Annotated in this window: 59 protein-coding genes and 1 pseudogene (2 of these 60 cut by a window edge); 48 read left to right on the forward strand and 12 right to left on the reverse strand. The window is 42.5% G+C overall.

Annotated elements, in window-relative coordinates:
- Window positions 1-163, forward strand: the 3' portion of a protein-coding gene (locus tag AC787_RS25280; RefSeq protein ID WP_054027723.1) for a serine hydrolase domain-containing protein. 1,280 nt of this gene lie to the left of the window's left edge; the window shows 163 of its 1,443 coding nt (coding positions 1,281-1,443); its start codon lies beyond the left edge, outside the window; it ends in the stop codon at window positions 161-163.
- Window positions 164-245: 82 nt separating this feature from the next.
- Here AC787_RS25280 and AC787_RS25285 read toward each other — a convergent pair whose 3' ends face one another.
- Window positions 246-1,028, reverse strand: a complete 783-nt coding sequence (locus AC787_RS25285; RefSeq protein WP_054027724.1) for a phytanoyl-CoA dioxygenase family protein — start codon at window positions 1,026-1,028, stop codon at window positions 246-248.
- 117 nt (window positions 1,029-1,145) lie between these two features.
- Here AC787_RS25285 and AC787_RS25290 point away from each other — a divergent pair, with 117 nt between their 5' ends.
- The 4 genes and pseudogenes from AC787_RS25290 to AC787_RS25305 all read left to right on the forward strand — a co-directional run.
- The gene (locus AC787_RS25290; RefSeq protein ID WP_054027725.1) at window positions 1,146-2,024 is read left to right on the forward strand and encodes an AraC family transcriptional regulator; all 879 of its coding nucleotides are present in this window, start codon (window positions 1,146-1,148) and stop codon (window positions 2,022-2,024) included.
- Between the two features lie 92 nt (window positions 2,025-2,116).
- Entirely contained in the window at window positions 2,117-2,650 is a 534-nt protein-coding gene (locus tag AC787_RS25295) for a cysteine hydrolase family protein (protein ID WP_054027726.1), read from the forward strand.
- Between the two features lie 122 nt (window positions 2,651-2,772).
- Complete coding sequence (locus AC787_RS25300) at window positions 2,773-3,081, forward strand: hypothetical protein (RefSeq protein WP_054027727.1); 309 nt, start codon at window positions 2,773-2,775, stop codon at window positions 3,079-3,081.
- Window positions 3,082-3,175: 94 nt separating this feature from the next.
- Window positions 3,176-3,523 (forward strand): annotated as a pseudogene (locus tag AC787_RS25305) (DUF4180 domain-containing protein); the annotation flags it as partial.
- 4 nt (window positions 3,524-3,527) lie between these two features.
- Here AC787_RS25305 and AC787_RS25310 read toward each other — a convergent pair.
- On the reverse strand, window positions 3,528-4,400 hold the full coding sequence (locus AC787_RS25310) for a DMT family transporter (protein ID WP_054027729.1): 873 nt from the start codon (window positions 4,398-4,400) through the stop codon (window positions 3,528-3,530).
- A gap of 149 nt (window positions 4,401-4,549) precedes the next feature.
- Here AC787_RS25310 and AC787_RS25315 point away from each other — a divergent pair, with 149 nt between their 5' ends.
- From AC787_RS25315 to AC787_RS25335, 5 genes are all read left to right on the forward strand, one after another.
- Window positions 4,550-5,428 carry a LysR family transcriptional regulator gene (locus AC787_RS25315; RefSeq protein WP_054027730.1) on the forward strand — a complete coding sequence of 293 codons (879 nt, stop codon included), beginning with the start codon at window positions 4,550-4,552 and terminating at the stop codon, window positions 5,426-5,428.
- A 101-nt stretch (window positions 5,429-5,529) separates the two neighbouring features.
- A complete protein-coding gene (locus AC787_RS25320; protein WP_054027731.1) occupies window positions 5,530-6,093 on the forward strand; it encodes a GNAT family N-acetyltransferase in 564 nt (187 codons plus the stop codon).
- Complete coding sequence (locus AC787_RS25325; RefSeq protein WP_054027732.1) at window positions 6,090-6,782, forward strand: aspartate/glutamate racemase family protein; 693 nt, start codon at window positions 6,090-6,092, stop codon at window positions 6,780-6,782. Before AC787_RS25320 ends, AC787_RS25325 begins: the two co-directional genes overlap by 4 nt.
- Before the next feature lie 319 nt (window positions 6,783-7,101).
- Complete coding sequence (locus tag AC787_RS25330) at window positions 7,102-10,077, forward strand: hypothetical protein (RefSeq protein WP_054027733.1); 2,976 nt, start codon at window positions 7,102-7,104, stop codon at window positions 10,075-10,077.
- A gap of 190 nt (window positions 10,078-10,267) precedes the next feature.
- On the forward strand, window positions 10,268-10,891 hold the full coding sequence (locus AC787_RS25335) for a hypothetical protein (RefSeq protein ID WP_054027734.1): 624 nt from the start codon (window positions 10,268-10,270) through the stop codon (window positions 10,889-10,891).
- Between the two features lie 416 nt (window positions 10,892-11,307).
- On the opposite strand, the gene AC787_RS25345 is transcribed toward AC787_RS25335, so the two are convergent.
- The gene (locus tag AC787_RS25345; protein WP_054027736.1) at window positions 11,308-13,236 is read right to left on the reverse strand and encodes a glutaminase domain-containing protein; all 1,929 of its coding nucleotides are present in this window, start codon (window positions 13,234-13,236) and stop codon (window positions 11,308-11,310) included.
- Between the two features lie 141 nt (window positions 13,237-13,377).
- On the opposite strand from AC787_RS25345, the gene AC787_RS25350 reads away from it, so the two are divergent.
- Window positions 13,378-14,214 (forward strand): AraC family transcriptional regulator, encoded by an 837-nt coding sequence (locus tag AC787_RS25350; protein ID WP_054027737.1) that lies wholly within the window; start codon window positions 13,378-13,380, stop codon window positions 14,212-14,214.
- A complete protein-coding gene (locus tag AC787_RS25355) occupies window positions 14,211-14,750 on the forward strand; it encodes a histidine phosphatase family protein (RefSeq protein WP_054027738.1) in 540 nt (179 codons plus the stop codon). Before AC787_RS25350 ends, AC787_RS25355 begins: the two co-directional genes overlap by 4 nt.
- Before the next feature lie 119 nt (window positions 14,751-14,869).
- On the opposite strand, the gene msrA is transcribed toward AC787_RS25355, so the two are convergent.
- On the reverse strand, window positions 14,870-15,385 hold the full coding sequence (msrA, locus tag AC787_RS25360; RefSeq protein WP_054028188.1) for a peptide-methionine (S)-S-oxide reductase MsrA: 516 nt from the start codon (window positions 15,383-15,385) through the stop codon (window positions 14,870-14,872).
- A 147-nt stretch (window positions 15,386-15,532) separates the two neighbouring features.
- On the opposite strand from msrA, the gene AC787_RS25365 reads away from it, so the two are divergent.
- The 5 genes from AC787_RS25365 to AC787_RS25385 all read left to right on the forward strand — a co-directional run bounded on the left by AC787_RS25365 (window position 15,533) and on the right by AC787_RS25385 (window position 20,803).
- The gene (locus tag AC787_RS25365) at window positions 15,533-16,288 is read left to right on the forward strand and encodes an HAD-IIB family hydrolase (protein WP_054027739.1); all 756 of its coding nucleotides are present in this window, start codon (window positions 15,533-15,535) and stop codon (window positions 16,286-16,288) included.
- A 34-nt stretch (window positions 16,289-16,322) separates the two neighbouring features.
- Window positions 16,323-16,868, forward strand: a complete 546-nt coding sequence (locus AC787_RS25370; protein WP_054027740.1) for a GrpB family protein — start codon at window positions 16,323-16,325, stop codon at window positions 16,866-16,868.
- 217 nt (window positions 16,869-17,085) lie between these two features.
- On the forward strand, window positions 17,086-18,183 hold the full coding sequence (locus tag AC787_RS25375) for an endospore germination permease (RefSeq protein ID WP_054027741.1): 1,098 nt from the start codon (window positions 17,086-17,088) through the stop codon (window positions 18,181-18,183).
- Window positions 18,180-19,652, forward strand: a complete 1,473-nt coding sequence (locus AC787_RS25380) for a spore germination protein (RefSeq protein WP_054027742.1) — start codon at window positions 18,180-18,182, stop codon at window positions 19,650-19,652. The genes AC787_RS25375 and AC787_RS25380 overlap by 4 nt, the downstream gene beginning before the upstream one ends.
- 2 nt (window positions 19,653-19,654) lie before the next feature.
- Entirely contained in the window at window positions 19,655-20,803 is a 1,149-nt protein-coding gene (locus tag AC787_RS25385; protein ID WP_054027743.1) for a Ger(x)C family spore germination protein, read from the forward strand.
- Window positions 20,804-21,269: 466 nt separating this feature from the next.
- Here the strand turns inward: AC787_RS25385 and AC787_RS25390 are convergent, their stop codons facing one another.
- Window positions 21,270-22,187 carry an aldo/keto reductase gene (locus AC787_RS25390; protein WP_054027744.1) on the reverse strand — a complete coding sequence of 306 codons (918 nt, stop codon included), beginning with the start codon at window positions 22,185-22,187 and terminating at the stop codon, window positions 21,270-21,272.
- Window positions 22,188-22,509: 322 nt separating this feature from the next.
- Between AC787_RS25390 and csaA the strand changes: the two genes are divergently transcribed.
- Window positions 22,510-22,839 (forward strand): chaperone CsaA, encoded by a 330-nt coding sequence (gene csaA, locus AC787_RS25395; protein WP_054027745.1) that lies wholly within the window; start codon window positions 22,510-22,512, stop codon window positions 22,837-22,839.
- Between the two features lie 62 nt (window positions 22,840-22,901).
- On the opposite strand, the gene AC787_RS25400 is transcribed toward csaA, so the two are convergent.
- Both AC787_RS25400 and AC787_RS25405 read right to left on the reverse strand, forming a co-directional pair.
- The gene (locus AC787_RS25400; RefSeq protein ID WP_054027746.1) at window positions 22,902-23,696 is read right to left on the reverse strand and encodes a polysaccharide deacetylase family protein; all 795 of its coding nucleotides are present in this window, start codon (window positions 23,694-23,696) and stop codon (window positions 22,902-22,904) included.
- Between the two features lie 299 nt (window positions 23,697-23,995).
- A complete protein-coding gene (locus AC787_RS25405; protein WP_054027747.1) occupies window positions 23,996-24,247 on the reverse strand; it encodes a hypothetical protein in 252 nt (83 codons plus the stop codon).
- 338 nt (window positions 24,248-24,585) lie between these two features.
- Here AC787_RS25405 and AC787_RS25410 point away from each other — a divergent pair, with 338 nt between their 5' ends.
- The 5 genes from AC787_RS25410 (at window position 24,586) to AC787_RS25430 (ending at window position 28,861) form a co-directional block, all read left to right on the forward strand.
- Window positions 24,586-25,491, forward strand: coding sequence for a cation diffusion facilitator family transporter (locus tag AC787_RS25410; protein ID WP_054027748.1), 906 nt, complete (start codon window positions 24,586-24,588; stop codon window positions 25,489-25,491).
- Window positions 25,492-25,806: 315 nt separating this feature from the next.
- Complete coding sequence (locus tag AC787_RS25415) at window positions 25,807-26,364, forward strand: GNAT family N-acetyltransferase (RefSeq protein ID WP_054027749.1); 558 nt, start codon at window positions 25,807-25,809, stop codon at window positions 26,362-26,364.
- 270 nt (window positions 26,365-26,634) lie between these two features.
- Window positions 26,635-27,075 (forward strand): GNAT family N-acetyltransferase, encoded by a 441-nt coding sequence (locus tag AC787_RS25420; RefSeq protein WP_054027750.1) that lies wholly within the window; start codon window positions 26,635-26,637, stop codon window positions 27,073-27,075.
- A gap of 170 nt (window positions 27,076-27,245) precedes the next feature.
- Window positions 27,246-28,130, forward strand: coding sequence for a hypothetical protein (locus AC787_RS25425; RefSeq protein WP_054027751.1), 885 nt, complete (start codon window positions 27,246-27,248; stop codon window positions 28,128-28,130).
- Window positions 28,131-28,162: 32 nt separating this feature from the next.
- The gene (locus AC787_RS25430; protein WP_235561115.1) at window positions 28,163-28,861 is read left to right on the forward strand and encodes an NAD-dependent epimerase/dehydratase family protein; all 699 of its coding nucleotides are present in this window, start codon (window positions 28,163-28,165) and stop codon (window positions 28,859-28,861) included.
- A 90-nt stretch (window positions 28,862-28,951) separates the two neighbouring features.
- Here the strand turns inward: AC787_RS25430 and AC787_RS33400 are convergent, their stop codons facing one another.
- On the reverse strand, window positions 28,952-29,140 hold the full coding sequence (locus AC787_RS33400) for a hypothetical protein (protein WP_082361128.1): 189 nt from the start codon (window positions 29,138-29,140) through the stop codon (window positions 28,952-28,954).
- 422 nt (window positions 29,141-29,562) lie between these two features.
- Here AC787_RS33400 and AC787_RS25440 point away from each other — a divergent pair, with 422 nt between their 5' ends.
- Both AC787_RS25440 and AC787_RS25445 read left to right on the forward strand, forming a co-directional pair.
- Complete coding sequence (locus AC787_RS25440; RefSeq protein WP_054027753.1) at window positions 29,563-30,087, forward strand: GyrI-like domain-containing protein; 525 nt, start codon at window positions 29,563-29,565, stop codon at window positions 30,085-30,087.
- 49 nt (window positions 30,088-30,136) lie between these two features.
- Window positions 30,137-30,673, forward strand: a complete 537-nt coding sequence (locus AC787_RS25445) for a GyrI-like domain-containing protein (RefSeq protein ID WP_054027754.1) — start codon at window positions 30,137-30,139, stop codon at window positions 30,671-30,673.
- 65 nt (window positions 30,674-30,738) lie between these two features.
- Here AC787_RS25445 and AC787_RS25450 read toward each other — a convergent pair whose 3' ends face one another.
- Window positions 30,739-30,954 (reverse strand): alpha/beta-type small acid-soluble spore protein, encoded by a 216-nt coding sequence (locus AC787_RS25450; protein WP_054027755.1) that lies wholly within the window; start codon window positions 30,952-30,954, stop codon window positions 30,739-30,741.
- 177 nt (window positions 30,955-31,131) lie between these two features.
- Here AC787_RS25450 and AC787_RS25455 point away from each other — a divergent pair, with 177 nt between their 5' ends.
- From AC787_RS25455 to AC787_RS25495, 8 genes are all read left to right on the forward strand, one after another.
- Window positions 31,132-31,680, forward strand: coding sequence for a GNAT family N-acetyltransferase (locus AC787_RS25455; RefSeq protein WP_054027756.1), 549 nt, complete (start codon window positions 31,132-31,134; stop codon window positions 31,678-31,680).
- A 121-nt stretch (window positions 31,681-31,801) separates the two neighbouring features.
- Window positions 31,802-32,518: a hypothetical protein gene (locus AC787_RS25460; protein ID WP_054027757.1), complete on the forward strand. Its 717-nt coding sequence runs from the start codon at window positions 31,802-31,804 to the stop codon at window positions 32,516-32,518.
- A gap of 173 nt (window positions 32,519-32,691) precedes the next feature.
- Entirely contained in the window at window positions 32,692-32,958 is a 267-nt protein-coding gene (locus AC787_RS25465) for a hypothetical protein (protein WP_054027758.1), read from the forward strand.
- A gap of 252 nt (window positions 32,959-33,210) precedes the next feature.
- On the forward strand, window positions 33,211-33,900 hold the full coding sequence (locus tag AC787_RS25470; protein ID WP_054027759.1) for a metal-dependent hydrolase: 690 nt from the start codon (window positions 33,211-33,213) through the stop codon (window positions 33,898-33,900).
- A gap of 303 nt (window positions 33,901-34,203) precedes the next feature.
- Window positions 34,204-35,082, forward strand: a complete 879-nt coding sequence (locus AC787_RS25475) for a TolB family protein (RefSeq protein WP_054027760.1) — start codon at window positions 34,204-34,206, stop codon at window positions 35,080-35,082.
- A gap of 187 nt (window positions 35,083-35,269) precedes the next feature.
- Complete coding sequence (locus AC787_RS25480) at window positions 35,270-35,530, forward strand: hypothetical protein (protein WP_054027761.1); 261 nt, start codon at window positions 35,270-35,272, stop codon at window positions 35,528-35,530.
- 134 nt (window positions 35,531-35,664) lie between these two features.
- Window positions 35,665-35,853, forward strand: a complete 189-nt coding sequence (locus AC787_RS25485; RefSeq protein ID WP_054027762.1) for a hypothetical protein — start codon at window positions 35,665-35,667, stop codon at window positions 35,851-35,853.
- 312 nt (window positions 35,854-36,165) lie between these two features.
- Window positions 36,166-36,585, forward strand: a complete 420-nt coding sequence (locus AC787_RS25495; RefSeq protein ID WP_054027764.1) for a GreA/GreB family elongation factor — start codon at window positions 36,166-36,168, stop codon at window positions 36,583-36,585.
- 73 nt (window positions 36,586-36,658) lie between these two features.
- Here AC787_RS25495 and AC787_RS25500 read toward each other — a convergent pair whose 3' ends face one another.
- Window positions 36,659-38,170, reverse strand: coding sequence for an alpha-N-arabinofuranosidase (locus AC787_RS25500; RefSeq protein WP_054027765.1), 1,512 nt, complete (start codon window positions 38,168-38,170; stop codon window positions 36,659-36,661).
- Window positions 38,171-38,327: 157 nt separating this feature from the next.
- Here AC787_RS25500 and AC787_RS25505 point away from each other — a divergent pair, with 157 nt between their 5' ends.
- From AC787_RS25505 to AC787_RS25535, 7 genes are all read left to right on the forward strand, one after another.
- Complete coding sequence (locus AC787_RS25505) at window positions 38,328-39,230, forward strand: ArsR/SmtB family transcription factor (protein WP_054027766.1); 903 nt, start codon at window positions 38,328-38,330, stop codon at window positions 39,228-39,230.
- A 50-nt stretch (window positions 39,231-39,280) separates the two neighbouring features.
- Window positions 39,281-40,855, forward strand: a complete 1,575-nt coding sequence (locus tag AC787_RS25510) for a response regulator transcription factor (protein ID WP_054027767.1) — start codon at window positions 39,281-39,283, stop codon at window positions 40,853-40,855.
- A 3-nt stretch (window positions 40,856-40,858) separates the two neighbouring features.
- Complete coding sequence (locus AC787_RS25515; protein ID WP_054027768.1) at window positions 40,859-42,634, forward strand: sensor histidine kinase; 1,776 nt, start codon at window positions 40,859-40,861, stop codon at window positions 42,632-42,634.
- 174 nt (window positions 42,635-42,808) lie between these two features.
- On the forward strand, window positions 42,809-44,110 hold the full coding sequence (locus AC787_RS25520) for an ABC transporter substrate-binding protein (protein WP_054027769.1): 1,302 nt from the start codon (window positions 42,809-42,811) through the stop codon (window positions 44,108-44,110).
- A 186-nt stretch (window positions 44,111-44,296) separates the two neighbouring features.
- Window positions 44,297-45,136, forward strand: a complete 840-nt coding sequence (locus AC787_RS25525; protein ID WP_414731006.1) for a carbohydrate ABC transporter permease — start codon at window positions 44,297-44,299, stop codon at window positions 45,134-45,136.
- The gene (locus AC787_RS25530) at window positions 45,129-45,953 is read left to right on the forward strand and encodes a carbohydrate ABC transporter permease (RefSeq protein ID WP_054027771.1); all 825 of its coding nucleotides are present in this window, start codon (window positions 45,129-45,131) and stop codon (window positions 45,951-45,953) included. Before AC787_RS25525 ends, AC787_RS25530 begins: the two co-directional genes overlap by 8 nt.
- A gap of 78 nt (window positions 45,954-46,031) precedes the next feature.
- Window positions 46,032-49,064: a glycoside hydrolase family 2 TIM barrel-domain containing protein gene (locus AC787_RS25535; protein ID WP_054027772.1), complete on the forward strand. Its 3,033-nt coding sequence runs from the start codon at window positions 46,032-46,034 to the stop codon at window positions 49,062-49,064.
- Window positions 49,065-49,146: 82 nt separating this feature from the next.
- Here AC787_RS25535 and AC787_RS25540 read toward each other — a convergent pair whose 3' ends face one another.
- Window positions 49,147-50,016, reverse strand: coding sequence for a helix-turn-helix domain-containing protein (locus AC787_RS25540; protein ID WP_054027773.1), 870 nt, complete (start codon window positions 50,014-50,016; stop codon window positions 49,147-49,149).
- Between the two features lie 120 nt (window positions 50,017-50,136).
- Here AC787_RS25540 and AC787_RS25545 point away from each other — a divergent pair, with 120 nt between their 5' ends.
- From AC787_RS25545 to AC787_RS25580, 8 genes are all read left to right on the forward strand, one after another.
- The gene (locus AC787_RS25545) at window positions 50,137-51,240 is read left to right on the forward strand and encodes a glycoside hydrolase family 172 protein (RefSeq protein ID WP_054027774.1); all 1,104 of its coding nucleotides are present in this window, start codon (window positions 50,137-50,139) and stop codon (window positions 51,238-51,240) included.
- 100 nt (window positions 51,241-51,340) lie between these two features.
- Complete coding sequence (locus AC787_RS25550) at window positions 51,341-51,658, forward strand: Dabb family protein (protein ID WP_054027775.1); 318 nt, start codon at window positions 51,341-51,343, stop codon at window positions 51,656-51,658.
- 31 nt (window positions 51,659-51,689) lie between these two features.
- Window positions 51,690-52,139, forward strand: a complete 450-nt coding sequence (gene nikR / locus AC787_RS25555; RefSeq protein WP_054027776.1) for a nickel-responsive transcriptional regulator NikR — start codon at window positions 51,690-51,692, stop codon at window positions 52,137-52,139.
- Between the two features lie 245 nt (window positions 52,140-52,384).
- Window positions 52,385-53,932, forward strand: a complete 1,548-nt coding sequence (locus AC787_RS25560; RefSeq protein ID WP_054028190.1) for an ABC transporter substrate-binding protein — start codon at window positions 52,385-52,387, stop codon at window positions 53,930-53,932.
- Between the two features lie 21 nt (window positions 53,933-53,953).
- Entirely contained in the window at window positions 53,954-54,949 is a 996-nt protein-coding gene (locus tag AC787_RS25565; RefSeq protein ID WP_054027777.1) for an ABC transporter permease, read from the forward strand.
- The gene (locus AC787_RS25570) at window positions 54,946-55,806 is read left to right on the forward strand and encodes an ABC transporter permease (RefSeq protein WP_054027778.1); all 861 of its coding nucleotides are present in this window, start codon (window positions 54,946-54,948) and stop codon (window positions 55,804-55,806) included. Before AC787_RS25565 ends, AC787_RS25570 begins: the two co-directional genes overlap by 4 nt.
- Before the next feature lie 45 nt (window positions 55,807-55,851).
- On the forward strand, window positions 55,852-56,775 hold the full coding sequence (locus AC787_RS25575) for an ABC transporter ATP-binding protein (RefSeq protein ID WP_054027779.1): 924 nt from the start codon (window positions 55,852-55,854) through the stop codon (window positions 56,773-56,775).
- Window positions 56,765-57,370 (forward strand): ABC transporter ATP-binding protein, encoded by a 606-nt coding sequence (locus tag AC787_RS25580; RefSeq protein WP_054027780.1) that lies wholly within the window; start codon window positions 56,765-56,767, stop codon window positions 57,368-57,370. The genes AC787_RS25575 and AC787_RS25580 overlap by 11 nt, the downstream gene beginning before the upstream one ends.
- On the opposite strand, the gene AC787_RS25585 is transcribed toward AC787_RS25580, so the two are convergent.
- Window positions 57,367-57,671, reverse strand: the 3' portion of a protein-coding gene (locus AC787_RS25585; protein ID WP_054028191.1) for a helix-turn-helix transcriptional regulator. Its footprint extends 538 nt past the window's final position; the window shows 305 of its 843 coding nt (coding positions 539-843); the start codon falls outside the window, past its right edge; its stop codon occupies window positions 57,367-57,369. The two genes, AC787_RS25580 and AC787_RS25585, sit on opposite strands and share 4 nt — an antisense overlap.

Raw genomic sequence — 57,671 nt, forward strand, 5'->3', positions numbered from 1 at the left:
GGAGAAGGAGGATACACTTCAGCTGACCTTGAGGTTTATCGAAACGCCATTTGCCATTACTAGTCGGATTCTGTTTGATGGAGATCATATCATATGGAATCAAAAATCAAACGTATTATCCGATCAGTCTGAAATTCGAGGACGGATAACGGAATTGGCTTAGTTCAACAATAAGAACTATCAAAGACTGTCGGTTTAATCCGGCAGTCTTTGTTATGCTTTTATCATTAACGTAGGATAGCCTACTAAGCCAGTTTAGGGAACAAGCCTCCTTGAATACTGTCTCCAGCATTTAGTCCCAATCCTTCTGTACAGGCATGTGATTTTCCATTGTATATCGTGCCATCCGGCATGAAAATAATGGCAAGCGCACGCCGTGGTTTATCGGTTTGATTAGCGTTGGCATAGTGGAACGTCAATCCGTCATGAAAGGTACAGCTTCCGGCTTTCATGCGTACAACCACCGCTGTGTTCCGATCCACGTCATGGGCTCCTGCATCGGCAAATATGTCACTTGGGGTAACTAAGTCGATACTTTTTAAATTTTTAATTTTTTGTGATTTCGGAACAAACATCATACAGCCGTTGTTCTCGTCCACATCATCGAGCGCAATCCAAATGGAGAAAGCTCCTGTTTTCTGCATTGGCCAGTATGGCCAGTCTTGGTGCCAAGGAGTTGGCTTAGAGTCATTGGGCATCTTCAAGAGGGCATGATCATGAAATAAACGAATCCCATCAAAGCCGGTTAGCTGTTTACCCATATCAGCAAAACGGCTGCCTAACACGAACTGAGCCATTCCACCATGATCTCTCCAAGTGTTCACTCGCTGATTCAGCACCTTAAAGTATGAGCCGCCTTCATTGTCGGTCTGAATGGAATTCCCAGTCGAATCACTCATTACTTCTTGAAGATACGTCCTCAGTTCTTGCAGCTCTTCCTCAGAAAGTACATTATCCACTTGAACGAAACCATTTTCGCGATAAAAAATGATTTGCTTTTCAGTCAAAACCCTCTTATCATTCAACATAGAAATTCTCCTTTTTTATATGAAGTTCTTATATTCACTTTAAGTCAGAAAGCTGTTCGGATTCTTGGATGATCTACAAAAAAAGTAGGACGATCTGCTAAGGGGGATGGACTGGACTTGTCTATTCTAAATGGAAATGCCTATTTCGAGGACAGAGAATTCCCTTTCTTTATACAACGCTACCAAATAAAAAAAGGCGAAGTCATTCCTGCGCATACACATGATTTTGTCGAGTTTGTGTATGTGGTTAAGGGAGGGGCTCTGCACGAAATGGCAGACCAACGTTACCCGCTTGCAACCGGTGACGTATTCGTTATCGAGCCTCAAACCTATCACGGTTACTTCAACTCCGATGGGGAAGAAACTGTCGTATACAACCTCCTATTTGAGAAACAGCTGCTGCAAAAAGAATTAGGCGTACTGCTGCAAATACCTGCCTTCATTAATTTCTTTTATCTCGCTCCTTTTCTAAGGAAAAACGCTTCTTTTGTACCGTACATATCGCTAAACGAGCATCAACGGGGGCAAATAGAATTCCTTCTCCAAAAAATTCATAATGAATTTTACGAAAAACCGATCGGTTATCAGCTCGTCATTAAGACAAATTGGATCGAATGTTTAGTATTGTTAAGCCGTTATCAGGAAGACAACGGGAACAGAAATAAAAATGCGTTGCCACAAGAAGACTGGATGAGTTCAATCCTGCATTTCGTAGAACAAAACTACCGGCAGCCTTTATCGTTGAATCAGTTATCCCGTACATGCGGCATGAGTGTATCATCCTTCACGGCAAAATTCAAAAAAACGACAGGTATGAGCTTTGTGGACTACAAACATTCCCTTCAAATCCGGCATGCTTGCGAATTGTTGAAGGACCACCGAAACAAAGTTGTTCATGTCGCATATAGTTCTGGGTTTCAAGATGTCAGCTTCTTCAACCGGATTTTTCGCAAACATATGAGTATGACTCCGAGACAATTCCGACACGAAAAGTAGAGTTTTATCAACTGAAGTGGATTAGGATTGGTAAAGAACGTACGTATAATATGAGCGATATACTATAATAATCATGGGGTGAGATCTAAATTATGAATAAGGATATTGCGTTGCTCGTAATTGATGTTCAAAACGGCATGTTTCAGGAAACAGATCCCGTATATGATGATCATGGTTTGCTTGAGCGCATACGTGGACTTATCAAAAAAGCTAGAGCATGTGATACTCCCGTTATCTATGTCCAACATAATGAAGGTGAAGGTGAACCGTTAGAAACCAATAGTCAAGGTTGGGAAATTCACCCCATGATAGCTCCTGTTGGCGGGGACACTATTATTCAAAAGCATACGCCCGACTCGTTCCATGAAACGAATCTCCATACGGAATTGGTGACGCTTGGGATTAAAAAAGTTGTTATCGTGGGTGTTCAAACAGATTTGTGTATCGATGCAACAAGCCGTCGAGCCAGCGAATTAGGCTATGAGGTGACGGTGGTCAAAGACTGTCATAGTACCTGGAGTCAAGGTAATCAAAGCGCATCACAAATTATAGCGGACTACAACAATCATTTTCGATCATTTGCGGACAACCTTGAGTCGTCGAATATCGAATTTTGCTCGAAATAAAATCGATGATCAAGATGTGGCTTTATGGCGAAATTGGTTGAACATACAGGTGTAAGAGTGTAAGGTTAACTACATTAGGCTAACTGGCAGAAATGAATGAGAACTATATTGGAGGAAACATTATGAGTCAACGCTATAGAATTACAAGGACATTGCAGGATCAGGGCCAATCGGCGCAAATGATAACTTTGGAAGAGTGCAAAAGTTATTTCGCAACCAAACCTGATTTTTCCTATACGTCAGTATTTACTGTAAAAGGCTCTACGAGCATGTCCATCGAAGGTGATTTTTTTATGTGGAGCTTTGGCGATACAACGATCCCATTCAGACATTATCAGGGGGATATTTACGTATCCGGAACAAATGAAGCAGTGATCCCTAAGATGGTTGAGGTTGCGAGCGAATTACTTGCAGATGTGGTCGAAGGGTAATGATATGGAAAAACGAGATAAAAAGATATTTTATTAGGATATCCTCTTTACATTTGTGGTAAAGTATGGAATATCAGCGAAAGGTGGAGTGATGATGCAAATTTCGATTGATCAGAAGGGGAATTCAAAGGTTGCGATAATAGAAAGCTCAGACATTGAAATTAGCAGTGTTCAAGAGGCGCTGGATTTGATGGCAACTGTGAGTTACACAGATGACTGTAATAAAATAATGATTAACAAATCGAATATAACAGAGGAATTTTTTGATTTAAAAACAAGACTTGCCGGAGAGATATTGCAAAAGTATACGAATTATCATGTTAAAATTGCAATCGTAGGAGATTTTGAAGGGTATGACAGCAAGAGTTTAAAGGATTTTATTTACGAATGTAATAAAGGCAAGCAGGTTTTCTTTCAAAAAGATAAACAGGCTGCCTTTTCTCACGTTAATGAGCAGCTATCTGTTTCTTACTTCCTCCGTGCCATCCTGATACGAGAACACCGACTAATACGAGAGCAGCACCGATATAACCTTTGAATGGCAATAATTCATGGATGAACACAAATCCGAACAAAGCGGCAAACAGCGGTTCTAGAGAAAAAATAAGCCCTGTACGGATAGGCGTCGTATATTTTTGTGCCAAAGGCTGAACAACATATCCAAATGCACTGCACACAATGCTTAATACGAGTACCGATATCCATCCTTCTGATGTATCAGGAAATTTGGGTGTTTCGAGTAGAAAAGAGAAGAGTAAGCCAAAAGCACCTGCAAATCCCAATTGTAAAATGCCTAAGTTTAACGTATTCGTTGTTTTAGCCGCAGAATCGGTAATCAGAATATGTATGGCATACAATAAGGCACCCAAAATACATAAGAAATCACCAGGATATATTTTCAAGTCGCTGTTTAAGGTAAGGAATCCTATACCTATGATGGCAAGGCAAACGCCAATGACAAGGCTGAGTTTGAGTTTTTTCTTGAACACAGTGACATAAATTAAAGGGACAAAAATAACAGTTAAGCTAATTAAAAATCCGGCGTTGGAAGTCGTGGTCGTTTTTAGACCAAACATAATGGCTGTAAATACACCGAATAATAGAAATCCAAGCAATGCTCCATACTTTAACGTCTTCAGGTCGGTGTGACGCAAATTTTTATAGAAGAGGGCGGCGGATAAAATGAACGCAAGTCCGCAGCGGAGAGCAATCAGGTTAAATTCTTCTATAGAACCCAGCCCTAGCTTCATAAAAATATAAGACGAACCCCAGCAAATCGTGACCATCAAAATTAGTAAATCGGCTTTCAGCGGTTTCAATCTGTACCATCCTTTGTTTAGCAAGTGTTTGTCATTCGAACTCGATGGTTACCAAGTACAAAAACAGTATACTAAGCAAGGATTAACAAGTATATTGAATGTTTGTTATGATATACATTAGTAAATCTCATGTAAGGGGCGAGTTACCATTGAGCATTAATAGATACGAAGTTTTTTTGAAAGTAGTCGAACAGGGAAGTCTGACAAAAGCTGCTGATCTGCTTGGTTTCACGCAATCGGGAGTAAGCCATATGATTAAAAGTTTGGAAATAGAATTGGGTTTTGCTCTCTTACTACGCGGACGGTCAGGGATAAAATTAACGGCAAACGGAGAGCAAATGTTAAAGCCAATCCGTGAAATTATAAATTGGAACGAACAATTGAAACAGGTAGTGGCATCGATTCATGGTTTGGAGGTGGGTACGATCCGGATTGGCACCTTCACAAGCGTATCGGTTCACTGGCTTCCTGGCATGATTAAACAATTTCAGAAAGAGTATCCAACCATCGAAATTAAGCTAATGGAAGGTGATTATCAGGAAATAGAAAGCTGGATTGAAGAGGGGCAAATTGACTGTGGATTTATATCCATTCCTACTCGCGGTACATTTGAGGTTATTCCTCTTAAGAAGGACCGAATGCTGGCTATTCTACCGCGGGATCATCCATTAAGCGAGCTGTCCTATTTGCCTTTAGCTAAACTCGAAAATGAGCCGTTCATTATTTCGAGTGAAGGATCTGATTATGATGTCAGACGGGTTTTAGATCATGCGTCGATTAAACCCAATATTAAGTTTTCATTAGGGGATGATTTTGCGATTATTGCAATGGTAGAGAATGGGCTAGGTGTGAGCATACTCCCTGAGCTTGTGCTTCAAGGACGGGACCACAATGTGCATGTCATGGAATTAGAGGAGCGCAGCTACCGATCACTCGGAATTGCGGTCCAATCCATGAAAAATTCATCACCTTCCGCAAGACGGTTCGTGAATTATGTCCAGCAATGGTTGGAGGATTGGGAGCAATGAAAAGCAGGTTGACAGCATAACAGTAAATAGAAATGCAGTAGAGTTAAAAAGTGTTTTATAGTAAAATATACTAAAAATTCAATTAATTAAGGAGGCATCTTGTGATTATCGAAACGGATAGGTTAATGATAAGAGATTTTGTGACCAAGGATTTTGATGACATACATGTCTATGCATCGGACCCATTCGTAGTAAAGTACATGTTATGGGGGCCAAACTCAAAAGACGATACACAAAATTATCTTAGTATGGTAACCGAAATGCAAAAACAAGAGCCTCGCCTTGGTTATGAGTTTGCGGTGGTCATGAAAGAAAACAATCAGTTGATCGGTGGCTGTGGAATCCATGTCTGCGGCCCATCACAAGGAGAGTTAGGTTATTGTTTTAACCAAGCTTACTGGGGAAGTGGTTTTGCAACCGAAGCTGCAGATGCCTTGCTTCAATTTGGCTTCCGTGAGCTCGGTCTTCATCGAATATATGCAACCTGTCGCCCAGATAACCTTGGATCCGCTAAAGTGCTGCAAAAAATAGGGATGAAATATGAAGGACATATTAGGGAGCATATGCGGCATAACGGGAAATGGCATGACTCCTATCAATACTCTATTTTAGAAAATGAATATAATGATTACCCAAACAATCATAGGAGGTGCCTTACCCCGTGAAAACAATAGGTCTTATTGGTGGAATGAGCTGGGAGTCATCTTTGCTCTATTACCAAACCATTAATCAAAGGGTAAAAGAAAAGTTAGGGAAACATCATTCTGCAAAAAGTCTCATGTATTCAGTAGATTTCCAAGAAATCAAGACTCTCCAGGATCAGGGGAAATGGGATGAAGCGACAAAAATTATGATTGATTCCGCTCAAAAACTAGAATTAGGTGGAGCAGAGTTCATTGTAATATGTGCGAATACGATGCATAAAATGGCAAAAGAAGTAGAAGAATCAGTTTCTATCCCGTTGCTTCATATCGCTGATGCAACAGCAACCGAAATTGTTAAGGATGGATTTAAGAAAGTCGCTTTGCTGGGAACGATTTATACTATGGAACAACCATTTTATAAGGGTAGACTCGCCGAAAAGTTTGGGCTTGATGTATTCATTCCAAATGAGTCAGAAAGAAAGATTTTACATGACATCATCTATCAAGAGCTTTGCCTTGGAATCATTAATGAAGAATCCAGACAATCTTACTTGAAAATCATTACTCGTCTTAGCGAGCAGGGAGCAGAGGCTATTATTCTTGGATGTACTGAAATAACACTGCTTATATCGCAAGATAATTGCAGTATCCCACTTTATGATACAGCAAGACTTCATGCTGAATGTGCAGTTGACTTTGCTTTGGATTAGATCAAAAATTCACTACGATTAACAGGCAGTTTTAAATGAAAAAGGCGACCGTTAAGGGCAATGTCACTAAGATAAGCTCAAAGACAAGACCGGGAATAAAACGGAATTCGAAACGGCATGGGGGATAAGCCCTATGCCGTTTGTTTTTTTTGCTATGTATGAAAAAATGGTCTCTTTATGAATACAAAATATATTTAGTTATTCAAAACGAATAACTTTGTATATAATAATGCTTACCACACAAATCATCCCAGCTCAGAGAAAGTCGATAAATGCTTACTCATGCATAGAAATTTAATCGAAATGGAGGATGAAGAAAGTGAATGTAAGAAACAAAATAGTTGTATCCGGTATCATTTCATGCTTGTTCGCCACGCAGCTCACGGGTTTGCCGCTGGGAAGCTGGAATCAGCCAGTACGTGGAGGCAGCTTGGGGATTGCGAGCGCCGCCGAAGCGCCGCCTAAAGCTAGCATGGTCAAGTGGGGGGAGTTCCATGAGGCGCTTGCTGCAGGTGATCCGGCCGATACCCAGCATGTGTCCAATCTGCATGACGAGCTTGATGGGCTGGATGACTTGAATGACCAGACGCTTATTGATCCGGTATGGAATAAGATACTCCTAAAGCTCCCTGCCCATGTCGATAAAGTAAAAGTGAAAGCCGATCTTTTTCGGTTTTTAAAAGCGGTCATCGTCAGCCAATTTGATCCGAAGGCTAGCGAATTGGAAAATATCCGCGGCAATGCCGATTACCGCGCAGCGCTTCAAGCAATCTCTGCGGCGGCGGGGCAGCCAAGCCTGACACTCGAGGATTTTCTAATCTTCTTATATGGCGACGGCAACAGCCGCAAAGGGCTTGATGGGACCATCAGGGAAGAAATCCGTAATATGGACCCGTTTTCGCTAATGGCGCTGACGCAGGAAAGAGAGAAGGTAAACGCTCTTCTTTTCTCCGAACTGAAGGAGGTGCTTGGGTTATCGAACGACTATCAGGTCAGCAGGGTTTTCCGCAATCTAGGGGTGACCGCTCTGAACGTGCAGGAGATGCTGCAAAGCTTTGGGAATAGGCTGCAGCTCGATACGGATGCTTTTGTCGGAATCGCCGTCGCCTATATGCGCTCGAATGTGAGCACCAGTTACCGTATAGCCCATTACGATGGCAATGTCACGGACGGCCGTATTTATCATTATGATCTAGGATTATTCGGAGCCTATGTGTTGCCTTCTCAACTGGTTTGGTCCAAACGTTCGGGAAGCTCTGATCTGAAGGTCTTTCCTAGCGGAGGCATGGAATTAGTTTACCCTGCAGCCAGCGCAGAAGCGCTTATTCAAGTCAACCTGCTTCATCCATACGGCGGTCCGGATAAGGTAATCCTCGAGAAAGAGGTGAGGCATTCGCATTCATTTGCGGACTTCCCGGAGGAGCCTTTCTTCACGAGAATGGGCAAGCTGTACGGTACGCTTGAAGAGGGGCCTCCTTCTGACTTGTCAAATGTACGCAGCTTGCAGGAGGAGTGGGCGGCTCTTGATGTGAATTCAAACTTGCAGTTGCTCGGTCCCATTGGGAATAAGCTCACGCCAGCTCAACCGGACGGGATGAAAATTGCCCTGTTTCAGCTGCTGAAAGAGACCGCAGGCTTGTATTTCGACGCGCAGGAAGCCCGGTTGGATGCCATTCGCACTAACGCTGACTATAAGCTGCTGCTTAATAACATCATCCCGATTTACTCCAACGGCGCTGAGCAGCTTCTGATCCTGCTGTTCGGTGATGACGCCGCCCGAGGCGGGGTGCAAGGCGAATTGCTGGGACTTCTTGCAGGACAATCTCCGCAGGACTTGATCGCCCTGCTTCATAATAAAGAGAAGCGCAAGCAGCTGCTTCGATCGGCAATCGATAAGGTGCTGAGTGAATCGGATGACGGACAGCGAGCGACATATTTTTATGCTTTGGGCAGCGCTCTTAAGCATAGAGGAGTGACAACGGAGGACATTATGAGCGTCATAGGCAGCTTTGAAGAAAAGCTGGCACATAGCGAATCGGCTGCAAGTGCCATGCTGAGCGCCTACTTCCGCTCCGAAACACAGGAAACGGCGCTCATTAGCGATGATGGGCTGCGGCATACTTATGCTTTGACTACACTTGGGAAGCCCCTTCCTACTGAACTTCTGACATGGTCCAAAGTATCAGGCAGCGATGCCGTGACGGTGAAGCCTGATGGCGTCGTTACGATCCCGCCATATACGCAGGAGGTGTCTGCTGTCATCCAGGCGAAGGCGATCAGCCCGGATGGACAATCGGAGAGCATTCTTTTCCGGAAAGAAGTAACATTGAAGGCTGCCGATACGGGAAGCGAGCCCGCTATTCCAGCGCTCCTACTGGAGCGTATGAATAGGTTGCACGAGGCTATTGCAGCGGGAGGCTCCCAGTCGGTACAGAAAATACATGCCATTCAAGAAGAAATAGCCGGGCTTGACGATAACGAGATGCAGTTTCTCATAGATCCGATCTGGAATAAAATAAGCGAAAAGCTGCCAGCCTCCGTTGATGCATTACCGTTAAAGACCAGCCTATTCCGATTGATCAAGGCTGCTGGTGCCTTACAGTATGACCCTCAGGCGTCTGAGCTTAAGGCCATGCTGGCGAATCCCGAATATCAGTCTGCGCTAGCCATCCTGACGGAAGCCGGCGGCAGCGCGGATGTGAGTATCGACGATATGGTTGTTTTTCTATTTGGCGATGGGAGTCAGGCAAAGGGAATCGAGGGAACCGTCCGCGATATTTTGGCTGCCAAAAAACCAAAAGAAATTACAGCGCTATTTTCAAATAAGAAAGCGGTAAGCTCCCTAATCAATCAAGCTTTAACCGAAGTATTGCAGCAAAGAGACCGGTATGCAGTAAGTGAATGGTTTCATGGATTAGGTATTACGGCGGCTGAGTGGCAAGCCGTTTCCGTAGGCTTTCAGCAAGCGCTGGAGAAGGAGAAGCCGGCAATGAATGCTTGGCTAATGGCATATATTCGTTCCGAGGTTCAGGAAACGGCGACTATTAGCGACAATGGCACGAAGCATCAATACAGGCTTAACGTATTAGGGGCAGAGCTGCCGTCCACGTTCGTGAAGTGGATTAAGCTGTCTGGAGACAAAGCGGTCAATGTGAAGCTTAACGGGACCGTTTCCCTTTCGAACAAACAATCAAGCGGAAGAGCGGTCATTCAAGCCGTATGGCTGAATGCTTCTGGGGGGAATGTAAAAGTTATTTTTCAGAAGGAAGTAGAGCTCGTCAAGGAAGCGGAATAAGAACAAACGTTAAATATGGCTACGGGATTGACTTTTTCGGATAAGCGGCTCATTCTCCAAGGAGATTGCAGCTGCTTATTTTCGTTGCGGATAGTCCTCATATTTACTTCCGGCTACTTATGCTGGATAATAAAGAAAATTTATGGATGATCATGAGCGCGGTTCTTGCATACGATTGGAGGCATATCGAATGAATGTTTTTCTTCTCAATTCTGAATTTCACGGCGCGCGGCATGTCCCTACATTTTTGAGAGACCATTACGTCGGCTTTGAATGGCCGGGTATAGGGGATTTAGAGCAGTTAAGCAAGGAGGCTGGACAGGAGAAGGTTGTTCAGGCTTCCGATCAAAAGGGGGCGGTGCTGCTGGATCGGCTGCTCGAGATCGGCTCCTTCGTTTACGATATGCAGGACGGGGATTATCTTTTTCTGGCAGATGGCGATCATGTTCATATGGGCGACTTAGGCGACTATTACTACGTGGATAGACCGTCCGAGGAGGAAGCGGGCCTCTGCCATCGGCGAGGCGTGACTTGGCTGAAGAGCTTGCTGAGGTCGGAGCTGTATCCGGAGCTGAAGTCTTTTGTAGACAGGAAGGTTACCATCTCGATGCTCGAGCGGAAGGTAACGCCGGAGCAGATTGAGCATTGGCTGGATAAGCCTTTCGGACAGGTGGTGGGTACGGAACGAACATGTGCAGTCGATCAGGAGACCATTACGTTGGCGCTGGATATATTAAGGAAGGCGATGAGAAGCGAGGATCCCGATCGGAGAGAACGTGCTGCAATTGCCGTGCTTCAATTCGCTAAGCAATAGATTTCCATAGACAGGCAACAAAAAGAGCACCGGTTCGGTCAATGTCATAAAGATAAGCTCAAGACAAGGTCGAGAATGAAACGGAATTCGAAAGGGCATGGGGAAGAGCCCTATGCCGTTTGTTTTTTTGGTGCAAGCAAGGAAAAAAGCGTACAGCAAACAAAATGGATGGGATGTCAGCGTTTCTTTTAACGAATTTGAGTGCTCATTCATTGGCGTAATTCATTGGCGTAACCTTCTCGTTTTTTCAAGGGGCTACGCCACACACCTTCATCTGCTTGTCAAGTTCTTTTTCATTTTTATTCAAAAAAAAGAGCGGGTTATCTTTTTGATAACCTGCTCTTTTTCTTGATATTTGGTCTGCACCTTAACTTAATGACATTGCCGCTAAGGGCCGCCTTTTCATGTTACCATCTTTACTTATTAAGTTTGCAAATCTCTTTATCTAATAGCAATTTAATAAATAAGCCGCCTTGAACGGTACGGTTTTGGAAACCTACCATCTTTGCATTGTTTGTTGAATACCAGTCGCTCATCGGAACACGACTCTCTGTTTTATCATAAGCATGCCAGAGGCGGTCAACAATGGATGTGAAATCTTCTTTGTTGTCGCAAAGAGTAGCACTCCAAACCAGCCAGTCGGATTTGGTATAGTTGTCACGATTATCAAGCATGAGACCAAATTCACCTGAATGTTTTTCTAAATAGGCTTTTGTTTCCGCTTTAAATGTATCCTTAGGGAACAAGTTAAGACCAAATAGTTGATCCCAAACTGCATTGTATTTCATACTGAAGGAATCTGGACGGTCAAACGCTAAACGATAGGTTCCGTCCTCATTAGCAGCCATTACCAGCCAATTTTTAATCATTCCTTTAGCGACATTCATTAATTCCTCTGACTTTTTCTCGTCTCCAGCCATACGATTCAGAATGGCAAAGCTCGCGATACCCATAATAGCTTTAATCGATAGGTTACAGTTATGTGCGAGGTGCCCTGCAAAATCATCCGTACAAAGCTGGTTGTCAGGATCTACACCATTGTTGATTAAATAATTGCACCATTTCTCAAGATGGGCCCAATTCTCTTGGGCAAAGGATACATCGTTCTCGGTTACCGCAACTGCCGCGGTGCAAATCAGCATATTTCCGCATTCCTCAACCGGCATTTGCCAAGTAGGGCATGTTCCGTGACTATATACTTGTCCGTTAACGAGCGGATACGTACCAGCATCATGGGGTGCAAAGTCGTAATACCAAATATCGGTAGAAGCGTATTTAAATATAGGCCGCAGCATTCCTTTAACTAATTCTGGGTTATAAATCAAAAATTGCGGTATGGATGGATAGGTAACGTCTACCGTAGCTGCACAGCCATTACTGAAATTTTCCTTGGATATAAACAGGACGTTTCCATCGGTATCAGCGCATACTTTATGACCTGCGATAGCTTGCCTATAGGCGAGTGATACAAGTTCTGCGTATTTCTCATTGCCAGATTCTGTTGCCTCTACATACAATTTTGATGAAAACTGTTCACACTTCTCAAATAGGCTGTTGTACTCGCTTAAAGCCTGCTTCACTGCATCTTCAATGGTTTCACCGTCTTTTTTCCAATAGGCATTAAGCGGCTCATTAAAATATTCAATCGCTTTTATGTCATCATATGCAACAGCAAAAAGCGCATTGTTATTTTCATCTGTGTTTATTGGTATCGACAGTTCAATGTTATTGCTAGCAGTACCGTATTCATGTGTATTGGTAACATTCTTTACGGTTGCGTTTTCATTATCAGATGCTAGGTATAAATAACCCCAGTTAATTCTAAGGTCATCACCAGCTTTATTTAATACATTTTGAAACTTGCTTCCAATCTTGCCGCATGTAAAACCCGGTTTGCTAATATCTTTGTAATCGATTGGGAATTCATATTTAAAGTTTTGACATAACTCATCATCAACATTTATTTTTATCGTGACATCTTGCGATTTGCCATTGTTAGATTCGGCTTGTACATGAATATAAGACACGGGTCTAGACAATAGCTTTAAATCATCCATTAAAAGAGGTGTAGTAAAAGTAACATGAAGATTGATTTCATCACATGTAAAACGATATTTTGTAGAAAGCGCATTAATATCTACATTCGTTTGTTCCATTTTCAAACTATTGTCTTTGACACCCATAAAACAATATTCTTTTCCGTTAACCTCAGCGGTACCCATTATTTTATGAGGTTGGCCCGTCCAATGTTTGGTATCTGATTCGTTAAGTGCATTCGCCATAGACCAAACAGAGAAATAGGGATCTACGGTGATAAGTGGAACAGCTGGAGCTCGCATAATCATGATAATTCCTCCTAAGTTAGATGAAAAATAATGAAATGATAAAATATTGTATAAATTAATCTGTTGCTGTAATATACAATTTATCATACAAATTAGTGTCTGATAATAGAAGTTATCACAATAGATGTGAGGAATATCACAATGAATGAAACTGTTTATAGCTTTTGGCCTCTATTAGACCCGAAGCTTCCGCTTAATATCATAATGGCGGGAATATCTTATTGCGATAAGAATTACAAGATCGAACGACATGGCGAAAATTTGTTTTCCTTTGAATATATTATTGATGGAAGCGGTGTTCTGGAGATAGATTCCAAAACCTTTTATCCTCAGAAAAATGATGTATATCTTTTAACCAAAAATAGCCATCACAAATATTATTCTAGCGAGGAAAATCCGTGGGTTAAAATATGGGTCGTTTTTAATGGGGATTTTGCTGAATACCTGTTTAAGCAATATTTGCCTGCTGACACCTATATCGTGAAAGATTGCAATATTCTTTCCTATATGAATGAAATCGTAAATATTGCGTCTGTGAAACAAAAAAACTACTCTGATTTAACAGATGAGATATCAGTTATTGTGCTTAAAATAATTTTGTATTTAAAAAACCATCTGGAAAACAAAGTGCTTTCCATTCCTGAGCGTATTAAACAGTGTTTAGATTTAAATATTGAAAATGCCATTGATATTAACGATGTTTCTTTGCAACTGGGATATTCAAAAAATTATATTATAAAATTATTTCGAGAATATTATGGTTTAACTCCTTATACCTATTTTCGCAATCGTAAAATTGACCTGGCCAAACAATACTTACTTAACACGCATCTAAACATAAACGAGATTTCAACAAAGCTGAATTTTGCAGACCAACATTATTTTTCTTCTTCATTTAAAGCGATAGCGGGCATTTCCCCTTCGGAATATAGAAAAAATAAAAATAGCCCATTTATAGATGCGGAGGGGTATTCTTGAACATCTACGTAGTTAGACACTGTAAGGCAGAAGGACAATCGCCAAGTGCAAATCTTACCGAAGAGGGTTATTTGCAAGCTGAGCTAGTAGCCGAATTTCTGCATGGCAAAAATATCGAAAACATTATTTCGAGTCCTTTTCTCAGGGCCATACAATCGATTTCTCCATTAGCTGAAAAAATTCAGGAAAATATTAATGTAGATGATCGCTTGTCAGAAAGAATATTATGTGGTGAAAGCAGTCCTAACTGGCTTGAAATGCTTCGTCATACCTTTACAGATCTCGAGTTATGTTACGAAGGCGGCGAATCAAGTATCACTGCGATGAATCGTGCATTAGCTGTTATCACAGAAGTGAAAAAAAGCGGGCTGAGCAATGTTGTTATCGTTACGCACGGAAATTTAATGTCCTTACTGCTTAAGTATTATGATAACAAATTCGGTTTTGAGGAATGGGCATCCTTGTCCAATCCGGATGTCTACCATTTACATTTTGAAGGTGAATTACCGATTATACAGAGAGTTTGGAATGGTTGAAGTTAGATCATGGTCACGGAAAACCTGCAGCGTATGAAATTATTTTCGAACGCTTGATATTAAATAGGGATGCTAACACTTAAAAGTGTCGCGTCCCTATTTTTTTCTGTCAGTCTTTACTATTTCCAGTATTTCTCGATAATAGCATCGCGACCAGAATACACCCTGGATTCCTTATAAAACTTAGGATTTTTACGGTGATAGTTCTGGTGGTACTCTTCCGCAGGATAGAAAGTCTCCGCTTCTTGAATCTCTGTTGCAATCGGCTTGTCAAAACGGCCGCTCTTCCCAAGCTCTTCCTTGGATAATTGAGCAAGCTGACGCTGTTCTTCTGTATGATAAAAGATGGCAGCACGGTATTGGCTCTTGCGATCATTGCCTTGCCCTATAGCATCTGTAGGGTCAATTTGCGGCCAATAAAGCTCGAGCAGCTTTTCATATGGGAAGATGTCTGAATCATACGTGATTTGCACGACTTCTAAATGCCCGGTTTCACCAGTCAATACTTGCTCATAACTAGGGTTCTCCAGCGTTCCGCCCATATAGCCGGACAGAATGCCATGTATGCCGGGCTGCTCTTCAAAAGGAGTTACCATACACCAGAAACAGCCTCCGGCAAACGTTGCTTTTTGTATCACTTGTTTTCCCCATTTCCTATCAGTGGTTTGGAAAATAGACATTGTCTAGAAAAACCAAAACTTTTGCAGTAAACTAATTAAATCTAATTATATCTATTTATAATCAAATAGTACATGACATTCATTTGGGAGTAGGGATAATATATGATTTTTGTGTTTGATTTGGATGGAACGATTTGTTTTAAAGGGCAGCCTGTATCGGAAATGATTCTTAGCTGCTTGGAGGAATTAACTCATGCAGGGCATGAAGTTATTTTTGCTTCTGCGCGTCCGATTCGTGATATGCTTCCTGTTCTTCACAAACGTTTTCACAGCTTTTCTCTTATAGGAGGAAATGGATCTCTCGTTTCTAAGGATGACAACATGACCTCTATAGAAACTTTTAATGAAGACTTAACCGTTAACTTGTTGAAGCATATAGAAGATCATCAAGCGACCTATTTAATTGATAGTCATTGGGACTATGCTTACACCGGTTCATTAGAGCATCCAATATTAAAAAATGTTGATGCCTCCAAGCTTGCTAAGCTAGTTGCAGTAGAGTCGCTAGAATCCATCGTCAAAATTCTTATCCTTACCGCTAACGATATGGAAATCTTGGAGCAAAAGCTTGCAAGCCTAGATGTTGTTATTCACAGGCATCGTAATGAAGGTGTCATTGATATTAGCCCAAAAAACATTCATAAATGGAGCGCTCTTCAAAAATTAGGAGTTGAAACACAGCAATTTATTGCATTTGGGAATGATGCCAATGATATTTCGATGTTTCAAAACGCCAAGCAAGCGATTATGATTGGTCATCATGATGAGTTAGCTCCTTTTGCGACTGAGTCGATCCCACTCGTAGGAAGCTGCGAAGAATTGATCGTGAAGAAATTGAAGGAGCTTGCAAAATATTAGTTTCCATAAAAAACAGCAATAAAAGGAGATCATTATGGAGGATCAATGGATAATAGCTAAACATGATCCAGAATGGAAAAATCTATTCAATGAAATCGCTCTGAAACTAAGAGATACATTGGGAGATATGGTCATTCGAATTGATCATGTAGGCTCAACGTCGGTAGTTGGTTTGGATGCGAAGCCCATCATTGATATTCAACTATCTGTTATCGATCTTGAAACGATAGTAAACATTAAGAGCAGGATTGAGAGCGTAGGTTTCGTGTTTCGGGAAGAAAATACTGACAAAACGAAGAAGTATTTTCGAGAAATACCGGGCAATCGAAGAACTCATATTCATGTACGGCAAGCGGGTAGTTTTTCAGAACAATTAACTTTACTGTTTAGAGATTATTTACGCGCACACCCTGCGGATTGTTTAAGGTACGCTCAGGAGAAACATCGATTATTCGAGATTTTCAAGAATGAACGCTCCAAATATGTAGAAGGCAAAGGTCCGATCGTTTGGGATATTATTCAGAAAGCTCATGTTTGGTCACAAGAAGTGGGTTGGAAACCAAGTGTTTCAGATATGTAATGGAGAGATTTTGTTTTAAATACCTATAGTTAAATATCTGCGGCAGCCCAAGGACGTTAATTTCGTCCAAGGCTGCCGTTTCTAATTTTAACAGGTCAGACTAAGACATGATTTGACTTGAACAAGTGAAACTTGCTCCTTCCGGAATATTAAAATGAAATTAGTACCAAAATAGAGTGAGGATTTATGGATTGTATAGATATGGATGTGATCGGATTTGAGCGGTTCGAGTAATAAAATCAGCTTTGTACAGGTATTTATGATGTTATCTTTAATGAACGGCCTGACCAGTCACGTTATTGTAAATCCGATGATCCTATCTGCATCCAAAAGAGATTCATGGATTACAGTGCTTGTTTCAGGTGGGCTTTTCCTTATTTGGATTTTGCTATTGGTTTGGTTAATGAACCGATCCGGTCAACAGGAATGGAAGTCATGGCTATCCCGAAGGAGTTCGCCGTTTGTATCGTGGCTGCTTATCCTTCCAGTCTGTATCCAGATGTATCTGATTGGTGGAATGACAGTCATCCATACCGCAACCTGGCATGTCACGAATTATTTGCCTTCAAGCCCCAAGATGCTGCTAGTTGTCTCACTCGTGTTATTTTGTACGGCAATGTCTATGTGGGGGCTGAGAGTCATTGCCATTGTGGCGGGAGTGCTGCTGCCGCTTGTTGCCGTGTTAGGCATATTCGTTAGTTCTTTCAATTCACCTATGAAAGATTTTACACTTTTAAAGCCTGTACTCGAGCATGGGTGGGGACCAGTATGGAACGGAATGGTTTATTCTGGGGCTGGCTTTGTGGAATTGTTGGCGCTGATTGTGCTTCAACATCATGTGAGATCCAAGATTCGGGTTTGGCAGCTGCTGATCTATGGTTTATTTTCTATCTTGATCTCGCTCGGCCCGATCATCGGGGCAATCACAGAATTTGGACCTATAGAGGCTTCGCATCAAATGACTTCGCCATATGAGCAGTGGAGACTCGTGAAAATAGGGCAATTTATTGAGCATCTGGACTTTTTGTCTATCTTTCAATGGCTGTCTGGTGCCATTGTTCGGATAAGCTTATCCGTTTATATATTTGTGGAATTGCTGTCATTTCGCAAAGCACGCAGTCGACACTGGGCAATTGCTGTCATTATGATGAGTTATATTCTTCTGTCATTGTTTCCGGTAAATGAATATTCCTTTTATTTGTGGATGGACCGTTACTACATGCCAATCTCACTGGCGGTATTATTATCCTTTTCATTCTTATGGATGATTGCCGCCTTGTTCTTAGGATCTGCCTCACGGGAGGGGAAAACATGAATGGAAAATCACAGAAAAAGACAGAGAACTGGAATGAGGAGAGCTTAAGAGCTCTCTTCGCCGGCTCTTTAGATGTCAAAATCCAGGCTTGTCACTTCGGAGAGCAAGTAAGTGCTGACGTGGTGATCGCCTATGCAGAAGGTCTGAGCCATACCGCGGATATTGGGAAATTCATATTGCCAGAGCTGAATCGCTTATTCAAGGAACAAGGTTCATTCAAGGACCCCATTGTTCATTTGTCTAATGTACTTTCCATTACAGAATTAGCAGAAACATCGGAGGATACATTATCCGAGACACTATTTCAAGGGGATCTTCTGCTCATTTTTACAGAAGAGAACAAAGTAGCCTTTGTAAGCATTGCAGATAAGCCAACGAGGCAGCCATACGAATCCAGTACAGAAATTTCGGTTAAGGGCCCACGAGACGGCTTCGTTGAAGATATTACTGTAAATATTGCTTTAATTCGCAAGCGTCTACGCAGCCCTTCACTTCATGTAGATACTGTAACGTTAGGAAGAAGAACAAAGACGCGGATAGGAGTGCTTTTTTGTTACGACATTGTTAATCCTAAAATGTTGGAGGAAATACGCAGCCGATTAAAAAAGATTGATATTGACGGTATTATCAGCATCAGCCAGTTAGAGGAAATGTTGTCTGATTCGAAATTTAAGCTATTGCCGATTATGGATTTTACAGGAAGGCCGGATTACGCCGTCCAAAGCTTGCTTTCGGGGCGAGTTGTACTCGTAGTCGATGGATTGCCGATGGTGTTAATTGCACCAGCTGGCTTGACATTTATTTTAAAATCTCCGGAGGATGCCCACTTTAATTATGCCTATGTTTCGTTCTCAAGAATAATAAGAGGGATCAGCCTGTTTCTATCCATTTTTCTTCCAGCGATTTGGGTTGCGTTAGTGTCGTTTCACCAAGATCAGATTCCATTTCAAATGATGGCCACCATTTCCGTTACACGGCTCGGGCTGCCGCTTTCATCTCATATGGAGATGTTTCTGCTGCTAATGCTGCTTGAGATATTCAGAGAAGCGGGTGTACGGCTTCCTAACGCGATCGGTCAGACACTAACGTCAATTGGCGGGTTGATCATTGGCGACGCAGCCATTCGGGCGGGGCTGGTCTCGCCTTCAGTCGTTGTAGTAGGTGCGATTACCGCCGTATCTGGGGTAACTCTAGTGAATCAGACGTTAAGCACACAGGTTAGTATTCTGAGGCTTTTCTTTTTTATCCTATCTGCCATTCTTGGTATGTATGGTGTCATTTTGGGTATGGTACTGCTCATTGGTTACATGGGGAGTATGAACTCGTTTGGCGTTAGCTACTTATCACCATTTTCTCCGCTTTCAGTTAAAGAATTGGTTATCTCATTTCTAAGATTGCCTTGGGATAAGATCAACAAACGACCTACTGGACTCAATACAGTTGACAGTGATAAGACGAAGGAGGATTAGCTATGTATATTTTCCGGGCAATAAGTTTGCTTCTGTGCAGTAGTATATTGATTTTGAATGGTTGCACAGGCACGCCGGAAATACAAAACATGGCTTATGCAACGGCTATTGGCATTGATTTTAAAGATGGAAAATGGATTGCCTATGCGCAAATATTGAATTTTTCAAATATCTCGCATAGTGAACAAGTTACGCTTGGACAACCTGTCCCGGTTTGGGTTGGTAAAGGGGAGGGGGAAACGGTGGCATTAGCGCTTACTGACATAAGCAGAACAGCTCAGCTACAAGTATTCTGGGGGCATGTAAAAGCTGTCGTAATGACAGAAGCGGTGCTTAAGAAGAGTGTCACCGATGTGTATAGCGCAATTAATCGCTATCGGGAAGTGCGCTACAATATTCTCATCTATGGAACGAAGCGGGAGATTCCAGATATTTTAGTCCAGAAATCGATTCTGAATTTATCACCTCTTGAGACGATTATGTTTACGGCAACTCAAATGAGCTCACCGATTTCGGTAATTTTACCCGTTACTGTGAATCGAGTCATAGCGGATTTGAATGAGCCGGGAGAGCCGGCAATGATTCCTTCCATTGATCTTGATACAAATGATTGGATGGAAGACAAACAAGCAAAGCCGATGTTTGCGTTGTCGGGCGGTTATTTCTTCAAGCAGAATAAGATGATTGGCTGGATGTCAGTACGGGATCTGCAAGGGATTAGATGGGCCGAAAAAGGACTTAAGCGTATACCGCTTAAAGTTTCTGCCCATGGCTCACCCGCTGCTGTAATTGAGTTCTCTTCCCCAAAAATGCGGATTAGTCCCGTAAAGGTGAATGGAGAAACTCGCTTTAATCTTGAAGTTGAAGCAAATGGCTATGTGATAGAGCTTATGCAAGACGTTACAATGAACCATTTGAAGGATCGTGCAGCTGATGCCATCCGCAAAGAAATTACGAGCACCTACCGCAAAGCGATTAAGCAAAATATCGATCCGTTTCATCTCAGAGAGTCGCTCTATCGTTCGTCACCCTTGGAGTTTCGGCGTTTGTCCGGCAGCGATGCCTTCTTCTTGAAAAATGATTCTCTCGGAGAAATAAAAATTAATATCAATCTATTGAATACGGGGAAATATAAGGGGACAAAAAATTAAACGGTTTAGTCATGTTGAGACCAAAGTGTTATTCCTCATAACTCTTGTAACAAGAGCACAGTCATGAAGCCATCTCTATTCATAGAATAGGAGGAACATGATATTGAGGGGTGAGCTTAATTGGAGGAAATGTATCATTTTAGTAGAAGGAATATGAATTGCAGAGTACGCGTTCATACTCGAAATGGGCAATGCTTTGATGGTGTTATCGTTAATGTTGATAGGAATAACGTATATTTACGGACATCGGATGGGGTACGAACGTCTCAATGGTTTGGGTTTGATCGTAGAAATAATATATTGGCTCTATCACTGTTCACTCTTCTTGCGATAGCCTTAATTTAGGTGCAAGACTATTAGACAAACACGCCATCCTAATAAAGCAACCTCAGGTCTCCTTTGACCTGAGGTTGCTTTGTTTTGTGGTAACAGAATACAAAATAGCACACCGAAAGTTTTTTGCAGCTTATGGAAGAATATTTCCTGCAGCACGATAAATACCGTACCATTCTTCGCGTGTCAAATGAACTTCGGTAGCATTGCAGCAATCGTTTAAGCGGTCTAGATTCATTGTACCGATAACCGGTTGCATATGTGCAGGATGACGCAAAAGCCATGCAATGGCAATCGTTGTATTGCTAACCTTATATTTTTCAGCAATTTCATCGATTTTCAGATTCAATTCTGGGAACTTGTCGTTTCCAAGAAATACACCCTCGAAGAATCCATATTGGAAAGGTGACCAAGGCTGAATAGTAATATCGTTCAGTCTGCAATAATCGAGCACGCTGCCATCACGGTGCACAGCAGCATCATTCTCCATATTTACGTTAAATCCGCTCGAAATCATAGTAGCGTTGGTAATGCTTAATTGAAGCTGGTTAGCAACAAGAGGCTGCTTCACCGATTTCTTTAGTAATTGGATCTGCATTGGCGTTTGATTGGATACGCCGAAATGACGTACTTTGCCCGAACTTTCAAGGCGATCAAAAGCTTCGGCTACTTCTTCCGGCTCGACCAATGTATCTGGACGGTGCAAAAGCAAAATGTCCAAGTAATCGGTTTTCAGCCGCTTCAAAATAGCATCTACCGAATCTAAAATATGTTCTTTAGAGAAGTCAAACATGCCAGGACGAATGCCGCACTTCGATTGTAGAATAATCTTTTCCCGAATTTCATCGTTCATATGGATAGCATCTGCGAATATTTCCTCACAAGTTCCACCGCCGTAAATATCAGCATGGTCGAAGAAATTCGCACCCTTATCCAGCGCTGTCTGAACAAAACGTTCAGCACCGGCCTTGTCCAGCGAATTAATACGCATGCAACCGACTGCAATCACCGGCACCTCTAGTGTACTGTTTCCAAGTTTCATAGTCCTCATGATTTAAGTCCTCCTTCGTGATTGGTTAACTTTGTTTAATGGATTCATCGCAAATAGAAAGGCGATCTATTTGTTATTGCACAGATTTTTGTAAACGCCTTCCTTGTTAATTGTGCCTTCTGATTGTCTCACATAAGTCCTTAGCATTTCAATATTTACAAAAAGGATAAAATGATTTATTTGACTGCGCGAAGGGAGATCGCTAGGACATTTCTTCGTGTACTGGTATTTACATACAAATGCGCATTCGGTATTCTGGAGAAACGGTTCCTAGATTAGAAGTTTAATAACAATAAATTTGTAAAAAATGGAGGTAGCAACCTTGGCAACTATTGAGGATTTCATGAAATTAGAAATGCGTATTGGTACAGTCATTAAAGCAGAACCTTTTCCGGAAGCTCGAAAACCAGCAATAAAATTAGAAATCGACTTCGGTGAGTTTGGTATTAAAAACTCTTCGGCACAGATCACAGAAAGATATGACTCAGAACAACTTATTGGGCGTCAAGTTGTCGCAGTCATGAATTTTCCTGTTAGACGTATCGCGGGCTTTAAATCCGAGGTCCTTGTTATTGGTGGTACTCCAGCAGAAGGGGATGTGGTCCTTTTAAAGCCCGATCAGCCTGTTGCAAATGGAACGCCAATTGCGTAGTGCTTTAGCGCGTGCTAATTTTATTAAAAAGGAACAGGCTGCCGATCTAATCGGCAGCCTGTTCAGCTATTAGCGTTTACGCGTCTACAGCGATCATAACAATTAAAGTTATAAGGTTCCATATCTGCTTCGATGATTTTCGGTACATAGCCGTCGTCGGCTAAGCTGGTAAGAAGCTTTGTTAAATGCTTTGCAGTTTCTGGAAGATCATGCATGAGCACGATAGGGGTCACATCATATTTTTCTAATTTTCGAATTTGATTGATTGTCGTTTTAATATAATCTTTGCTTGAGATCGACCAGTCGCTGCTGTCAACGTTCCAGTCCCACAATTTGTACCCATTGTCATTCAAGACCTTTCTATAAGAATCTGTTAAATAAGGAACACTGCCATAAGGTGTACGAATAATAACGGTAGAAATACCTGTAATCTCCTCAAGTGTTTTTTGAGCTTGATTCATTTCATCAAGCGCTGATTTTTCAGATCGGTAAAACCGATTTTTATTATGAGTAACACCATGTAAGGCTACTGCATGTCCTTCTTCTACAATGCGTTTAACGATTTCCGGCGACTGTCGCATTTTAGGTTCTAACATAAAAAATGTGGCTTTTGCATGAAAAGACTTCAACGTATCTAAGATATCATTGGTAGCCGAAGATGGACCATCATCAAAGGTTAAATATATCGTTTTATCGTTTTTGCTATCGATATCGGATGGTTGCTTTACCGTAATTAAAGATGTTTCGAGTTCGACATCCAAGTCATTTACAGTTGTTTGGATATGGTTTGGAGCGCTGCTGCATGCAGATAATTGCGTTACAATTAATAAAATGATACAAATGGCAAGCTTTCGCATGAACTATTTCCTCGTTTGCTTTAAGATGTTTGAATATGCTGACTCATTTGCCCTTTCCTTTTATTTTTTGGCTTATGGATTTGTTATGCTGCTTACCCATTGTAAAAAAAAGAAATGTCAGGATTATGGCTAACTTGTTTCTATGTTGTAAAATCTCGCAAAAGTCGACATATGTAACGACAAATAAAGAACAGGATATGACAGCGGAAGATTAAGACTATTTATTCGAAGTCTTATGCTTCCGCTGTCTCTTTGTTTGGATGCCTTGCTTCTAAAAAGAAAGCTGCTGCATCAAAAATTTACTTACGCTTCTTTTTTTGGAATTTTCGAGTTAGATTAACCGATATTGATCTTAAATCGGAGGAATCTTGACTAGAGTCGCTATTATCGCTGCTGCTGCTGCTTCCGCTTCCGCTGTCACTGCTGCTAGAATCACTGCTGCTTCCTTGTCCGGATACCGATTTTACGTTGATGTTTATTCTTCCGACATTCCCAAAAATAATCGTGCCTTCATTTCTTTCAATGATGATACGTCCCAACTCGCATCCCATATAAGCTCAGCATCCCTTTCTTTCATCACTATATAAATCAGCTTGACTGTATTTGGTTCTTATTGACTATTCTATGAATGGACGGGTAGATAGGTATTGGCTATTTGTAGAGTTACAGAAGCCTTTTTTTATATGCTTTATCGCAGTCTTCAATTAGATTCGGTTTGTTTTGCGCATGTGCAACAAAATTAGTTCATTCAAACTCTATTGGAGCCTGGTAAGATTTCTTACGTAAGGCAAGACTGTTTCTCTAGACCCACATGATTATCGTTTTGTATAATGACACGGTACCTTTAAGGCTATAGGAGATAGGAAGTGCTCACAGATTGACTACTCAAATGGAAGCAACAAACAGGCAATCATCTTTTGCTATTTGGACCAGCTTAATTAGCAATATTCTATTAACCGCTATGAAACTTATTGTTGGTCTGCTATTTGGCAGCCAAGTGCTTATTGCTGATGGCGTTCATAACGCAGGAGATGTATTTGCAACTGCAGCCGCATTGGTTTCAATGATGATTTCAAAGCGGCCACCGGATGAGGATCATCCGTATGGACACGGTAAAGCTGAGGTCATTGGAGCGGGTATTGTAGCCGTTGTACTTGTCCTTGCTGCGCTCTACATGGGCTACCACTCGGTGCTGGCAATGATGGAACCGCCACATAAAGCTACACTGCTTGTCCTCATTGCAGCAGCCATTTCACTCGTATGGAAACAGTGGCTATACGTTTACACTATGCGTATTGGCAAAAATACGAATAGCAGCGGCTTAATTGCAACTGCATATGACCATTTAGCTGATGTTTATGCATCCCTTGCGGCAGTTATTGGCATTGCTCTAGCAATGCTTGGTGAACGTTATAATATTCAGATTCTAAAATATGGCGATCCCTTCGCGGGAATCATCGTAGCCTATTTTGTCCTCAAACTGGCGATTCAAATGGGAAGAACCTCAATTGACGTATTGATGGAGAAAAATATTGATGAAGATCGCATGGAGCAAATTTCCGAGCTAGTTCAGTCCATACCTGAAGTGAAGAGAATTGATAGAATCCGGGGTAGAGAGCACGGTCATTACATCATTGTGGATGTAAGGGTAGGGATCCCGGCTGAATTAAGCGTACAAGAGGGTCATGACATTAGCAGGGAAATAAAACGGGTTATCCAAGCGCGAAACCCAATTGTTGAAGAGGTTCTGGTTCATTTAAATCCATGGTACAAGGAAAATACTATAAAAGAGTAATGGTTTGTTAATAGGATACGATAACGGGAAACGGGTGCTGAGGCAGCCGTTTTTTATATCATTCCTAAAATGTGCTATTTGATTTGAGCATTTTAACGCAACAAAGGTTCCTAATCATCCGTCAATATTTTGTTCGTATTATTAACATACGGAGGGTATAGATGAGGAAACCATTAATGAGCAAGGTTATCGTGATCGCATTACTTATTGCTTGTTGTATTCCCCTTCTTTTATGTTGGTGGTTGTTCAACATCCTTAGTTCTCCAACGATGCACTGATCCCCTCGAGGATAGGGGTTATAGGAAGGGGATTTATATGAATTCAGGTTTTGCATTTAATGGGTTTCCGATTTTGAGAACGGAACGTGTCACACTACGGAAAGTAGAAGATAAAGATCGTGATGATATTTTTGAACTATATTCAAACGAGGCAGTTGTTAAATATATGCCATTCACACCATTTATTACAGCAGAGGAAGCGATAAATGAGATGGATTGGTATCATGAGATTTTTAAGGCACAATCCGGATTAAGATGGATGATTGAACATAACGAGTCCAAAAAAGTGATTGGAACATGCGGGTTTTTGAACTATGAAAAGATACATAATCGTGTAGAGATTGGTTATGACTTAACCCCGCGCTATTGGGGAAAGGGTATTATGACAGAAGTAGTGAAGTGTATCATGCATTTTGGATTTTTGACTATGAAGGTAAATAAAATCGAAGCGAAAGTGGAGCCGGAGAATGAAGCGTCCGTCCAATTAATGAATAAGCTTGGCTTTCACAAAGAAGGTGTATTAAGGCAACATGAGTTTGAAAAAGGGAGATATATTGACCTTGCTATTTTCGCTAAATTGAAAAGTGAATATTAACTCCTTTATTAGAGAGATTTTGCAAAAGTGCAGCCATAATTTAGATTCACAAAAAGGTAATGAACAGTAAACTTCAGTTATAGGTGTTCTTTATTATGCAAGCTGCAAATGAGTAGTTTATGATGAATATTGTATATTCATGAAATCCAAATGAAGGAGTGATGTGGTATGAAAAGTGTCCTATTTCAAATCATTGTTTTGTCCGAGAGGGAGATCACTTAGGAAAATCCAATACATGGTTTTTCCTGAAATACTAGGAGGAATCCAGAAATGATTACACTACAAGCATTAGACCTTAGTAATTGGGAAGAATGTGCTCAGCTTAAACCGAAACCAGAGCAAGAAAAATATATTGCACCTAACATTTATTCAATCGCAGAAGTGCAGTTTTTAGAAGGATTTGTAACAAAGGCTATTTACAAAGATGATGATATGATTGGTTTTACGATGTTTGGGCTAGACCCTGATGACGGAAACTACTGGATTTACCGCTTTATGATTGATGGCAAATTTCAAGGACATGGCCATGCTTATAAGGCTATGTTACTCGTTATTGATGAAATAAGAAGAACCAGTGATCGGACTGATGTTATCGTGCTTGGGTATAAGCCAGATAATGAACAAGCGAGGAAGCTTTATACAAAATCAGGTTTTAGAGAAGCAGGGCTAGCTCCATGGGGGGAAATACTTGCGAAGTATAGTTTTACGTAATCAGATCACAAATAACGAAAAACAAATTTCATGAATAAAGGCTGCCGGCTTTACCTAGACGGCAGCCTTTACTACATGAATAAGGATATACAAAAACGAACGTTAAGGAGAATGATTCTTATACCATACGAACAATATGCTGAACAGGCAATAAAGTGGAGGGGAAGCTGATGAAAAATTACGTTGAAGCATTACAATTTAAATTAAAATGTTTCCAATATCATTATGATCGAGCACTAGATGCGTTGGATCGTTTAAATAAAGATAATCTACATATATTTATTAGTGAGTTTTGTGCCATGATGGAAGTGATGTGGAGCAGTATCCAGCTAGCAAGAACATGCGCGTATAAACAAAATGAAGTTGAATTAAATGTGTTCATGAAAACGCTTGAGGGTCCAATGATGGATGAGTTAAATTATATCAATCAATGGATTGAAGCCAATCGAGTTGAAAATGTGTTTCTTATTTTAGATGATCAGACGATTCATATTAAACCTATACTAAAGCGGAGGGGAGTTGCTTATTTTGAGGAAAGAGGCTTAATCCCTTATTTTAAAGAAGTGAAAGTGTTTGCTGATGAAATAATCGATGAATTTATGAAGATTTATGATGAGAGCGCTGTTAGGTTTGATCAATCTTGGAGAACCGTAGATATGCATCGGTCTTCATTTATATGTAAAGAATGTGGTGCATTAGTGACAAGCATATTGAGTCATTTGGGTAACTTATGTGGGATTACATCTAAAGTAATGGAAAGCTTCCTCCCAAGCTCAACAACGTATGTATATGGTCATGAGGTGATAAGAGCTGATTTGCTTCCTTGGAGCGGAGTAAATGAAATTCAAGAGGATGAAGTCATCATTCCAATTGAGGGTTTATATTTCAATACGAGGAAAGAGCCAGCAGGCGGCTGTTGCGGCTCCGATTCATCCGTCTTTAATATATTTTGCGAAAGTGGACATCCGATAGGTAAAGAAGCCGCTGACTGTTATATGCCACATTTTATACGGATACCATTAGATCGGGTTAAAAGAAAAGAAACTTTAAGTTAACTTATCGTTTTGATGAATGAGGGGGATATGAGATGACCATGCCTACTAACAATCAATTATCAAGAAAGAAGATTAGAGCCATTATTACTGGTGCTACGGGAATGGTTGGAGAAGGTGTTTTGCATGAAAGTCTTAATCACTCCGATGTAGAACGGGTATTAGTCATTAATCGTAAGCCTTGCGGCGTAACTCATCCGAAGCTAACGGAAATTGTACAGCCGAACCTCTTTGATTTATCGAGTATTGAATCACAGTTAAGCGACTACAATGCCTGTTTCTTTTGTTTAGGGGTATCGTCGGTAGGCATGAGTGAAGCTAAATACAGCAGGATTACCTATGATTTAACCTTATATATAGCCAATCTGCTTTCAGGATTAAACCCGGAGATGGTTTTTTGTTACGTCACTGCAGGTGGAACGGACAACACTGAACAAGGTAAAAGCATGTGGGCACGAGTGAAAGGAAAGACGGAGAACCATCTGCTGCAGCTGCCATTCAAAGGAGCTTATATGTTTAGACCAGGTTACATACATCCGACAAAGGGATTAAAAAACGTCCATCGATTTTATGCGGTATTAACCTGGTTGTACCCTGTTTTGCGGCCCATTTTTCCGAAGCATGTCATTACGTTAAGAGAACTGGGCAAAGCGATGATTCACATCGTTAACGATGGGTATGAAACTTCCATATTAGAAAGTAAAGATATGGCGAAGGCTGCTAAATTGCCATAAAGCTATGAATGGAGAAAAATAATAGGCAAGGCCTCTACAACAATCAGAGGCCTTACCTATGTCGGAGCTGTACCAACTCATGCTGCTGCTTTATCCAATAACAGCATCCACTCGTGATTGCTCAGCATTTAAGCACCGTTTGCATACGGTGATCGAAGATCCGCTCTTTGTCGCTCTCGGATATAGCAATTTGATTCTAGTACGGCTGCAAGTAGGGCAGGTGCCCCTGCCGCGTGAAGGAAGCTTCCATAAGGTACGTCCTCTTTTTGATTTTGCCATCGGTTACTCCTCCTTTCAGCTTAAATTCTTGTTAAACTGCTCTTCAACTTCGATGTGTGGTACAGGCTTGGCTTACTCACTTTATCGCCCCCCAATGTTTCAATAACTGTATTTTAATTCCTTTTCGGGTGGTTTGGATAGGTAAAAAATGGTTATAATTGAACTGTTTCTTTTTGTTCCCTATTTTCATTCAAGCAGCACACATAATCACTATGATGATCATTTTTGAAGTCATTGTTGCAATTCGGCGTGCTTTTATGTAAAAATCTAGATAGATTCACATTAGGCTTTGGAAGATTAAGGATAGAACCGACAACGAGTGTAGTAGAGACAGCGAAACTATTCGCATTAGGCATAACTCTCAACACTCGTTTTTTGTTTATTTATAAGCAAAAATTTTTAAAAGAGGAGACTGAACCATTATGATAATTGAAACGAAAATCGTCGAGAAACCTGCTTTTACCGTCGTAGGCATTACCGAAACGATCCAATTTGATTCGTCTTTGCCAGCATCGGAGAATACGATTGCCAAGTTGTGGGGCCGATTCGGCAAGCGGATTCCTGAAGTTTCAGGTCAACTCGGCTGGCGCAGCTTCGGACTGATGCTGCAAAACCCATCAAATCCGCCAGGTGCTCCGTTCGACTATACAGCCGCTGTCCAAATTAATGAAGTCGGCGACATTCCAGAAGGAATGATCCTTATCGAAGTGCCGGCTGCGCGCTATATCGTGTTAACTCTTCGTGGTCCGCTTGACGGAATCAGCGATGGATTTGGCCATTTCTGGGGACACTTACTTCCGAACAGCCCTTACGAATACGACGGAGGAATTGGAACAGGAAAATATGAATTCGAATTTTATGACCAGCGATACACACAGCCGGATGATTCGAATTCAGAGATTGATCTGTATTTCCCAATCCGCGCGAAAGAAACTGAATTGAAATAATTGGATATACCGAATGAATGGTATGTGAGCGTTGTAAAAGTTAAAGAGGATGAAGGGAGAGGTTAGTCTGCAAGAGGAGATCGTGATAGAGCTGGTAGAAGTAGCGCCATTCAAGGCGCTCGCAGTACGGACAGGGATGACGCCTGACAAGAGCGGTACGCGAGTGGCATGGAGCAAGTTAATGGAGCATGTTCCGCTTGATGATGTGCGGTTGACTGCAGAACCTTCGGCGTTTGTCTTCATACCACAGCAGCAATGGGACCAGGAAGTTGATACGCTTTGGGTCGGTCTAGAGGTTCAAGAGTTCGGCATAGTACCGGAAGGCGTTGAGATGTTGGAGGTAAGTGGCGGGTTGAGCGCGAGTGCCCGCGTTTATGGGAACGAGGCGAGCATGTGGAGAGTATATGAAGCGATGTTCTCATGGCTGGAGCAGACACCAGACTACGAGCTTGATAAGCAGGATGGTGTGCTCGGTATGGAGACGGTTCCGCTAGAACCACATAACGCCTTGACGATCCCTTATGCAGAAATCGAGACCTTCAATTTCACAATGCTGTATCCTGTTCGGAAGAAGCAGGTTAGGTGACGCGTAGTCGTTCTTTACCTGTATTTAAGGCCCTCCCAGAAAACGGAGGGCCTTTTGGCTGTTGTTTAGAAGTTGCGTTGACCTAATTGTTGTTCAGCAATTTGAACGAGCTTTTTCGTAATATATCCACCGATAGAACCTGCATCACGAGTCGATAGGTTACCGTTGTATCCATCTTGTGAGAACGATACACCTAATTGTTGTGCTGCTTCTGTTTTCAATTGTGCAATTGCTGCTTTTGCTTGCGGTACGACTAAAGTATTCGAGTTTCTTCTGCTCATGTTTTATCACTCCTTCATGGGATGTAAGGTTATTATGGTTTGTAAATTGTAAATGTATGCAAGTTTAAAAACAGATTTTTCAGAAAAATTAAAATACCAAAAAAGATGAGTATAATTAGTTTTAAATGAAGCAAATATTTGCTGTTTCGTTATGAAAAAGCTTAGGAGTGATGGTTAGTGAAAGGTGAAAAGATATTTCTGTCTCCCATAGAAATAAAGGATGCAGAAGAGCTGCTTGCAATTAGACTACGGAATTTTCATTTTTTCCAGCCGTTTGAGCCTATTCGGTCAGAGCATTATTTTACAATCGATGAACAGAAAAGAATGATTGAATCAAGCTTACAAGCTGCGGCAAATGATCAAGGTTTTGTGTTTGGCGTGTTTCTTAACGAGACGAATAAGCTTATTGGCAGAATAGAATTATCGGGCATCGCTCGAGGTCCGTTTCAAAATACGTATCTTGGTTACTTCCTTGATCAAGAGCATAATGGCAAAGGGTACGCAACAGAAGCGGTTTCATTGTGCGTCAATTATGCTTTTACACAACTCGGCCTTCACCGAATTCAAGCGGGAGTCATGCCAAGAAATTTGCCATCGATTCGAGTTCTTGCAAAAGCAGGTTTTCGATACGAAGGGCTTGCCATAAAATATTTGAACATTAATGGAAAATGGGAAGATCATGCACTATATGCGATTGTTGCTGAAGATAAGAATAGGGATGAATAAACGTGGCTAAAAGATCCTCACAGCAGTCCTCAAATATGGAAAATGTTTCAAATTCGCATATGGTGTTTATTAGCCTAATAGAATGAATTTAAACATACAAAGAATGGGGTAGTGATGATCAATGAAAAAGTTGTCTTTTCTTATGTTGAGTTTGGTCTTGGTATTCGTCGTTATTACAGCAGCAAGTGGAGGAACCACCGTAGAAGCGGCAGCCAAAAAAGAGTTTCTTGAAATTTCAAAAAACGTCGTTTATTACGGACAATTGAAAAACGGTAAACCGCATGGAAAAGGAACGATGAGCTGGTACCAATCAAAAACATATTCAGGAGATTGGGTGGACGGCAAACGAAGCGGGTTAGGTAAATTTGTGAGTTCTTCAAGCGATGGCATAAAAATTACATACGACGGGGCTTGGAAAAATGACCAAAAGGCAGGCAATGGTTCATTGAACACGAAGATTACCAATTCGCTTGGGGTTGTGCAATCCCATAAGATTCAATTCGGTCAGTTTGCTAACGATCGTTTCACAGCAGGTTATTCCGTACTTCATGTAAAAGATGATCCCGCATACAGCTTTAATTACAAAGATGCAAAGATGAATCTTCAATTGCTCGGCACAAATGTGAAAATGAAGGAAACATGGAAAAACGGTAAATTCCATACGATTCAATACATGAAGGGAAAAGTTATTAAACATTATTCCGTTACATTTGACGAAAACCCTTCTTTGGTGAAACAGAACAAAGCAACACTTAAGTATTTGCAAGGTCTTCAAACACAAATTAATCCGTATTTAATTAAATTTGAGAGTTTGTCTAAGCGGGTGCCTTTGGCTTAATAGGTGTACATTTATACGAGGATGATTCTCTTTAAGAAGGGAGTCATCTTTTTTTATTTATTATGTTTGTCAAGTACTATAGAAACATGGTACTAGGTGGATGAAGAGGTGTTGTGTATAGTTAATTTATCCAACATGGCGATAAAGGTACTGCAGGAGGGTGAATAGGTGCGGTGAATAAAACAACAATGAGAAACGGTGTCCTGCAGTGGAAAGCATCCATACTGAGGCAGCACGAAGTATATGCCTATCAAGTTGCTTATTATTTGCTTGAAGATGAGTTTCTTGCTGCCAAGGCAGCCACTGAGACACTTGCAGCATTAATTTGTGATGAAGCCTTTTTTGCTAAGGCCACGGTGCTTCAACAGAAGCAATTGAAACAAATGGTTATGAAGCAATCACTCCATACCAAAGCTTTCGCACTACAATCTACGTTCTAACCGAATCGATTTAAACACCAAACTTGAATTTCAACCTCCATTAATACTTTTTCCAAATCACTCCTATCCAGATTCTTCTAGCCTTCCTTTTATTACTCCCACTATACCCTGACGCATATGCGCTGCCGCTCTATATTCAAGAGAACTCATCCATTGCACGAGTGATCGCACGCGTTAAGGAAAAACGGTATAATTAGACATGCAATCAGGCAGTGGAAGGTTTCGACTATAATGAAGGAGGATGATGTTTTTATGGATATTATTTATCATGGACACTCTTGTATTCAATTGATCGCGGGAGATAAATCCCTTATTATTGATCCCTTTCTTAGAGGAAATGTGCTTGCAGTTACGAAAGCGGAGGAGATAAAGACGGATGCCGTACTTCTCACCCATGCGCATATGGATCACATTTTAGATGCTGATTTGATTGCGATAAACAATGATGCTCCAGTTGTTGCTAACCCAGAGCTTGCTGCTTATATGTCTTGGAAGGGTGTAAAAACGATCGGGATGAATATCGGCGGAACGTTGGATTTGGGATTTGCCAAGGCTAAAATGGTGCAAGCGTTCCATTCCTCAGGAATTGTTGTTGAAGAGGATAAAACGATTTTGTACGGAGGCATGCCAGCCGGTTTTATTGTAAATATGGAAGGATTAAATGTTCTTCACGCTGGCGATACAGCATTGTTTAGCGATATGAAAATGATTGGTGACCGTCACCCGATTGACATCGCCTTCATTCCGATAGGAGACCATTATACGATGGGCACAGAGGATGCCTTGCAAGCGGCAGTATGGTATAACGCCAAGCTGGTTGTGCCTGTTCATTACAATACCTTCCCTGTTATTCGACAAGAGGCTGAAGGTTTCGTACAGCAGCTTCACGACAGAGGGATTAATGGAAAAGTGCTAAAACCAGGAGAAAAAATAACAATATAAGTTATTTTAGTGGTTGTCATGAACAGGTATGTATTTTACATTGTCACATGTGTTTTTATTATAGTTATGTCAGTATGAAATAAAACGATAAACGTAAAAAGGATTGACAGCATTTTTACGTTATGTGTATGATGTACCTATTAATACCTGTTCATAATGATCAAGATAAGCGATCAATAAGTCCTATTTTATCGAATAGGATTTATTTTTAAGTGTAAATAAACGCGTGTTCACATATGGCTTGCCATGATGTAGATGAAGGTAGTTTTTTAAAATTGAACTTATTAAAGGCGGTAGATACGAATGGTTGTTATACAAGAATCCCGCAATAATGAAGAGCGCACCTTAATCAGCATGCTTGAATCGGTCGATGTGATAACTGGCGAACGCAAAGTGTTGGCTGAATTTAATCATTTGATCGAGGCACCAAACTGGACCAAAGACGGCAAACAGCTTATTTATAACAGCGGTGGTCTGCTATACACATTTGAGCTAGCATCAGGTGAAAGCAAGTTGATCGAGTCGGGGTACGCAAATCATTGCAACAATGATCATGTACTGTCTCCAGACAATACGCAATTAGCGGTCAGCCATCACACGCAGGAGGATGGAAAGTCACGCATTTATGTATTCTCGTTATCTGCTGGTCAGCCCGTCCTCATTACACCGCTCGCACCAAGCTATTTGCACGGCTGGTCGCCTGATGGCGGCACGCTTGCTTACTGCGCCGAGAGGAACGGCGAGTACAACATTTATAGCATTCCGGCTCGCGGCGGGATCGAAACACAGTTAACCGACACGCCTGGTTTGGATGACGGTCCGGAATACTCGCCAGATGGCCGGCATATTTGGTTCAATTCGACAAGAACTGGATTGATGCAAGTGTGGCGGATGAAAGTGGATGGAAGCGAGCAGACTCAAATGACATTTGATGAGAGCAATAATTGGTTTCCACATGTGTCTCCTAATGGGGAATCCGTTGCTTATATTACTTACCGCAAGGGTGATGTCCAGCCAAACGATCATCCTGCCAATAAAGATGTTGAAATTCGTCTAATGCCAAGCAAAGGCGGACCTTATGTAGTACTTGCCGAATTATTTGGTGGTCAAGGTACGATCAATGTGAATTCTTGGTCGCCAGATAGCCGTCGGTTGGCATTTGTTAGCTATAAATTTATATAATCGCTTGGTAGTGATTTAGATCGAATATGTGCTTATAGTAGCATGACATTAATCCTGCTTTTTCTCACGAAGGAACGGGTTTTTTGTTGTGAAATATATTTTTTTCGACTTCTTACTTCGACAACGTTTTAATACTCATGAAGCTATACTAAACAGGTACCATTTTATTGACAGCGGAGGGTTGCTCATGAGTAGTTCGAATTTCAGAAAGCGGATTGTATGGTTTATTAACTGTGAGAGTGAAAGAGTGCTAAGTAATTTAAAGAGTGGGGCAGTTAATAAAGAGAATGCTTTAGGAAGCTTTAACACTTTGTATCAGATTGCCTCATCAACAAAAGATACGGATACGATGATAAGCTTGTGCGAGATTATCGACAAGGTAAGGGAATCGAATCATCGAACTGGATTATTTCATTTTACCGAGATGCGTAAAGGATCTTATTATTGACTTCATATCGTTTTCATAGGTGATTTCAAAGAAAAGAGACCGATTCCGGTCTTTTTTTGTTGATTCAAAATTCCCCAGCGGGGGTAAGTATTAATTAAGAAATGATATACAACCAAGTTGAGGGGAGAATTAACATGAATAAACCTATGAAAAAGAGTGCCAAATTGATTTTGATGGCTATGATGAGCGTCGTTGTTATCTTCACCGCTTCTGCCTGCAATAATGATAAGGATGTCAATAATAACGGAAATAGCAATAGCAATGTGATTGAGGAAGACGTTAATAATGCCCCTGAGACCACCGATGAAGTCACGACACCTTAAGTCTTTGCAACCTTAGGAACAATCCCCATCATTCGTTCCGCTTGGAATAAAAGATGAGCAAAGAGAGAGCCTCTATGAGAAGGCTCTCTCTTTGCTTTTTAATGACAAGTAAGGATAGAATCATTCTAGGCAAATGCAATGCATTATTCGATAGAAACAAGAGATTGGACTTCTTATTGAAGTCTGATAATATGAGAGCAAGGCCTCTACTCTTAGAGGCCTATATTTTTATAAGGAGGAAGCAGCAAATGATGCAAATCATCGTCCAAACATTGCCGCTGCGCAATATGTCTTTAGGAGGTGAAGTCTACTATGAACCATAGTTTACCTTTAGACAGACTGAGAGATCAGCTGAGGCTTCAACTCGTAGTTTTGGGTGAAGAGAAACACGCATTTCTTGACGCGCATGTGCCTAAGCAAGGAGCAGAGCGCAAGCAAATCTATCAATTGCTTTCGGAATATGTACAGTTTATTGAGAATGAGCTGAAATCATCGGAGGAGCGATTGCCGACAACCGTATTTATAGGCTGTGAGGTTACGATTTCTTATTTGGAGGATGCTACCTCGGATACGTTTAAAATCGTCTATCCGAATGATGCAGATCCCGAGCAGAATTGCATTTCGTTCCTCTCACCAGTTGGTAGGCAGCTGTTGATGAGCCGCAGAGACGATATTGTATCCGTTGAGACGCCAGCAGGAGCTATGCGCATGCGAATGCTGCATATTCAATAGAAACAAGCAAGAAACCGCCGAAGCGTTTGCTTTGGCGGTTTTATTGCGGTCTAGGCTTAGCGAAAGAGCAGAACTAGCCTTTTGTTGTTTGGAGTCTAATGACGTTCCATGAAGCTTTGCCAAGCATCGCCTTCACGTTCCCATTATCTGCTTTGGCAGTACCTCGATTATGAGGAACGACATTGTTTGGGTTCAATTTTGTATTATTTGCTTTCAAATCCTCATGCTCCAATACGAGATGCTCGATAATGCTTACATTGCCGAAGCTGCGAACATCCACATCGAGTTCAAGCCCTTCGGTTAAATGACGATTGACGGCAAAAATGGTGATTTCACCTTGCTCCTCATTGAAAACGCTGATAGCTTCTAAGTAAGGTACGTCAGTGAAATCTTTGGAATCGTATTTCGGTGATGTAATTATCGGATGCAGCACCGTTCCTCTTCCATACACCGATGCATGGAGATAAGGATAATACGTCGTTTGCAGCCATAATGGCCCGCCGGTTTCTGTCATAATTGGCGCTATAACATTAATTAATTGAGCGATACAAGCCATTTTCACACGATCCGCATGTTTGAGCAGAGTAATAAGGAAGCAGCCTACGGCAAGTGCATCCTCCAGTGTATAGACATCCTCGAATTCTGGCGGAGCAACTTGCCAAAGCTCTTCTGCTCGGCTTGAGCCGATGGAATTCCATACGTTCCACTCATCAAGCGAGAGCATCAGCTTCTTCTTGCTCCGTTTCTTAGCCTTCATGTAATCACAAATGGCTGTTACACTGTAGATGAACTGATCCATATCAAGCGACTTAGCTAAAAAGTTAGAGGAATCGTTTTCGTTATTGTTGTAATACGTATGAAGCGATAGGAAGTCGACTTGATCATAGGTTAGGTCAAGTACAGTTGCTTCCCACTCCGCGAAAGTACTCATGCCGCTCGAAGAGCTTCCGCATGCGACAAGCTCGATGGATGGGTCTACCCATCGCATAACCTTTGCCGTTTCATTCGCAAGCCTACCGTATTCCACAGCTGTTTTTGCTCCGATTTGCCAAGGACCGTCCATTTCATTTCCCAAGCACCACGTTTTAAATTTATGAGGTTCTTTATATCCATGAGAGATACGAAGATCACTGTAGTAAGACCCTGATGGATGGTTACAATATTCAACAAGGTTTCTAGCAGCATCAATGCCGCGAGTTCCAAGATTGACGGCCATCATAACTTCTGAGCCGACTAGCTTCGCCCACTCTGCGAACTCATTGGTTCCTACTTCATTCGTTTCCGTTGTCCACCATGCGAGATCAAGGAGACGTTTTCTCTCGGATTTAGGTCCGACGCCGTCCTCCCAGTTATAGCCGGATACAAAATTTCCTCCAGGATAACGAATGATCGGCACATTCAAAGAGCGAATCGCCTCTAACGCATCGCGCCGGAAACCATTTTCATCGGCGGCTGGGTGACCGGGCTCGTAAATTCCACCATATACGGCTCTCCCTAAATGCTCGATGAAAGATCCATAAAGCCGTGGGTCGACTGCGGAGAGCGTGAAGTTTTTATCAATATGCATTGTTGATTTCATAGACATGGAATAAATTCCTCCTAGTTGAATTAATAAAATAACTAATTCATAATTGTTGATATCGTATATAATATTTATCATAATAAATAAATACATTCAATACGATGGTGGAGAATTGGAGTAGAATTAACTAAATTACTAATTGTAAAAGCAGGTGCTATTTATGTATTTATCAACCGATGCACAGTCGCTGCGCGTATATGAAGCGCTGGCGAGCGAGGTGCGTTTGCAAATTATTGATTTGCTGAATGTCAAAGAAATGCATATTAAAGAACTTGCAGCAGAGCTTTATTTGAGCAGTGCAATCGTAAGCACTCATGTCAATAAGCTGCAAAATGCTGGCCTTGTTAGTTATAGAATGCGTAGAATAAATGGTGGAACCTATAAATATTGCTCCTTGTCCACCGAGTATCTCCAAGTTAAACTGTCTAGATATGCAGAGACTTCAAGAAAATATAAGGAAGTGTCCATGCCGGTTGGGCATTATACGAATATCGAAGCCTCTCCGACATGTGGAATTGCATCCACTGAAAAGATGATTGGGCATTATGACATGCCTACTTATTTTATGGATCCAGAACGTGTTCAAGCAGGGATCTTATGGTTCACCAGAGGTTTTGTAGAATACAAAATTCCTAATTATTTATTTAAAGATCAAGCCGTGCAGGAAATTGAAATATCATTTGAGATTGGTTCTGAGGCACCTTATGTAAATGAAAATTGGCCATCTGATATACAGTTTGCATTGAATGAACAATCGCTTGGTATGTGGACAAGTCCCGGTGATTTTGGTCGTATGAGAGGCCGTTATTCGCCTGATTGGTGGCATTCTGACGTTAATCAGTATGGCTTATTAAAGGTGCTTCGAATAAACAAAAAAGGCTCCTTTATCGATGGCCAACAAATTTCAGATATTACGATTGATGATGTATCATGGAATCGTTCACAGTGGACGTTCCGCATAAGTGCGGATGACACGTCACAGGGCCGTGGGGGTCTAACCTTATATGGTAGAGGATTCGGGAACTATGACCAAGACATTGTGATTCGCAGCTATTATGAATGATTGACCTCTATTTAACAGAAAAAATTGATGGGGATGACGGAGGTTTACGAATGGAAATTTCATGTCGTGTTGTTATTGTAGATGACGAACTATTAGTCAGGCAGGGAATTAAGCATCTGTTGAATTGGGAACAAGAGGGATTCCAAATTGTAGGCGAGGCATCTAACGGAAAAGAGGCGTTGGAGCTGATCGAGCGTGTCGAGCCTCATATTGTGATTACCGATATCGTAATGCCCGTAATGGGCGGAGAAGAGCTAACTCGTGCAATAAAGGCGAGATATCCAGAAATTGAAGTGATCATATTGAGCAGTTACGGTGAGTTTGATTATGTGAGATCCACCTTTCAAAGTGGCGTTGTTGATTATATCTTAAAGCCTAAGCTTGAAGCTGTGCAGCTATTAGACACGGTGAAACGAACGGCGCAGAAAATTCCTTCTCTGAAACTGATGGAATCAAATAACGATAGTCTGTCTATTAAGCATATAGTAGAGAAGCTTATTTCCGGTTATGAAATCGATGTTGATGACAGCATCATTGCTGAAGCATTTCCTCATAACAGCTTCCGAGTAATTGGTGCTGATTTGAAGTCGCTGAACAGCGTGAACAGGGAAAGGCAGGATGATTCGCAGCTGCTCGACAAAATGAAAGCGGTGCTCAATACCGAGATTTCTGAGGCGCTCTATTTGCCACTGCTGACTGAACCGAATATGGCAGCTCTGCTCATCAACGTGGACCAACGCGATCAGCATATTTTGACAAGAGTAGGAAGAGAGCTTGCTTCTTGGTCCGAGGAGCGGATGAATGAAATAGGGTGGACGATTGGAGCATCTTTTTCAGATTTGAGACAGTTAAGTACGAACTACAAAGACAGTTTTCTCAAATTAAATTCATATCGCTACTTTCTTCCCCTCTCCAATCGTTTGATCATACACGGCGAGCTGCCAAAAACCTCTGATGAGATTGACATATTCAACATGAATCATTTCACTGAGCTCTTGAATAGACGGCAGTTCGATGAGGCATTTGGCGAGCTGCTTGAATATGTGGATGGTCGATCAAGCCAGTATAAAACCGATGTATTTGAGTTTAAGTCCTTCTTAGGCAATGTTATTTTTAATATTACGATTTTATTAGGCCGTCAGGACCCAAGGATGAAAAAGCTCGATGAAACAAAGTATGCCTATTTCAAATCAATTGGGGAATCGTCGCATGTTTCGGAGGCAGCAGCGCTTTTACAGACGTTTATTAGCGAAGTAAACGATGTGATTCAGTTGAGAGGAGCAGCTAGCAGCAATCCAAATATGACCCAGCTGCTGCAATTTATTCGTGAGAATTACGCAGAGCCACTCAGCCTAACGGAAATAGCAAAACATTTTCATTTTAACCCATCTTATTTGTCGAGTTATTTCACTGCGCATAATAAAGAAGGCTTTAGCGAATATTTGAATAAAATTAGAGTGGAGAAAGCGGCTGAACTATTACAGCAGGATGCAGCTTCCATTTCTGAGATTAGCGGAATGGTTGGTTATTCAGACCACAGCTATTTTACGAAAGTATTTAAGAAGTTAACGGGCTTGTCTCCGAGTCATTATAGAAAACAATACATGGGTAAGAAGAGGGATTAGGTTATGAGAGTTTTTTTGGACAAATTTAAGTATCACGGTCTGTTTATCAAAATGTTTACGGTCACGCTCGTTAGCATCATTGCGGTATCGCTGCTTACATCAACTGTCATGATACAAATGTCAGAGAAGCTGTTCATGAATACATTCAGCATCACCAATTCCAAAATCATCAGCCAGATCAAATCGAACTTCGAGTCCTTCAACTATTCCATCGTAACCGCGTCCAATAATGTGCTTCAAAATGGCGCGATAAAAGGTTTTCTGACAAAACCGGACAAAAACGCAATAACCTCCGTAAGAAGCTATTATGAGGCTAGTATGCAGATGAAGCGGATTCAGTCCAATGTCGCTGCATATCCGGTCACAATCACCATCACAGGCATTAATGGAAAAAGTCACTCGACGGATAGCTATTATTGGCCGAATTCCTTAGAGAAACTAAGAAACAGCCGCATAACAGAGAATACGCTTGACGAGCCTAAGCGGCTCATTTATCAATTGGATAATGAGAACATGACCGATTCGTTAGCTGAAGATCCGATTATTGTTGCTTCAAGGGCATTGATGGAAAAAACGAGTGCGAAAAAATACGGCATTGTTTACTTTGCGATAAAGGAAAGTGAATTTAAGCGGTTTTATTCAAGCTTCACGAGCACTGGCAACGATGTTGTCATTTTGGATCGAGCTGGTTTGGTCGTATCGAGCAATCGTCACGAGCTTATAGGCAAAGAAGAGCATGATCTTCTCGGTTACGCTAAAGCAATTGACGAGCAAAAATTGAATTTTAAAGATGTAAGCGTTATGGGAAAAAGCACCTTGGTGCTGTCGGAGTATCTCCCAGTTTATGATTTTTACCTTGTTAATTTAATTGATAAGCAAGCGGTGCTTAGCGAGATGGTTGATTTCAAGACGGTCGCGCTTATTTGCGTTGCCATTGTATTCGTTGCGCTTATTATCGTGTTTCTTATTTCACGACGACTGACCAAATCGTTGACTAGGTTAGCTAGACAAATGTCGGGTATTACAGCCAATCATTTCGATAACTACATCAATGTTACGGGCAGCTATGAGATTAAACAACTCGGAAATGCTTACAACTATATGTTGGATGAACTGAATGATTATATAAAGCAGCTCATTCAAACGCAGAAGGACCAGCGCAATGCTGAGCTTTCGGCTCTACAAATGCAAATTAATCCTCATTTTCTTTATAACACACTCGCATCCGTCAAAATATTAGTGCAGCAGGGCAATAAAGAAAAAGCTGCAGCTACGATCAATTCGCTTATTTCATTATTGCAAAATACAGTAAGCAACATTAGCGAGACGATTAGCGTAGCTCAAGAGCTCGTAAATTTGAAGCATTACGTATTTATTAACCATGTTCGCTATGGCGAGCAAATTGTCGTCAATTATTTTGTTTCGAATGACTGTTATGGATTTCACTTACCTAAGCTTATCATCCAGCCTTTTATTGAAAATGCTTTCTTCCACGCTTTTCAGGAACGAAACGATGGACATATTTATGTGCTATTCTCACGCGAGGATAACGCATTAGTTATTGAGGTCGTAGACAATGGGATCGGGATGAAGGATTATAACCATGAAAATCATGACAATAGCTCAAACAACGGCAGCCATTTTTTCTCTGGAATAGGCATACGTAATGTGCAAGATCGCATCGTATTGCTCTATGGAGAGGAATTCGGCGTTGAAATTGTAAGTGATATCGGTGAAGGGACACGGGTAAAAATCAGGCTGCCGCTAAAATCCGCCTAAAAAAAATACCAATAAACAAAATAAGTCATAATTACATATTAACGTTTGGAAAGGTAACAATAGAATGACAAAAGCACACAAATATATTGCTAACGAGTCCATTTATCGAGTTGATATAATTAAAATCGTTAGCCGGCAAACGCTTTCAAATAAGATTTCAAGGGGTTGAATGAATTGAAAAAACTACTTGCAATTATGTTGGCCAGCTTCGTGCTGCTGACAGCATGTTCTAGTAAAGAAAACAATGTTCCTAACAATGGCGGTGCAACTGCTGAAGGAACGAAAGAAATTACGGTATGGGCGTGGGACAAAGCTTTTAATATCGGTGCCATGGAACGCGCAAGCGAAGCCTACAAAGCAAAAAATCCAGATTCCACTTTAAAAGTTAATATCGTTGAAAATGCACAAGCTGATATTATTCAAAAATTGAATGCTGGCTTGAATGCCGGTACGACAAAAAGCTTGCCGACAATCGTATTGATTGAAGATTACCGTGCACAAAGCTTCTTGCAAGCTTACCCGGAAGCTTTCTTTGATTTAACAGAGTTTATTAAACCAGGCGACTTTGCCGACTACAAAATCGGACCAACGAGCCTAGAAGGCAAGCAATACGGCGTACCATTCGATACGGGCGCAGCAGGCTTGTACGTGAGAAAAGATTACTTAGAAGAAGCAGGCTATAAACTAGCTGACCTTCAGGATATTGACTGGAAGAAGTTTATCGAAATCGGTAAAGCAGTGAAAACCAAAACAGGCAAAGCGCTTCTTACACAAGATCCAAATGACCTTGGACTCATCCGCATGATGATCCAATCTGCTGGCTCATGGTACTTGAAAGAAGACGGTACTACGCCTAATTTAGCGGGCAACGAGGCACTTAAAGAAGCTTTTGAAACGTACAAAGAAATTATGGATGCTGACATCGTTAAGGTTATTTCTGACTGGAGCCAATTTGTTGGTGGATTCAACAGCGGTGAAGTTGCAACGATCCCTACTGGCAACTGGATTACGGCTTCCGTTAAGGCCGAAGCTTCTCAGTCCGGCAAATGGGCGGTTGTACCTTTCCCTAAACTGACGAACAACCCGAACTCGGTAAATGCTTCTAACCTTGGAGGCAGCTCATGGTATGTCATGAACGTTGACGGCAAAGAAGCAGCGGCAGAATTTTTAAAGCAAACCTTTGGTTCCGATGTGGATCTTTATCAGAAGCTTGTAACAGAGATTGGCGCAATCGGTACGCTTAAAGCAGCAGCTGCTGGAGATGCGTATAAACAAGCGGATGAATTTTTCGGCGGACAAAAGGTCATTGAAGATTTCGCTAAATGGACAGAGAAAATTCCGAAAGTAAACTATGGCATGCATACGTATGCGATTGAAGATATTCTCGTTGTAGAAATGCAAAATTTCTTAGGCGGCAAAGCCATCGACAAAGTACTAAACGACGCTCAAGCACAAGCAGAAACGCAAGTTAAATAAATCAGACCATACGGCAAGTGAATAAAACCTGGGGCTTCTCCTACTCCTGATTCGCATAATCGGTATCCGGCAGCAGGAGCTGGAGGAGTCTAAAGGTTTTATTGCCGTAAAGAAAGGGGTTAGGCTAACGTGAAAGCAGCGAGGCCTGGCGTGAGTATTCGCAACAGAGCCAACTTAACTGGATGGATGTTCGTTATCCTTGCCGTCATTATGATTGCGGCGTTCTATTTCTATCCGATGATTCAAGCGCTCATTTTATCGTTTAAATCCGGTAAAGGTATGAATCTATCATTTACGGGGTTCGATAACTACGTTCGTCTATTCAGCGATAAAACGTTTTTAACTGCGGTTAAGAACACATTTATTTATTTGATTATCCAAGTACCCATTATGATTGTTCTGGCTATGTTTATTTCCGTTTTATTAAATGACAGCAAGCTGAAATTTAAAGGCTTTTTCCGTACGGCAATATTTTTGCCGGCTGTTACCTCACTCGTTGCCTATTCCGTTATTTTTAAATACTTATTTGCTACAGACGGCTTGGTCAATAAAATGCTCACTAATCTCCACTTGGTATCGACGCCGATTCAATGGATCACTGACCCATTTTGGGCGAAAATAACTGTTATCATTGCAATCACATGGCGCTGGACAGGCTATAATATGATTTTCTATTTGTCCGCGCTTCAAAATATTGATCACTCGATTTATGAGGCAGCAAAAATTGATGGCGCCTCCTCTACGAGACAGTTTTTTGGCATTACGGTGCCATTGCTTAAACCGATCATATTATTTACATCCATCACTTCTACGATCGGAACCTTGCAGTTGTTTGATGAAGTCGTCAATATTACGAAGGGTGGACCGGGCAACGCGTCGATGTCCATTTCGCAATATATTTACAATTTGTCATTCAAGTATTCGTCCGATTTCGGATATGCTGCGACCGTGTCGTATTCTATCGTAATCATGATCATCATATTGGCATTCGTACAGTTTAAAGCGGCAGGTGATAAAAATGGATAAATTAAAACGCGTTTTTGTTTATATTTTTCTAAGTGTCGCTGCGTTCGTTTCCATCTTTCCGTTTCTTTGGATGATTATCAGCGCTACGAATAAGTCAGCTGACGTAACGAAGGGAAGATTGCTTCCCGGCAGCCAGCTAATTGAAAATTTAAGTCAATTATTTGAGACGGTAGATATTGTTCCGGCATTGTTGAACTCGGCAAAAATATCAGTTACGACAACTATTTTGGCCATGGTTATAGCCTCTTTAGCTGGTTATGGCTTTGAGATTTATAAGAGCAAGGCAAAGGATGTCGTATTTAACATCCTGCTGCTCTCTATGATGATTCCTTTCGCGGCGATTATGGTGCCGTTGTATCAGATGTTTGCAGGCATATCGCAAGCTGTGCCATTTCTCGGTATAGACACGTTGTCTGGTGTTGTACTTCCGACCTTTACAACGGCATTTCTCATTTTCTTCTTCCGTCAAAACACGAAGATGTTTCCGCGGGAGCTGCTAGAAGCAGGTCGAATTGATGGTCTTAACGAAATCAGTCTTTTCTTCCGTATTTTTATGCCTACGATGAAAACGACCTATGCTGCGGCAGGTATCATTACCTTTATGTCGAGCTGGAACAACTACTTATGGCCGCTCATTGTACTGCAATCGCCAGAGAAGAAAACAATTCCGATGCTCATTTCTAATTTAGGTTCGAGCTATTCACCGGATTACGGAATTATTATGACTGCGATCGTTATATCGACGATTCCGACTGCGCTTGTGTTCTTCCTCATGCAGAAACATTTTGTTGCAGGGATGACAGGTTCAGTGAAATAAGAATGAACAGAGTCAGGCGGGCTGCGTGTTATATGTGCAGCTCACCTGACTTTTAAATCAATTTAAGGGGAAAACCAAATGAATGAGATTAAGCCGAATATAAAATGGCTCACCGATTTAAGCGTATTTGCTGTGAACCGGCTGCCAGCACATTCCGATCATCGTTATTATGAATCGATAGGGGAAGCAGCAGCTGATGACAAAATGGCGCTCCGCCATGATCTAAACGAGAGCTGGAAATTCAACTATGAAGTGAAGCCAGAGGATCGCCCGGAGCGATTCCACCAGCTGGATTATGAATGCGATAGCTGGAGAGATATCAATGTGCCGGGGCATATCCAATTGCAGGGTTACGGAAAACCGCAATATGTGAATACGATGTACCCTTGGGATGGTCATCATGACATTCGTCCGCCAGCTATTCCGGAAGATCATAACCCTGTCGGCAGCTATGTGAAATTTTTTAAGCTGCCGGCAAATATGCAGGAAAAGCCTGTCTACATTTCGTTTCAAGGTGTGGAATCAGCATTTTATGTGTGGTTGAATGGGAAATTTGTAGGGTACAGCGAGGATAGCTTTACGCCTGCGGAGTTTGATCTATCTTCGTTTTTGATAGAGGGAGAAAACAAGCTAGCCGTTGAAGTATATCAACGGAGTACGGGCAGCTGGCTGGAGGATCAAGATTTCTGGCGTTTCTCCGGCATTTTCCGCGATGTTTATTTGTATACCGTTCCAAGCATTCACATCCGTGATCTATTTGTACATGCAGATCTAGATAAAGACTATACGAATGGCAGTCTTAAAGTGGATATGAAATTGACGGGTCAGCAGCCATCGAGACTAATGCTTGAATTAAAGGATGCTGATGGTTTGGCAGTGGCGACAGCTTCGTCGGAAGCGGTAGCGGGTCAATCGATATCGCTTTCACTAGAAGCTGGCAAAGTGTTCCCTTGGAGTGCGGAGAAACCTTATTTATACATGCTTTATATAACGGCTTATGACCATGAAGGCAATTTAATCGAAGCGATTCCTCAGAAGGTTGGTTTCCGCAAATTTGAAATGATTGATAGAATCATGCATCTCAACGGCAAGCGCATCGTATTCAAGGGCGTTAACCGCCATGAATTCAATAGCCGCAAGGGAAGAGCGATTTCGAAGGAAGATATGCTGTGGGATATTGCGACGCTTAAGCGCAACAATCTGAATGCAGTTAGAACTTCCCATTATCCGAATCAATCGTTATGGTATGAGCTATGTGATATTTACGGTGTATATGTTATTGATGAGATGAATCTTGAGACGCATGGATCGTGGCAGAAAATGGGCGCGGTTGAGCCGTCTTGGAACATCCCGGAAAACAAACCGGAATGGCAGCCTATCGTAATGGATCGTGCCATTTCCATGGTTGAACGCGATAAGAACCATCCGTCTATTCTGATTTGGTCTGTAGGCAATGAAGCATATGCAGGCGAGGTGCTCCTGAACGTATCGAATTACTTCCGCGAGACGGACCCTAGCCGGCTAGTTCATTACGAAGGCGTATTCCATAACCGCAAATACAACGATACTAGTGATATGGAGAGCCGGATGTACGCAAAACCTGCTGATATTGAGGAATATTTGAACGACGACCCGCAAAAGCCGTATATTAGCTGCGAATACATGCATGCAATGGGCAATTCGGTAGGAGGCATGCACAAATATACGGAGCTGGAACAAAAGTATCCGATGTATCAGGGCGGCTTCATCTGGGATTATATCGATCAAGTTATTGTGAAGAAGGATCGTTACGGCAAAGAGTTTTTAGCTTTCGGGGGAGACTTCGACGACCGTGCGACGGATTACAACTTCTGTACGAATGGTATCGTTTATGCTGACCGCAAGGAATCGCCGAAGATGCAGGAAGTTAAGTTTCTTTATCAGAACATTAAGCTTATTCCTGATCGCCAAGGTGTGAAGATCATAAATGAGAATTTATTCGAAGGTACGGACGCTTATGATTTAGTTATTTGCCTCCATTTTGAAGGGAAAGAAGTATTCCGAAGTAAAACTTCGGTTGATGTAGCTGCGCAGAGCGAGTCTTATGTGAAGCTTGACCTGCCAGAGATTACGGAGCAGGGAGAATATGTGCTGCATGCTTCTCTTACGTTAAAAGAGGACCACTTGTGGGCACAAGCAGGTTATGAGATTTCCTTCGGACAATACGTGTTTTTACTTGAACACAATACGGAAACGATATTGCCACAAGGTTCGCTGCGAGTTGTAGAAGGTGATGTTAACATTGGCGTTCATGGGCGCGACTTCAGCATCATGTTCTCGAAGCAGGCGGGCACGCTCACTTCAGTGAACTATGCAGGCAGAGAGATGATTGCTATCCCGCCGGCGCCATTATTCTGGCGTGCGACGACGGATAATGATAAAGGATTCTCGCTTGGTTTTGATTCCGGTGTTTGGTTCGCAGCTAGCCTGACACGCAAATGCATCAAGGTTGAACTTACTGAGCAGACCGGGAGTGCAACAGTCACATTCCAGTATAAGCTAAGCATTAGTTCTGAAGTGCTGGTGACGGTTGCTTACACGGTGCTCGCAGATGGCAGCATGAACATCAAATCACGCTACAACGGAGCAGAAGGGCTGCCGAAGCTGCCGATATTTGCACTCTCATTCAAAGTTCCAGCAGACTATTGCCACCTGGACTGGTACGCAATGGGTCCGGAAGAGAACTACATCGACCGCGCATTTGGAGCTAAGCTTTGCGAGTTCAGAAATGATGCCGCAGACAATGTATCAGGTTATGTTGTGCCGCAAGAATCAGGTAATCGCACGGGCGTTCGCCGTGTAAATATTACGAATGATGATGGTCACGGCATTCGGATTACAGCACCTGCAACGCAGCCTGTAGAATGCAATATTTCGCCGTATACAGCATTTGAGCTAGAGAGTGCCTATCATCATTATGAACTGCCGAACGTTCATTACACGGTAGTCACTGTAGCTGGCAGGCAAATGGGTGTTGGCGGTGACGACAGCTGGGGCGCTCCTGTACATGATGAGTATCTCATTCCAGCAAATCAAGATTTGGCTTTTGAATTCAACATTCATCGTGTTTAGGCTAAGTTTATGAAAAAGATCATATAAGAAGAAGAGAGGCTGTCCCATAGGTAGAGAAATCTACTTTTGGGACAGCCTCTTTTTAATTTCCCTGTCGGTACTTGGAAGGACTGCAGCCTTCATTCGTTTTGAAAGCGCGGCTGAAAGCATGAATGTTTGAATAGCCGAGCTGCTCGGCGATATCCTGCATGGACAAATAAGTAAACTGAATCATCATTTTAGCTTTTTCCATACGGATCTGCTGATGATATTGAATAGGCGTCTTCTGAAACATGTTTTTGAACAAATGGATCAAGTGAAATTTGCTAATATGGAATCGCTCAGACAGCTCATCCAGCTTGACGCAGCGATGCACGTTATGTTCGATATAGGACCGAATCTCCGAAAGAAGCTCCAGCTGTCCATCGCTTTTCATTTTGCTCCCCCAGTATTGCTCTCTCATCATGAGGGATATCATCGCAAGCAAACAGCCTTTGATACGAATCTCATAAAAGGGAGGTTTCGTTTCGAATTCGCGAATGAGCTCGAATAATGATTGTTCCAAGGGATAAGGGTCTCCAAGGCGAAAATGAGTTGGCATGAAATATGGCGATGCGGACAGCTCGTTCTCCCGAAACCATTCCTTTTCCTTCGCATTCATCTGATGGAGCGGTTTAAAGGAAACGCCGACTTCGTGACTGTCAGGCTGGACATACAGATCGAAATGAACATGGGGCTGACGGACACGCGCTCCACCAATAATTTGAATAGCATGTCTTTGCCCGGGCTTAAAGAAGAAGCAGTCACCAGCCTTCCCGTAATAAACTTCATCCTCTACGGTTACGAGCAGCTGGCCTTCCATGATATACAGCAACTCATAATCCCAAATAACCCGCTCATCCATTTTCCACGAAGGTTCCAGCACACTGTCCATTGCCACCCGAATATACGGGGACAGATTATTGACCTGCATATCATTCACCTCAGCAATTTATGATAAACAACTTAACAATAAAAGGTAAGGGATAATCATATCTATCATTATATAATAGGCTCGTAAATAAACAATATATGATACATGAGGTGATGGACTATGCTGCAGCAACATGGACTTGGATTAGGTTTATCCTCCGCTCCGCTCGTCACGAAAGCACGTACCCGATCCATTTCAGCAGAAAATGTGAATGGTGAGAAGGGACAAGGCGGCAAAGAAGCGAGCAACTTGGGCGTCGGAAGAAAAGGCAGGCCTGCCATTACACTAAATCAAGGTGAAGAAGTGACGCTTGCTCATATTCAAGGTACCGGAGTGATTCAGCACTTCTGGATTACCGTCGCAGACAAAACAGGCAAAGGGCATGCGGCGCAATACGTTCTTCGTGATCTTGTTCTCCGCATGTACTGGGACGATGAAACGACCCCTTCGGTCGACGTTCCCCTCGGCGATTTTTTCTGCAATGGCTTCGGTGTGCGAACCAACGTCAATTCGCTTCCGATCACCGTTGTTCCGACAGGCGGCATGAACTGTTATATTCCGATGCCGTTTCGGCAATCGGCGAAAATTACAATTGTGAATCAGCATGCCACTAACATTGATGGTTTTTTCTATACGTTTAATTATACGCTCGTTGACGAGCTGCCGGACAATGCTGCATACTTCCACGCGCAGTGGCGCCGCGAAAAGGTCACTGAAATAGGCAAAGACTACACCATTTTGGACAATGTCAGCGGCTCGGGACAATATATTGGAACATACCTTGCATGGGCTGCACTTGAGAGAAATTGGTGGGGGGAAGGCGAAATTAAGTTTTATATGGATGGCGATCAGGATTGGCCGACCATTTGTGGAACAGGTACGGAAGATTATGTGGGAGGCGCATGGTGCTTCAGTAATACGAGGACGAATGAACCGGAATCGTATTCCACGCCGTATTTGGGTTATAAGTTTTATAGGGAAACGACGGAAGTTGACCCTTGGTATGGCCATAATGTTCCGATGCACGGCATGTACCGCTGGCATCTGCCCGATCCGATTCGTTTTGAAAGCGACCTGCGTGTAACGATTCAGCAAATCGGACATGACCATACCAAGCTGTTCGAGCGCTCCGACGACATTTCGTCCGTGGCGTATTGGTATCAGATGGAGCCTCATGCTCCATTCCCTACGATGCTCCAGGCTAATGAACGATGGCCGAGGTAAGTCTATTGCTATGATTACATTCGTAATAACAATAGAATAGAAGTCCATGATATGATAAGGAGAACGTCATATTTTACAACAGAAAGGAGATTAATCGAGCATGTACGAACATCTCGTATCGTTTAAGTTTAAAGAAAAGCTTTCCAGCAGCAAAGAACAACAATTGTTAAACGCCTTATATTCATTGCAAACCGAAGTTCCAGGAATTATAGACTTGACTGCTGGCTGTAATGTAACGACTGAAACGGATAATATTCAGGGTTACACACTGGGACTGCGTGTTACATTTACGGATCAACAGTCCTTGCTTGCATACGGTCCGCATCCTGCACATCAGCATTTTGTAAGCATGCTGGACGGACTGCTTGACAACGTAATCGTCGTTGACTATCCTATTACAAATAAACATGCCAACTAGATGACGAATTTGATGCAGGCAGGGTGACTAAATGGCTGAGAAAGAAGAACTGGTTCGGTTTGGCGTGTCTTTTCCGGCACCGTTGATTGAACAGTTTGATCGTTATACAGACGAGTTAGGCTATCCTAATCGATCGGAGGCCATTCGCGATTTGGCTAGGCGAGCGTTGTTAGAGCCAACACGAATGAACGGTCAAGAGCATGTCGCAGGCACGATAGTCCTCGTATATGACCATCATGTCAGTGATCTGCCGGTCGTACTGATGGAGGTACAGCATCGTTTCCATCACGATATTATTTCCAATATGCATGTCCATTTAAATCATGATCAGTGCCTAGAGGTCATAGTCGTGAGAGGACAGCTGTCACGTCTGCGGTCGCTGCATCAGCAGATTCAAACGCAGAAGGGCGTCATTTATGCCGAGCTTTCCGTTACTTACGCGGATAAACATGATTCTACCAAAGAGCATACGCATACTTGAAATGCTAATCAATCCTACTCTTATTTGCAAATAGGTTCACACAATGAAGAGGATTTCTAACAAATCGACGAGGTCGATGTTAGGTCCTCTTTTTTGCGGTGTATTCTGAGTAAAATCTTAGAAAAAGGATGAAACTATGAGAGTGTCGTGTTACAATATCACATAATCGTGTTACTTAATGTGACGCTATAGGGGGGATTGGATTGAAAACCATATTTTCAGCTATAACTTACGCAATCATTGTCATGCTTATCTTCTCAGGGTGCAGCGGTGCGAAGCCGGCAGACAAAGCTGCAAAATCAGATGAGCTAATCGTCGCGATAGGATCTGAACCGGATACAGGCTTTGATCCGACCAAGGGCTGGGGACGCTACGGTTCTCCGTTGTTCCAGAGCACGCTCCTGAAACGTGACGATGATTTGAATATTGTCAAAGATTTGGCGACTGAATACCAGGTTAGCGAGGATGGCAAGTCATGGACGGTCAAACTTCGGGAGGATGTTGTATTCTCCGATGGAAAGCCGCTAACGTCTGAGGATGTGAAGTTTACATTCGACACAGCTGCCAGCAATGGAGCAGCGATTGATCTGACCAATTTGGCAAGCGTAGAAGCAGGGAATAACGAAGTTGTGTTTCATTTGAAGAAACCGCAATCGACTTTTGTTTATTATCTCATAACGACTGGCATTGTACCTAAGCATGCTTATACAAGCACTTATGCGGAAAAGCCAATCGGTTCAGGTCCGTTTACATTTGTACAATGGGATCGCGGACAGCAGTTAATCGTAAAGGCGAATGCGAACTATTATGGAGATAAGCCCTATTTTCAAAAGCTTACTTTTTTATTTTTAAATGAGGATGGAGCATTCGCAGCGGCAAAGGCAGGCAGCGTTGATCTTGCTTATATTCCGTCAGCTTTTAGTAAGCAAAAGGTTGCTGGCATGCGGATTGAAGCGGTGAAGACGGTAGATAACCGCGGAATATCATTCCCATATGTCAAGGCTGGCGGCAAAACGGAAGAGGGCTATCCGATAGGCAATGATGTAACCGCGGATAAAGCCATACGCCTTGCTGTCAATAGGGTAATCGATCGTCAGAAGTTAGTCGATGGCATATTGGACGGGCACGGATCACCAGCCTACACAGCGAATGATGGGCTTCCATGGTGGAATGAAGAGACCAAGATCAAGGATAATGATGCCGCAGCTGCTGCGAAAATATTAGCGGTCGGCGGTTGGGAGGACAGCAATAGTGATGGTATCGTCGAAAAAGGGACATTGAAAGCGGAATTTACGCTTCTTTATCCGTCAGGAGACGTTACACGGCAATCGCTGGCACTTGCTGCGGCGGAAATGGCGAAGGCAGCTGGCATTCAAATTTTGGTCGAGGGCAAAAGCTGGGACGAGCTTGAGAATCTGATGCATTCCAATGCGATGCTGTTAGGATGGGGCAGTCACGATCCTCTCGAAATGTACAATATATATAGCAGTACATTTGGTGGAGTCGACTATTACAACACGGGTTATTACAGCAACGTGGCCGTGGACAAGTTGTTCGAACAAGCATTAGATGCACGTACGGAAGAGGAAGCGCTAACCTATTGGAAAAAAGCGCAATGGGACGGTCAAACGGGACTTAGCGTAAAAGGTGATGCGCCTTGGGCGTGGCTCGTTAATATTGATCATCTGTTTCTGGTGAAGGATGGGCTCGACATCGGGAAGCAGCGTATACAGCCGCATGGCCATGGATGGCCGGTAACGGACAATATTGAGAGCTGGAGCTGGAAAGAGTAGCGCTCAGGAGAGGTTGTTAGAATGATACAGGGAGTCGCCGTTTTTGTAGGAAAAAAGTTCATTCGTTTGATTGCGCTGCTCGCTTCGGTCAGTATCATTACCTTTGCGCTTGTTGCATTATCGCCAATTGACCCCGTGCAATCGTATATTGGAGCAGATGTCATGCGCGTGGGGGCTGAGCAACGGGAGCAGATAGCTGCTTATTGGGGGCTGGACCGACCATTTGCGGAACGCTTTATGAAATGGGCATCTGCGCTGCTTCATGGCGATATGGGAACCTCTATGATTTACCGCGAGGCCGTAACGAAGGTCATCGCCGACCGATTCTTGCATTCGGTGCTGCTTATGGCGTTTGCGTGGATGCTGTCAGGCATCATTGGATTCATTGCTGGCGTGGCCGCAGCAATGAAGAAGGATTCATGGCTCGACCGACTGATCAAAAGCTATTGTTATACGCTGGCTTCGACACCCGCCTTTTGGATCGGATTGCTGCTCATGATGATTTTTGCCGTATGGCTCGGCTGGCTCCCAGTGGGGCTCGGTGTCCCTGCTGGGGTATTAGAAGGAAGCGTAACCGTGGCTGATTATGTGCGTCATATGATTTTGCCTGGTATTACACTAAGTGTCGTGGGCATCGCACCGATTGCGCTGCATACACGCCAGAAACTGATTGATGTCATGGAAAGCGATTATTATTTGTTTGCAAGAGCAAGAGGAGAATACGGTCTGAGCCTTTTTCTTAGACATGGTCTTCGCAACATTGCATTGCCCGCCATTACGCTGCAGTTTGCTTCATTTGGCGAATTGTTCGGGGGAGCCGTACTTGCAGAGCAGGTGTTTTCTTATCCGGGACTTGGACAAGCGACGGTAGAAGCAGGTCTTCGTGGCGATGTACCGCTGCTAATGGGACTTGTACTATGCAGCACGATCTTTGTTTTCACAGGCAATGCTCTAGCCGATTATTTCTACCGTATGGTTGATCCAAGGCTGAGGTACGGGAAGGAGGAGCGAGGATGAGTCAGCTCACGTCTGTTCAGAAACCTACAGCTAGGAAACGTCCAAATGAACGGAGGCGAACGCTTGTATCCGCAACGGGCGCAGCCATTCTGCTGACAAGCATAGGTATAGGCAGCTGGCTGCTTGATTCTTCGGGGCTTTCTGTTCAGCTGGATAATCGGAATTTACCTCCGTCGTTCGCTCACTTATTTGGAACGGATTGGCTTGGAAGAGATATGCTTTCCCGCACCGTGAAGGGACTTGCTTTAAGTATTCAAGTGGGGCTGCTAGGATCGGTCTGCAGCGTAATCATTGCGTCAATGATGGGACTGATGGCGGCAACGCTTGGGAAAACAGCTGATCGTATCATTTCATGGCTGATTGATGTTTTTCTAAGCGTCCCCCATCTCGTATTACTCATATTGATTGCTTTTGTTTGTGGGGGAGGCCTTAAAGGGGTTGCCATCGGAATTATGCTAACGCATTGGCCAAGCCTTGCTCGGGTCATTCGGGCAGAGGCCATGCAGCTGATGTCAGCGGAATATGTGCTTGTTGCGAGGAAGCTTGGAAGATCACGCTTGTCTGTTGCTGCTCGGCACTTAGCGCCTCATTTATTTCCGCAATTATTGGTTGGTTTTCTGCTTTTGTTTCCTCATGCCGTGCTGCATGAAGCGGCGATTACCTTTTTGGGTCTAGGCATGTCACCGCATCAGCCTGCTATCGGAATTATCCTTTCTGAATCCATGCGATATTTATCGACGGGGATGTGGTGGCTGGCTGTATTTCCGGGACTCGGCTTGCTGTTAACCGTTCGCGCATTTGATAAGCTTGGCAATCATTTGCGACAGCTCGTTGATCCACGGAATGCTCAGCTATGACGTTTATCGTAGACGATATTGATAAATACGGAGGGAGGGGTCCATATGCCTCTGCTTGAGGTGAATAAACTATCCATTTCCTTTATGCAATATGTGAAAGGCAGTTTGCAGGAAAAGGTCACGATTATCGATGAGCTGGATTTTGCCATTAATGAAGGTGAAATCGTAGCCGTTGTTGGAGCAAGCGGATCGGGAAAAAGTTTGCTTGCTCACGCGATTATGGGTATTTTGCCCAAAAATGTTGTGATGTCGGGAAACATCTCATACGGTGGAGAGCTGCTTAATGAAGCTAAGCTTAAGCGCTACCGCGGTAAGGAAATTGCTCTTGTGCCACAATCGGTAAGTTTTCTTGATCCGTTAATGCGAGTAGGCGAGCAGCTTCGCACGCGCGCAGATGGAGCTGAGCAGCTTAAAGAGCGAAGAGGGTTATTTGATCGGTTTCAGCTTGGAGAGCATGTGGAGAGGCTCTTTCCGTTTCAGCTCTCCGGAGGCATGGCTCGTAAGGTGCTTGTCTCGACGGCTGCAATTGGAAGAACTAGGCTGATTATCGCAGACGAACCTACGCCAGGTATGCATCCAGGTGATGTCGCGGAGGCACTCGGACACTTCAAGCAGCTGGCCGAAGGAGGCTGTGCCGTGTTGTTTATCACGCATGACATTGAAGCAGCGCTTCGAATTGCGGATAAGGTGGCCGTATTTTATGCGGGGACAGCAGTTGAGGTCGCTCCTGCCAGTGATTTTCATGGAAATGGTGAACAGCTCAGGCATCCTTACAGCCGCGCCTTGTGGCGTGCGCTGCCGCAAAATGGTTTCGTACCGATAGCTGGAACGCAGCCTGCAAGAAACTCGGACATATCGGGATGTCTCTTTGCTGAACGCTGCAGCATGGCAACGGACATTTGTGAAGACAGCAGGCCGGCGGCTCGCGACATTAGGAGCGGAATGGTGAGGTGTGTCCATGCTACTTGAAGGAAGGAATCTCGGCTGGCGTTATGCAGGAGGGCTATGGTTATTTAACCATTTTAACATTGCGATACAGCCTGGAGAGGTCGTCGGTCTAATTGGACCAAGCGGAAGCGGGAAAACGTCATTAGGCAGGTTATTGGCAGGTTATATGAAACCTATTACAGGTGAAGTGTTGGTTGATGGCCGAAATAAGAACAATCAAGGCTCTGATCCTGTACAAATGATTTTTCAGCATCCAGAGCGTGCGGTTAATCCAAGATGGCGGATGGAAAAAACAATCACAGAAGGTTGGTCTCCGGATGCTGCGCTGCTTGAGGCGCTTGGCATTAAAGCGCAGTGGCTGCGACGTTTTCCGAATGAGCTGTCAGGAGGGGAGCTCCAGCGCTGCTGTATTGCGAGAGCTCTCGGACCAGACACTAAATTTCTGATTGCAGATGAAATGACAACGATGCTTGATGCAATTACACAGGCGCAAATTTGGCAGAAGGTGCTTGAAATTGCCCATGCTCGTCAGATTGGATTGCTCATCATTAGTCATGATCATACGCTAGTGAACAAAATTTGCAATCGAACGATTTCATTCTCAAGTGAACACTAGTCTTGTCCGCCCATTAATCTACGCAGCTTAGCTTCCGTCGACGTTTCAGGGGCTGGCGTATAGACGCTGCATCTCAGATCGGTATTTCCTTTTACTTGAAAAGAGGTCAGATGAAACAACATTTTTCCTACTCGTGCATGTCGAAATTCGAGCAGTACATCTGGAGCAGAGCTGACCTGGCTTTGCTCCCAAAGGTACTGAAACTCCGGATGGCTCCCCTTCATCTCTTCAATAAACCGCTCATACCATTCATCCTGTACGTATTGACCGTAATAGGCACGAAAGATAGCAAGAAATCCAC

This window comes from Bacillus sp. FJAT-28004 (assembly GCF_001280845.1).
Lineage (GTDB): Bacteria > Bacillota > Bacilli > Paenibacillales > Paenibacillaceae > Pristimantibacillus.

Excerpts from the sequence above, each read along its gene's own strand:
- AC787_RS25285 (WP_054027724.1), bottom strand. The coding sequence starts at position 1,028 with ATGTTGAATGATAAGAGGGTTTTGACTGAAAAGCAAATCATTTTTTAT.
- AC787_RS25295 (WP_054027726.1), top strand. The coding sequence starts at position 2,117 with ATGAATAAGGATATTGCGTTGCTCGTAATTGATGTTCAAAACGGCATG.
- AC787_RS25300 (WP_054027727.1), top strand. The coding sequence starts at position 2,773 with ATGAGTCAACGCTATAGAATTACAAGGACATTGCAGGATCAGGGCCAA.
- AC787_RS25335 (WP_054027734.1), top strand. The coding sequence starts at position 10,268 with ATGAATGTTTTTCTTCTCAATTCTGAATTTCACGGCGCGCGGCATGTC.
- AC787_RS25345 (WP_054027736.1), bottom strand. The coding sequence starts at position 13,236 with ATGATTATGCGAGCTCCAGCTGTTCCACTTATCACCGTAGATCCCTAT.
- AC787_RS25350 (WP_054027737.1), top strand. The coding sequence starts at position 13,378 with ATGAATGAAACTGTTTATAGCTTTTGGCCTCTATTAGACCCGAAGCTT.
- AC787_RS25365 (WP_054027739.1), top strand. The coding sequence starts at position 15,533 with ATGATTTTTGTGTTTGATTTGGATGGAACGATTTGTTTTAAAGGGCAG.
- AC787_RS25370 (WP_054027740.1), top strand. The coding sequence starts at position 16,323 with ATGGAGGATCAATGGATAATAGCTAAACATGATCCAGAATGGAAAAAT.
- AC787_RS25380 (WP_054027742.1), top strand. The coding sequence starts at position 18,180 with ATGAATGGAAAATCACAGAAAAAGACAGAGAACTGGAATGAGGAGAGC.
- AC787_RS25385 (WP_054027743.1), top strand. The coding sequence starts at position 19,655 with ATGTATATTTTCCGGGCAATAAGTTTGCTTCTGTGCAGTAGTATATTG.
- AC787_RS25390 (WP_054027744.1), bottom strand. The coding sequence starts at position 22,187 with ATGAGGACTATGAAACTTGGAAACAGTACACTAGAGGTGCCGGTGATT.
- AC787_RS25400 (WP_054027746.1), bottom strand. The coding sequence starts at position 23,696 with ATGCGAAAGCTTGCCATTTGTATCATTTTATTAATTGTAACGCAATTA.
- AC787_RS25405 (WP_054027747.1), bottom strand. The coding sequence starts at position 24,247 with ATGGGATGCGAGTTGGGACGTATCATCATTGAAAGAAATGAAGGCACG.
- AC787_RS25410 (WP_054027748.1), top strand. The coding sequence starts at position 24,586 with ATGGAAGCAACAAACAGGCAATCATCTTTTGCTATTTGGACCAGCTTA.
- AC787_RS25415 (WP_054027749.1), top strand. The coding sequence starts at position 25,807 with ATGAATTCAGGTTTTGCATTTAATGGGTTTCCGATTTTGAGAACGGAA.
- AC787_RS25420 (WP_054027750.1), top strand. The coding sequence starts at position 26,635 with ATGATTACACTACAAGCATTAGACCTTAGTAATTGGGAAGAATGTGCT.
- AC787_RS25425 (WP_054027751.1), top strand. The coding sequence starts at position 27,246 with ATGAAAAATTACGTTGAAGCATTACAATTTAAATTAAAATGTTTCCAA.
- AC787_RS25430 (WP_235561115.1), top strand. The coding sequence starts at position 28,163 with ATGACCATGCCTACTAACAATCAATTATCAAGAAAGAAGATTAGAGCC.
- AC787_RS33400 (WP_082361128.1), bottom strand. The coding sequence starts at position 29,140 with ATGGCAAAATCAAAAAGAGGACGTACCTTATGGAAGCTTCCTTCACGC.
- AC787_RS25440 (WP_054027753.1), top strand. The coding sequence starts at position 29,563 with ATGATAATTGAAACGAAAATCGTCGAGAAACCTGCTTTTACCGTCGTA.
- AC787_RS25445 (WP_054027754.1), top strand. The coding sequence starts at position 30,137 with ATGAAGGGAGAGGTTAGTCTGCAAGAGGAGATCGTGATAGAGCTGGTA.
- AC787_RS25450 (WP_054027755.1), bottom strand. The coding sequence starts at position 30,954 with ATGAGCAGAAGAAACTCGAATACTTTAGTCGTACCGCAAGCAAAAGCA.
- AC787_RS25460 (WP_054027757.1), top strand. The coding sequence starts at position 31,802 with ATGAAAAAGTTGTCTTTTCTTATGTTGAGTTTGGTCTTGGTATTCGTC.
- AC787_RS25470 (WP_054027759.1), top strand. The coding sequence starts at position 33,211 with ATGGATATTATTTATCATGGACACTCTTGTATTCAATTGATCGCGGGA.
- AC787_RS25475 (WP_054027760.1), top strand. The coding sequence starts at position 34,204 with ATGGTTGTTATACAAGAATCCCGCAATAATGAAGAGCGCACCTTAATC.
- AC787_RS25480 (WP_054027761.1), top strand. The coding sequence starts at position 35,270 with ATGAGTAGTTCGAATTTCAGAAAGCGGATTGTATGGTTTATTAACTGT.
- AC787_RS25485 (WP_054027762.1), top strand. The coding sequence starts at position 35,665 with ATGAATAAACCTATGAAAAAGAGTGCCAAATTGATTTTGATGGCTATG.
- AC787_RS25495 (WP_054027764.1), top strand. The coding sequence starts at position 36,166 with ATGAACCATAGTTTACCTTTAGACAGACTGAGAGATCAGCTGAGGCTT.
- AC787_RS25500 (WP_054027765.1), bottom strand. The coding sequence starts at position 38,170 with ATGTCTATGAAATCAACAATGCATATTGATAAAAACTTCACGCTCTCC.
- AC787_RS25505 (WP_054027766.1), top strand. The coding sequence starts at position 38,328 with ATGTATTTATCAACCGATGCACAGTCGCTGCGCGTATATGAAGCGCTG.
- AC787_RS25510 (WP_054027767.1), top strand. The coding sequence starts at position 39,281 with ATGGAAATTTCATGTCGTGTTGTTATTGTAGATGACGAACTATTAGTC.
- AC787_RS25515 (WP_054027768.1), top strand. The coding sequence starts at position 40,859 with ATGAGAGTTTTTTTGGACAAATTTAAGTATCACGGTCTGTTTATCAAA.
- AC787_RS25525 (WP_414731006.1), top strand. The coding sequence starts at position 44,297 with ATGTTCGTTATCCTTGCCGTCATTATGATTGCGGCGTTCTATTTCTAT.
- AC787_RS25530 (WP_054027771.1), top strand. The coding sequence starts at position 45,129 with ATGGATAAATTAAAACGCGTTTTTGTTTATATTTTTCTAAGTGTCGCT.
- AC787_RS25535 (WP_054027772.1), top strand. The coding sequence starts at position 46,032 with ATGAATGAGATTAAGCCGAATATAAAATGGCTCACCGATTTAAGCGTA.
- AC787_RS25540 (WP_054027773.1), bottom strand. The coding sequence starts at position 50,016 with ATGCAGGTCAATAATCTGTCCCCGTATATTCGGGTGGCAATGGACAGT.
- AC787_RS25545 (WP_054027774.1), top strand. The coding sequence starts at position 50,137 with ATGCTGCAGCAACATGGACTTGGATTAGGTTTATCCTCCGCTCCGCTC.
- AC787_RS25550 (WP_054027775.1), top strand. The coding sequence starts at position 51,341 with ATGTACGAACATCTCGTATCGTTTAAGTTTAAAGAAAAGCTTTCCAGC.
- nikR (WP_054027776.1), top strand. The coding sequence starts at position 51,690 with ATGGCTGAGAAAGAAGAACTGGTTCGGTTTGGCGTGTCTTTTCCGGCA.
- AC787_RS25560 (WP_054028190.1), top strand. The coding sequence starts at position 52,385 with ATGCTTATCTTCTCAGGGTGCAGCGGTGCGAAGCCGGCAGACAAAGCT.
- AC787_RS25565 (WP_054027777.1), top strand. The coding sequence starts at position 53,954 with ATGATACAGGGAGTCGCCGTTTTTGTAGGAAAAAAGTTCATTCGTTTG.
- AC787_RS25570 (WP_054027778.1), top strand. The coding sequence starts at position 54,946 with ATGAGTCAGCTCACGTCTGTTCAGAAACCTACAGCTAGGAAACGTCCA.
- AC787_RS25575 (WP_054027779.1), top strand. The coding sequence starts at position 55,852 with ATGCCTCTGCTTGAGGTGAATAAACTATCCATTTCCTTTATGCAATAT.
- AC787_RS25580 (WP_054027780.1), top strand. The coding sequence starts at position 56,765 with ATGCTACTTGAAGGAAGGAATCTCGGCTGGCGTTATGCAGGAGGGCTA.